The organism is Spirillospora sp. NPDC048819 (assembly GCF_040650055.1).
Classification (GTDB): domain Bacteria; phylum Actinomycetota; class Actinomycetes; order Streptosporangiales; family Streptosporangiaceae; genus Spirillospora.
The window spans coordinates 121,274-178,944 of sequence record NZ_JBEZGN010000005.1 but is presented as its reverse complement, the minus strand read 5'-3'; the positions used below and the strand labels follow the sequence as shown (position 1 = coordinate 178,944).

The following is a 57,671-nucleotide window of genomic DNA, read 5'->3' as shown; positions in this document are numbered from 1 at the left end:
GGCGTTCGCCGACTCCGAGCGGCGCATCCGCACCGCCCACCCGAAGATCTGGGGAACCCGGCCGGTGCCGCCGCCCGCCGGGCTGCCGCGGCTGCTCGACGCGCTCGCCGCGGCGGCCGAGGCGGGCGACGCGGCGCAGGTGCGGCTGCTGCTGCGCCGCCTGCTGCCGGAGTACCGCCCGGCCCGGCGTCCCCACCCGGCCTGTGGGGTGACCCGTGATCAGAGGTGAGCCGTGAGTACAGCCAGGAAACTGCGCGTCGCGCAGGTGATCACCCGCTTCAACGGAGGCGGCGGCCGAGTGGCGCTGAACGGGGCCCTGGCGCTGCCGGACGGCACCTACGAGCGGGCGATCGTCACCGGCGGCGTCGGCATGGACAGCGAGCCCCTCTCCGGTAGCGGCACGACCGGCCGCAGCACCGTGCTCCACGGCGAAGAGGCCGTCGCCAACGCCGCCGCCGGGGACCTCACCCCCGCGGCGTACCGCGCCGGGATGGAGATCGTCCAGGTGGGGCCGCTGGTGCCGCAGATCTCCCCGCGCGACGACTTCGCCGCGCTGTCCACCCTCACCCGGGTGCTGGCGGAAGGCCGGTACGACGTCGTCCACACCCACTCGTCCAAGGCCGGCGTCATCGGGCGGCTGGCGGCGGCGCGCGCAGGCGTGCCCCGCATCGTGCACACCTGGCACGGGTTCCCGTTCAACGAGTTCCAGTCGTGGGCGCGGCGCACCGCCTACATCCGCCTCGAACGCATCGCCGCGAAGCACACCGACGCGTTCCTCGGGGTCGGTACGGACACGGTGACGACCGCGCTGCGGCTGGGCCTCACGACTCCGGAGCGGGTGCGGCTGTCGTGGCCGGCCGTGGACGTCGACGCGTACGCGACCGTCCCCGGGGCCAGGGCGCAGGCGCGCCGCCGCCTCGACCTGCCCCTCGGCGTGAAGGTCGTCGGGTCGATCGGCCGGCTCACCTTCCAGAAGGGCCCGGAGATCTTCGCGAAGGCCATCGCCCTGTTGCCGGACGACGTGTTCGGGCTGTGGGTCGGCGGCGGCCCCATGGCGGACCGGCTGGCGAAGCTCACCGCGAAGCTCGGCGTCGAGGACCGGATGCGCTGGCTCGGGCACAGCGACGACGTCGCCGCCGTCCTGCCCGCGTTCGACCTGATGGCGATGGCGAGCCGCTGGGAGGGCCTGCCCTGCGTGCTGGTCGAGGCGATCAGCGCCGGGATCCCGCTCGTCGCGACGGCCGTCCCGTCCAACCAGGACCTCGTCCTCGCCGGCGAGACCGGCCTGCTCGTCCCGCCGGAGAACCCGGAGCGGCTCGCCGGCGCCATCGCGGCGATGCTGGACGACCCGGCCGCCGCCGACCGGATGGCCGAGCGCGCCCGCGGCCGGATCGGCGACTGGTTCACCCCCGCACACCTCGGCACGGTGCTGGACGAGACGTACCGGGGCACCTCCAGGCGGCCCTACCTGCGGTCATGACGACGACCACGACCGAGGCCACGGGACGGCGAGCGACCGGCCCCGCCGGGGCGCCGGCGGGAGCGCCGGCGCCGCAGGACCCGCAGCCGGAGCCGCCGGGGGCCCGGCGGCGGTGGCGGCCGGAGGCCGTCGCCCTCGTCGCCGGCATCGCGTCGCTGCCGATGCTGATGCCCGCCGGGCTCGCGCCCGGGCCCGGCAACACGGCGCTGCCCGACGTCGTGCTGGTCGTGTTCGCCATCACGACGTTCCTGTGGGCGGGGACGCGGAAGCTGCCCGTCCGCTGGCCGTACCTGCTGCCCACCCTGCTCACGGTCCTCGCGGGCGGCATCGCGGCGCTCGCCAACGACGACGTCGGGGCGCTCACGCTCGTCAAGGACGTGTTCGTGCTGCTGTGGGCGGTCTGCGTCGCCAACCTCGGCCGCGACCCGTCCCTGCTCCGCGTCGCGCTGCGCGCCTTCGTCTGGATCGGCACGATCTACGCGCTCGTCATGATGGCCGGCTTCGCGATCGGGAACGACGCGATCTCCGGCAAGCAGGTCGACGGCGAGCGCCTGATGTTCACCTTCGGCGACGCCAACTACGCGGCGAACTGGTTCATCTGCGTCTTCTTCATCGCGCGCGCCACCCGCTTCCCGGAGGGGAGATGGCGGCGCCGGGCCGTGTGCGGGATCCTCATCGCCGCCGAGCTGCTGACCGGCTCGAACGGCGGCCTGCTCGCGCTCTGCTGCGCGCTGCTGCTCGGCTACCTGTTCCGGCTGCTCCGCGAGGGCAAGGCCCACCACGCCGTCGCGGTCGGCGCCGCCGCCGTGTTCCTCGGCGGCGGCGCGGTCGCCGCGGTCACGCAGATCGACGTCCAGCCGGCCCTGGACCGCGCCAGCGAGATGTCCCCGATCATCCGCGACTCCATCGGCCGGACGACCGGGGAGAGCACCGAGTCGCGCAGCACCGTCTTCTCCACGACCTGGCACATGATCGAGGCCCAGGACCACCCGTGGGGCATCGGCGCCGCGCAGACCGAGACGCAGATGCTCGTCCGGCAGGAGACGTACGTCCGCGAGGCGCACAACGACTACATCGCCTCCGTCCTCGAACGCGGGTTCATCGGCGGGGTCGCGCTGATCCTGATCGTGTCGGTGCTGGTGCTGCGCTCCGTGCGGATCGCGCGGCGGGACGCGCTGAAACCCGAGTACGCACGGCTCGTCCCGCATCCCGAGCTCTTCGGTGCCCTCCTCGCCGTGTTCCTCATCTGCGCCCTGTTCTACGAGGTCCTGCACTACCGGCACGGCTTCGCGTTCTTCGGCCTGATAGCCGCCCTCGACCTCTTCGGCCGCCGCACCCGGGAACCGGTCACCCCCCAGACGCCCGGACCGCACGCGAGCCCCGGTTCCGGCCTGCAAAAACCCACTCCCTTCACCCCCCCGGCGAGCACCCCGCCCGGACGAACGACCACCGCACCTCCCAGAACACTCACCCCGCCCCCCGAAACCACCACCGCACCGCCTGAAACCAGCAACGCGTCTCGCGAACCGGGTGCTGCGCCGCCCGAGGCGAGCACCGGGGTTCGCAAGACGACCGGTGTGCCGGCCGAGTCCAGGGGCGAGGCGATGAAGGCGGTCCGCAACAGGCTCGTGTCGCTGGTGGCCGGGAACATGGCGGCGCGGGTGGGGGCGCTGGCGTCGCTGGGGCTCGCGACGGTCCTCGTCGCTCGGGTCGGCGGGCCGGAGCTGGTCGGCGCGTTCACGCTCGTCCGGATCCTGCCGGGGCTGCTCTGCCACCTGTCGAACGCGGGGCTGCCGGCCGCCGCGCCCTTCTTCCTCGCGCGCGACGACCGCGACCAGAGCCGGGTGCGGCCGACGCTCGCGTGGCTGACGGTGATCGGGGCGTTCCTGGCGTGCATGAGCTGGCTCGCGCTGAGCCCGCTGCTCTTCCTCGTGTTCTTCAAGTCGTTCGGCGTCTGGGTGACGCTCGCCGCGGCCGTCCCGTCGTTCACGCAGGGGTTCGTGTCCGTCGGGAAGGGCCTCCTCCAGGGGACGGACGACCCGAACGGCGCGAGCCTCGCCATCGCCGTCGAGGAGTTCGTGTTCCTGCCGATCTATGTCGCGATCCTGCTGGGCTGGCACGGGCCGGGCGCGCTCGTCGCCGGTCTCGTGCTCGCCGACATCGCCGCCGCGGCGTGGATCGCGCGGCGGCTGAGGCGGCGCGGGTTCTTCCGCGGCTGGGGCCGCCCGGACGCGCGGCTCGGCAGGTCGATCGCCGGATACGGGTTCCGGGGGTACGTCGGCCAGCTCATCGACCTCCTCCAGCTCCGCTTCGACATGGCGCTGCTGGGCGCGCTCGCCGGGCCGAAGGTCCTGGGCGTCTACACGGTCGCGAGCAAGTTCGCGGAACTGGTGCAGCTGCCCGGACTCGCGGTGAACTACGTCCTGTACCCGGACTTCGCGCGGGAGGACAAGAGGAGCGCCGCACGCCGTACCGCGGCCCTCATCCTGCCCGCGCTCGGCATCTCCGTGCTGGCCGCGCTGCCGCTCGCGCTCATCGCCGGGACGGCGCTGCCGTGGGTGTTCGGCGACGTGTTCGAGGACGCGGTCGTGCCCACCTACATCCGTCTCGCCGGCGTCGTCACGTTCGGAGTGACGGGTCTCATCATGGCCTACCTGTACGGGGTCGGGCGGCCGGGCGCCGCGTCCACCGGGCAGGGCATCGGCCTGCTGGTCGTCGTCGTGCTCGGCCTCGTCCTGATCCCGGCGCACGGCGCGGGGGGCGCCGCGGTCGCGACGTCCGTCTCCTTCATCGCCACCACGGCGGCCCTGCTGGCCTGGTTCCAGCACGTGAGGAACAAGGGGTGACCATGTCCGAGGATCTCATCGCCCGTCCCGTCGACCCGTCCGAGGGCATCCCGCCCTCGCGCGGCCGGCGGGCGCTGGACATCGCCGGCGCGCTGGCGGGGCTCTTGCTGTTCTCCGTCCCGCTGGTGCTCATCTACCTGCTGGTGCGGCTGACGAGCCGGGGTCCGGGGATCTTCCGGCAGATCCGGGTCGGGCAGGGCGGGCGGCCGTTCACCATCTACAAGTTCCGGACGATGCGGCAGAACGCCGGCGGCATCAAGGTCACCGCGACCAGCGATCCGCGGGTCACCCGGCTCGGCCGGGTGCTGCGCCGCTGGTATCTGGACGAGCTGCCGCAGCTGGTGAACGTGCTGCGCGGCGACATGACGCTCGTCGGGCCGCGCCCGGAGACCTACGACCTCGCCGTGTACTACGACGCGCGCTGGCGGTGGGTCTTCGATCACCGGCCCGGGATGACGGGCGTGTCGCAGGTCAGGTTCCGGGACACCGACGTGCTCCCGCCCGGCGACGAGGTCGACCTGACCTTCTATGTCGAGCGGCTCGCCCCGGCGCAGGCCGCCGTCGACGCGGTGTTCCTGAGCAACCCATCGATGCGCGCGACGCTGCGGACACTCGCCCAGACCGTCTGGTACGTCATGGGGTTCACCGTCCCGCCGCTGCGGGTAGCGGCGGACGGAACGGTGACGGAGGTGGCGCAGCCGTCCGACGCCGCGCATGCCGCCGAGGAGCCGGGGTCGGCCGCCTAGCGGCGGCGGGAAGGTGCGGCATGCATCCGAGGAGCGTCCGGTTCAGGGTCGCGGCCGTCGCCGCGGCGGTCGTGCTGGTCGCGGCGCTCCTGTTCCACCAGCGTGCGGAGCCGTCCGGTGACGAGCCCTATACGGGGCCGCTCGCCTCGCCCGGCACGCCCGCGACGGAGCCGGGCGGGACGCGCCGCATCGCGCTGAACACCGAGCCGTCCGACTACCCGCGGCTCCGGGCACTGGGCTACAACCTGGTGGACGTCAAGCCCGACGCGTCCCTCGTCGCCGGCGTCCCCCCGGGCATGCAGGCGTTCCTGTGGGTGGGCAACTTCCACTGCGAGGACTTCGAACTCGACTTCGAGTCGTTCAAACGCGCCGTCCACCGGTTCGGACGCGACCCGAGGGTCTACGGCTGGTACCTGTCGGACGAGCCGAACGCCGGTGACTGCCCGGACATCGTCAAGGACATCCGCCTCCGCGCCGAGTACATCCGGCGGCACGCGCCGGGGCAGCTGTCGTTCATCTCGCTCACCGACTTCCCGATGAAGCCCCTCACTCCCGAACGCGTCGGCGTCGACCTGTTCGGCCTCGACCCCTACCCCTGCGAGGGCTCGGCGAAGGCACGCGAACACTGCGACATCGGCGCGATCGACCGGATGGTCCGGATGGCCGACGACGCCGGCATCCCCCGCGCCAGGATCGCCCCCGTCCTGCAGGCGTTCGGGCAGAGCTGCTCCAGCGGCGACAAGCAGTACTGGCTTCCCACGCAGGATCAGTTCCGCAGGATCCTCGCCCGCTGGGACGCCCTGGCACCGCGTCCCCCGCTGGAGATCTCCTACTCGTGGGGCCGCCAGGACGAGTGGGCCTGTCCCACCCTCGCCGACGCCACCGGCGACGGCCACCCCGACCTGCAATCCATGATCAAGGCTCGGAACACCGGGTGACGTCCGCCTCGCGGGCTAGTCCTGTCCCTGCTTGTCCGCGACGGCCGGCTGCTGCTGCGAACCCGACGGGAACGGGACCTCCATGGATCCGAGCTTCAGGGCCAGAACTTCCATAACACCGACGACCAAAACAAACGCGACGGCCATAAGGCCGAGCCTCTTGCGGTCCACCCCGCGCACCCCTTCAACCCCCTGTTAAGCAGGCAAAAAACGTAACACATCGCGATGTGAAACCCCGTATCGGACACGCAACGTGCCCGCATTGTTACCATTCGGCCCGCCATCCCGAGAGCCGCAAACCCATCCTGAACGAGACCGAAAACACACCAACGGCGCCGATCCCAGTGATCAACCCGCCCAGCGGACGAACCCCGCCCGCGCCGCGTTCTCGCGGCACGGGCGGGGCGTTCTGCGGGGGCGCTCCGGGGGGCGTTCCCCGATCAGCACAAGCGGCTTGTCAGGTTGGCGGCCCGGGCGTTGACGCATTCACCGGTCGCCAGGTCGAAGGCGAAATTGTGGGCGAGGCAGTGGATCCGGCCGTCGCGGACGACGGCGCCGACGGAGAGGTCTTCGCCGGCGTGGGGGCAGTAGCGGGGGATGTCGTAGCGGCTCCCGTCGCATTCGACGGTGATGCGCTCGCTTTCGTCGCGTCCGGTCTCATAGTCCTCGACGGCCATCAGGGCGGGCGCGTTGGCGTGCTTGAGGAGGCCGACGAGGTAGTCGTTGTAGACGTCGGGGTCGCGGTAGAGGCTGACGCGGAAGGAGATGAGGAGGTCTTCCCAGGCGAGGCGGCCGGTGAGGATGCCGTCGACCCAGCGGCCCGCGGCGGTGATGCGGTAGTGGGGGCGGACGTCCGGGGAGGCCTTGGACACGGTGACGCCGTCCGCGGAGAAGTCCACATCCCAGACGCCGCCGTTCGGGCCGGTGACCTCGAAGCGGACGATCATGGCGATCTGGCGGAGGAAGTAGTCGCTGAGGCCGCCCAGATACTCGAAGTGGGCGACGAACCGGTCGTAGAGGTCGGGGCCGGGTTCGGGGTGGCCGGCCACCACCTCGGCGATGGCGGGGGCGCGGTCGGCGGCGTAGCGGTCGAGGTATTCGGCGGCGTCGGCGAAGGAGAACCGGGCGGAGACGGGGTCGCGGGTGCATTCGCCGGTGTCGAGGTCGACGACGTCGCCGGGCCTGAAGTAGTCCCAGCGCTGCTGCGGGAGGTGCTCGCGCAGCCAGGCGGTGGAGACGTCCGGGTCGCAGAACGCGCCCTCCCGCTGGTCGAGGACCCAGTTGAGGTGGGCGACCTCCGCGTCCAAAAAGCAGGGCGGGCCGGCGAACGGGACGGCGAGCTCCGGCGCGGTCTGCCGGACGAGGCGCTGCACGGCGCGGAGCTTGGACACCCGCTTGTCCATGGAGATCTTGGCCATCTCGGCGGACGGGTACTCGTAGCAGATCGGGTGCCAGGACGCGCCGGACGTCTGCACGGCCATCAGGTCGAGCCGGCCGCCCGCCAGGTGCTTGGCGCGGCGCGCCTGAGCGGCGGTGAGGCGGGCGTCGTTGCCGTGCAGGATTCCGCGGCCGTCGGCGACGATGAGAAAGGCGGCGTCATGGCACATCGGCGAGAGTTCCGGAATCGCGGTGATCCAGGAGCCCTGATTGTCGAGCGGGAATTTCTCCCACGCCGTCAACTCGATTACCTGGCGGCCGCCCGCCGCGGCGAGCATCCGTTCCCGGAAGGCCGGTCCCGGATAGCGCGGAATGAGGATTCGGGTCCGGGCCGGAAGCCGGTCGATGACCCATGGGTCGAAATGATCTAGATGCTCGTGCGAGACCGCGACCCAGTCGGCGTCCAGCAACGAGGCGACATCGAGGTGATCGTTCCTCGGATACTGGTGCCAGGCTCCGAGAAAGGCCCCCGACGGGGCGAGCCACGGGTCCGCGAGCAGGTGGAACGCGGCAGCGTCCACCGCCACCCCCGCATGTCCGAGAAATGTGACCTTCGGCATGTGGAGACTGTCTCCCGGCGGGCGCGCCGGCACACCCGCAGGAATGCGCAAAGCATCTACGCCGTAGGCATGAAAGAAATGCGGGCGGCAGAAATCGACTATCCACGTTGAGACGCGCTGACAATGGGAAAAGTTTGCGCCACTCAAGTGAATGTCCAGAAGTGGACATGGGCTGGTCTGTTGTGGTCAATTCTCTGGACATCCCCAGGTCGCAGGGGTGACCGTCTAAGGCGGTGCTGGAATAACTGACGGGGGTTCTCATGGACAACGGGCGGTCTCGGTCGTCTCCGGCGGGCGTGGGGACGCTCGCGGAGTCGGGTCCGCGGAGGGACTCCGGCGAGCCGGGCGGGGCGGCCGCCGGCCACGGGGAGGACGTCCTGTGGCGGAGGCGGCTGCGGCACGACATCCGGCACGAGCTCGGCACGATCATCATGCTCGCCTCCGCCGTCGTCGTCGCGGAGGACGTCGGCGACGGCAGCCGGGCCCGAGTCGAGCAGATCCTCGGCGAGACCCGGTGGCTCGACCACCTTCTGCGGCGGCTCGACGAGGACGACGGGCGGGACAAGGACGACTGCCGGCCGCTGCCCGGCCCGGAGCGCATCCGGGTCGACGAGCTCACCGCCGAGGTCGTCACCGGGATGCGTCTCGCCACCCGGCACGAGGTGTGCTTCACCGGCGGTGAGGCCTGGGCGCACATGGATCCGGTCGCGCTGTGGCGCGCGGTCCGCAACGTCCTCGACAACGCGTGCCGCGTCGCGCAGCGGCGGGTGGACGTGCGGGTCGAGACGGACCGGGGCTGGATCGTCATCCAGGTCGACGACGACGGGCCCGGGTTCGGCGCGGTTTGGGAGACGCGTCCGGGCGGGGCGGCGCACGGCCGGCCGCGCGGCGGGCTCGCGTCGCTCGGGCTCGGCATCGTCCACGACCTCATCTCCGGCCACGGCGGCGGCCTGGAGATCCGTACCTGCGAGATGGGCGGCGCGCGGGTGCGGATGCGGCTGCCCGCGGCGCCGCCGCCGGACACGGCGCCGCCCCTGGCCGCGGTCCCCAGTCCGGCCGGCGACCCCGACGCCGACGACTGGCGGCGCCACCCATGAGAATGATCATCTGCGACGACCACGCGGTCTTCGCCGAGTCGCTGTCGCTGGTGCTGGCGGACGCCGGGCACAGCGTCGTCGGGGTGACCTACTCCCCCGCGGACGCGCTGCCCGCGCTGCGGGCCGGGCAGCCCGACATCTGCCTGATCGACCTGCAGTTCCCGTCCGGGACGGCGCTCGACTGGATGCCGAGGCTGCGGGCGGCCTCCCCGCGCACGGACTTCGTCGTCCTCACCGGGTTCCTTGAGCAGCCGGTCCTGGACGCCGGGATCGCGATGGGCGTGCGCGGGTTCGCCCACAAGGGCCAGCAGGCCGGCGACATCCTCACCGTGCTGCGCCGGGTCGCGGACGGCGAGGTCGTCGCCGATCAGGTGACGCGGCGCGGGCCGGCGCGGCCGCGCAACCAGGCGCAGCAGGTCGCGCAGTTCCTGACCCCGCGTGAACGCGAGGTGCTGACCCGCCTGGTGCGCGGCGAGTCGACGCAGGCGCTGGCGAAGGCGATGGGGGTGACGCGCAGCACGGCGCGCAGCCATGTGCAGAGCGTGCTGAGCAAGCTCGGCGTGCACTCACAGCGGGAGGCCGTGATCGAGGCGGCCAGGAACGGCCTGGTCAGCGTGGAAACCGGGGAGTGGCTCGCGGGCTGAGCGCGGTGCGCCGCCGGGCCGCGGTGAGCGGGATCTACGGGGCTCGTCCCGCGGTTTCGCGGGGCGACGGGCCGGGGGACGGCCGAATCCGGACCTTTAGGGTTCGGCCGGGACGCGTTAGCGTCCGCCTGGAAGGAGGTTCCCATGCCTCAACGGCGAGGCGCGACGCCCATCCACGACGCCGGGGCCCTCGACCGCGCGGACACCTATGCCCGCGGGGTCCCGCACGACCGGTTCGAACGGCTCCGGGCGAGAACGCCCGTGGTGTGGCTCGACGGCCGCATGGCCGGACGGCCGGGCGCCTGGGCGGTGCTGCGGTACGCGGACGTCCACCACGCCCTCATGCACCCCGAACTGTTCTCCCCGCAGGGGGACGGCATCCTGCACGGGCCCATGATCGGCGAGATCCCGGACGGTGAGATCCCGGAGGGCGCGATCTCCGACGGCGCGCTCTCTGACGGCGCGCTCTCTGACGGCGGAGGACCGTCCGGGGAGCCCGTGCCCGGCGGCGTGCACGATGCCGCGCTCATCGACATGGATCCCCCGGCCCGGGCGATGATCGCCCGCATCCCCCGCCGGGACTCGGTGGACTTCGTCGGCGAGGTCGCCCGGGAGCTTCCCGAAACGGTGCGGAACACCCTCGCGGGCGGTCTCTACGCGCTGCTCCGCCACCCCGCGCAGTACGCCCTGCTGCGGGAGGAACGGTCCGACGAGAGGCTCGTCGACAGCGCGGTGGAGGAGATGCTGCGCTGGTGGACGCCCGTTCTGCAGGTCTGGCGCACCGTGCGGCGCGGCACCGTCGTCGGCGGCGTGCCGCTGCTCGCCGGTGAGCGCGTCACGCTCTGGCTCGTCTCCGCGAACTACGACGGCGACGTGTTCCCGGAGCCGGAGCAGTTCGTTCCGGAGCGATTCCTCAAGGGCGGCCCGTCCCATCTCTGTTTCGGGTTCGGGTACCGCGCCTGCCTGGGTGCACGGCTGGCCCGCGTGCATCTGCGCGCCCTCCTGGCCGCGCTCCTGGAACGACCGGGAACGCCGCAGCTCGCGGGTGAGCCGGTGACGCTGCGGTCGAGCGCCCGCCACGGCTTCGAGTACCTGCCCGTCCGCTGGACGCCCTGAACCGGCCTTCCTGCTACGTCCCGGGGAGTAGCGGCGCGCACTCCCCACGGCCGACGTGCGTCCGGATCCCGATGACTTAACGTGCAGTCATGAGCAGCGCACACGGCCCGGTCCGGCCGCACTGGCCGCGTCCCGCCCTGTGGCCGGTGTGGGTCGTCCCGGCCCTCCTCGCGGTCTTCCAGATCTTCGGGTCGCTCGGCGCACAGCACGGCGGCGAGCCCGGAGGCGACGCGACCGGAGAACCGTCCGGCCCGCCGTGGGCGGAGGGCGGCGGACCCGACATCGGCCACACCGATCTGGACGCGCTCGGATTCGGTCTCCTCCTGGCCGGCCCGGCGCTGCTCCTGCTGCGCCGCCGGCACCCGGTGTTCACGCTCGGCGCGACCGCGGCGGTGACGGCCCTCTACCTGCTGCGCGCCTACACCTACGGCCCGGTGATGTTCTCCCTCGTCGTCGCGATGCTGGCGGCGATCGTCGCCGGGCACCGGCTGGTCACCTGGGCCGGGACGGGCATCGCCCTCGCCGCCTACCTCGGCCTGACGTCCCTGATCGGCGTCCCGGCGGCCGAACGCGGGTCCGGCGGGGCGTTCCCGGTGGAGGAGCCGACCCTCGTCGGCGCGACGTTCGTCACCGGCTGGGCCCTGGTGGTGCTCGTCACCGCCGAGCTGATCCGGATGCGCGGGCAGCGCGCCGCCGAGACGGCCCGCATCCGCGCCGAGGAGGAACGCCGCCAGGCCAGCGAGGAGCGGCTGCGGATGGCCCGCGAGCTGCACGACGTCCTCGCCCACAACATCTCGATGATCAACGTGCAGGCGGGGGTGGCGCTGCACCTGATGGACGAGAACCCCGAGCAGGCCCGGACGGCGCTCGCCGCCATCAAGGACGCCAGCAAGGACGCGCTGACCGAGATGCGCGGGGTGATCGGCGCGCTGCGGTCGCAGGGCGAGAGCGCGCCCCGGGCTCCCACCGCCGGCCTCGACCGGCTGGAGGACCTGGCGGCCCGCGCCCGCTCCGCCGGCCTGCAGGTCGAGGTGGAGATCACCGGGGACCGCCGTCCGCTGCACGCGGGCACCGACCTCGCCGCGTTCCGCATCGTCCAGGAGTCGCTGACGAACGTGACCCGCCATGCCGGGCCGGGCCCGGTGACGGCGCGGGTCCACATCGCCTACGGTGAACACGAGATCGTGGTGCGGGTCGAGGACGACGGCCAGGGGGTGTCCCTTCTGGACGACCATCCGGCCGGCAGCGGGATCAGGGGCATGCGGGAGCGGGCGGCGGCGCTCGGCGGCGCGTTCGACGCGGGGCCGCGGCCCGGCGGCGGCTTCCGGGTGCACGCGCGCCTGCCCCTGACCGAGGAGCCGGACGGCACGTCCGGCACGCGGGACGCCGCGGAAGGCACGGCGCCCGGAAAGGGTACGCAATGAGCCATTCTCACCCTCGGAAGGGCTGAACATGCGGGTCTCTGGTGGTGCGCCGGATGAGGACGGCTCGATCATCAAGGTCATGCTGGCCGACGACCAGGTGCTGGTCCGGGCCGGATTCCAGGCGCTGCTGAACGCGCAGCCCGACATCGAGGTCGTCGGGGAGGCGAGCGACGGCGAGGAGGCGGTGGCGCAGGCGCGCCGGCTGCGTCCCGACGTCATCCTGATGGACATCCGGATGCCGGGCCTGGACGGCCTGGAGGCCACCCGGCGGATCGCCGCCGACGACCGGCTCGACGGCGTCAAGATCGTGATCCTCACCACGTTCGAGCTGGACGAGTACGTGTTCGAGGCGCTGCGCGGCGGCGCGAGCGGGTTCCTGGTCAAGGACACCGAGCCGGTGGAGCTGATCCACGCGGTGCGGGCCGTCGCGGACGGGGACGCGCTGCTGTCGCCCAGCGTGACGAGGCGCCTGATCGCCGAGTTCGCCGCGCGGGCCAAGGAGCCCGCGCCGTCGCCGCGGCTGAACGCGCTCACCGAGCGGGAGCGGGAGGTCATGGCGCTGGTCGGCGAGGGGCTGTCGAACGAGGAGATCGCGACCCGCCTGGTGGTCAGCCCGGCGACCGCGAAGACCCACGTCAGCCGGACGATGGTGAAGCTCAACGCCCGCGACCGCGCCCAGCTCGTGGTGTTCGCCTACGAGTCCGGGCTGGTCAAACCCGGCTGGCTGCCCTAGAAATTCTTACTCTGGGGCGATTCACTGTTGTCGTCCGCTGGGTCATGGCAGGGTGGACGGCACAGGCCGTCATGGACGCGAAGGAGTCCGGTGCCGAACGACACGAGGATCCTGGCCGTCGACGACCGGCAGGAGAACCTGACCGCCCTCGCGGCCGTCCTCGACGCCCTCCCGGTCGACGTCGTGCCGGTCACCTCCGGTCAGGCGGCGCTCAAGGAGCTGCTGAACGACGACTTCGCGCTGATCCTGCTCGACGTCGTCATGCCGGAGATGGACGGGTTCGAGACCGCGCGGCACATCAAGTCCCGGCCGCGGACCCGCGACATCCCGATCATCTTCCTCACCGCGGGCGGGGCGTCCGGCGAGCAGGCGTTCCAAGGGTACGAGGCCGGCGCGGCGGACTACCTCACCAAACCGTTCGACCCGTGGCTGCTGCGCGCCAAGGTCTCGGTCTTCGTGGACCTGCACCGCCGCAACCTGGAGCTGCAGCGGCAGGCGAAGCTGCTGCGGCAGACCCTCCAGGGCGAGGGCGGCGATGCCCTGACGGGCTGCGACCGGTTCCTGTCCGCCCTGGACGAGCGCCTCCAGCGGGTCGAGGACGCCGCGGCCCGGATACGCTCCGGCGAGCCGGCCGACGACCTCGACGACCACGTCGCCGACCTGCGGCTCGCGCTGGACGCCCTGTCGGCCGGCGGCTGACGGGGTCACCGGGTCTGGACCACCGCTACCTCGGCCCCGCTGTCGGTCCTCAGCTTGCCGCGCAGGATGAACGCGCCCGCGAGCACGGCCGCCACGACGAGGATCACCGCGATCGTGACGACCACGACCGTCTTGCGGCGCTCCACCCGGTCGCCCCTCGGGTCGTGGACGGGCGGCGGCGGGGGCTGCTGCCAGTTCGTGTACTGCTGCGGCTGCTCCCACGGCGGCGGGGTCTGCGCGGGGAGGCCCTGCCGAGACGGCTGCGACCCGGACGGCGGCGGCGCCCACTCGGTCTCCAGGAACGTCCGCGCCCCCGGATCGTGACCGGGAGGCGGCGGGGGCGCGTACGCCGAGCCGCTGTCGTTCAGTCCCCGCCCGGGGCCCCGCCCCTGACCGAGCCCGGGACCGGGACCGGAACCGGGACCGGGACCGCCGAATTGACCGGGGGCGCTGAACTTACCGGGGTCGTCGCGGGTGATCGGTTCCGGCTCGCCCGGGTCTCGGCGGGTGACCGCGTCCAGCTCGTCCGGGTCGAGCACGGTCTCCGACGCGTCGTCGGCCCCGCCGCCCGGCCGGTAGAGACCGGACGGATCGTCCGTCACCGTCTCACCCGCCGACTGCGGGACCTGGCGGAACGAGTGCGGCGGGGGCGGCGGAGGCAGGTTCGCCACCTGGGTGAGCAGCGGATGCGCCTGCGCGGCCGTCATCCGGTTCACCGGCTCCCGCGCCAGCAGCCCGTCCAGCACCCGCGTGAGGGGCCCGGCGTTGCGCGCCGGCGGGACCGGCTCGGTCAGCGCGGCCTGCAGCGACGACATCGCGTCCGACCGCTCGTAGGGTGAGCGGCCCTCCACCGCCGCGTACATGGTCGCGCCCAGCGCCCACAGGTCGGACGCCGGCACCGCGCGCTCACCCTGCGCCCGTTCCGGCGGAATGTAGGCGGGCGAGCCCATGACCAGGCCCGTCTGCGTGAGGGTGGCGTCGCCCTCCACCTGCGCGATGCCGAAGTCGGTGAGCACGACCCGGCCCGCGTCGGTGATCAGAACGTTGCTGGGCTTGACGTCGCGGTGCAGGATCCCCTTCTCGTGGGCGTGCCGGAGCGCGCCGAGCATCTGCAGCCCGATGTCGGCGACCCGGCGGTGCTCCATCGGGCCCCGGTCGAGCAGGTCCTGGAGGGACGGGGCGAGGACCAGCTCCATCACGATCCACGGCCGGTCCGACTCCTCCACCACGTCGTGGACGGTCACCACCCCGGAGTGGTTCAGCCGCGCCGACGCCCGCGCCTCCCGGAACGTCCGCTCGTACAGGACGGCGCGCTCGGAGTCGCTGAGGCCCGGCGGCAGCAGGACCTCCTTGACCGCGACCTCGCGGTCGAGCATCACGTCGAAGGCGCGCCACACGGTTCCCATGCCGCCACGGCCGACCACCGAGTCGAGCCGGTAGCGGTTACCGAGCAGACGTGCCTGTGCCATGGCTAGAGGGTCCCCCTGTCGGTCATCCCACCCCGGAGGGACGGAACGTGTCGAGCACATTCTTCACGAGTGCCTCGTTCTCGTTCCACTGGGACGCGGGAACCGCGACCACCACGGCGTACGGCCTGCCCTGGTAGATCACCCCGCGGTCGCGCGCCCGGGCGGCGCCGTCGCTGCGGGACCAGGTGAACTCGATGTCGGCGGCGGGCACGCCGGCGACGGTCGTGCGGGTGATCGAGACCCGGTTGAAGTCCGCCAGCTTCCCATCGGCGATGGCCTGACGCTCCCAGACCAGCCAGTGCTCGTACGGGTCGCCCGTCCAGGGTGTCCGGTCGACCTGCACGTAGGCGCTGCTCGCGGGGTCGGTCCAGATGGTGCTGTTGCCCCGCACGGTACGTTGCCAGCCGCGCGGGACGCCGATCGTGAAGCCGGGGCCGCCCGCCTTGACCAGGCCGTCCGGGAGAGGCGTCCGGACCGGGCCGCCCGACGAGGCGGAGGACGTGGCCGGCGCGGTGGGCGCGTCCGGCGTGGGCTCCTTCGCGACGGTCGTCGGCCGGCGGGACGCGTCGGGTTCGCCGCCGGACGTGCCGTCCGGCCACAGCAGGAAGCCGGCCGCCGCCAGGATCGCCGTCGCCACGACGACCCCGGCGAGGATCGGCGGCACGACCGACCGTCTCCGCTTCGTTCCGGACGCGGCGGGCGGCACTGGCGGCGCGTACCCGGGCGGGGCGTACCCGGGCGCCGTCCACTGGTCTCCCGAGCCCGGCGGGTACTGCGCGGTCATGTCGGGGACCGGTCCTGGGACGGGCGGCGGCGCGGCGGCTTCCCATGTCGTGGCCGCGGACCTTGCGGCGGCGTCCGCGGCCGGGTCCACCGACGTCGCCTCGCTCGACGCGAGCTGCGCGGCGGCGAGGCCGGCGGCGTGCCCGGACGCGATCGCCTTCAGGGCCTCCTCGGCGCGGTCGCCGCTCAGCCGCCGGACCGGGTCGCGTTCCAGCAGGCCGGTGAGGACGGGGGCGAGCGGGCCCGCGTTCCTCGGCGGCGGGACGTCCTGCGTCATCACCGCGGCGAGGACGGCCATCGCGTCGCTGCGGTGGTGCGGCGCCTTGCCCTCGGTCGCCGCGTAGAGGGTGGCGCCGAGCGCCCACAGGTCGGACGCGGGGATCGCCGGGTCGCCGTTCACCCGCTCCGGCGACATGTACGCGGGCGACCCGATGATCAGGCCGGTGCCGGTGAGCGTCGCGTCCCCCGCCATCTGCGCGATGCCGAAGTCGGTGAGGACCGCCCGGTCGTCGTCCGCGACGAGCACGTTGGCGGGCTTGACGTCCCGGTGCAGGATGCCGATCGCGTGCGCGGCGCGCAGCGCGCCAACGATCTGCCGCCCGATCGTCGCGACGCGGCCGGGCGGCAGCGGCCCGTCCTCGTCCACGATGTCCTGGAGAGAGCGGGCCCGTACCAGCTCCATGACGATCCATGGCCGGTCGTCCTCGTCCACGACGTCGTGTACGGTCACGACGCCCGGATGGTTCAGCCGCGCCGAGGCACGGGCCTCGCGCAGCGTCCGGCGGTGCCGGTTGTCGCGCTCGCCGTCGCTCAGCCCGGCGGGCAGGACGACCTCCTTCACCGCGACGTCCCGGTCGAGGGTCTCGTCGCGGGCGCGCCAGACCGTGCCCATGCCGCCACGTCCGACCACGGACACGAGCCGGTACCGGCCCGCCAGGACACGGCCTTCCATCAGTCTTCCGCGGGTTCGAAGAACCGGTAGACCGGCTGGAGGTCGGAGAACACCTTGTCCCATTCCTTGTCGGGGGCGCGCAGCAGGATGGCGTAGCCGTGCCCGTCCGTCACGAACCCCCGGTTGAGGACGTGCTGCCGGCGGCCGCCGGCGCCGGCGAAGGTGAACTCCCAGTCCGCGGAGTCGTCGCCGTCGCCGGTGTCGGGGACGGGCGGCTCGTCGCCGGTCGGCTCGATCCCGATCAGCTTGTAGCCGGGCCAGCCGGAGCCGCCGCGCTCCTGCCGCCGCCAGTCGTCGATCGCGCTGTCGCCCGGGTCGTCGGTCTGGTCGATCTGGATGTAGACCTTGCGGTCGGGCGAGTAGAAGAAGTCGCCGCCCTTGTCGCGCTCCGGCCCGCTCCAGCCCTCCGGGACGGGCACGGAGTAGCCGCTGCGGTCCTTGTGCATCGTGAAGCCGGCGGGGAGCCCCGCGCTCGGCGTGCCGCTGGGCGACGCGGAGGTCGTGGAGGCGGACGAGGTGCGGCCGGCGGTCACCGGGGTCGTGGCGCCCTCGTTGCGGGCCTTCTTCCCGTCGCCGCCGCCGTTGGCGAGCGCGATGCTCGCGACGACCACGATGACGATCAGCACCACCACGGCGATGATCAGCACGTTCCGGTTGGAGGCCAGGGCCGGGCGCGCGGTCGCGTGCGTCGTCGGCGGGAAGTGCGTCGCGGTCCCGTGACCGGGGCCCCCGTGATCTGGACCGGCATGACCGGACGGCCCGCGCTTCAGGGCGCCGTGGCTCAGCGACCCGTGGGCCGAGGGCACGGCGCCGCCGGTGGGCTCGGTCCGCGGGCCGGAACGCCAGGACGAGACGCGGTCCGGGTCGGGCGCCGTCTCGCCGGGGCCGGCCTTCGCGCCGCCTCCGCCGCCGGTGCCGCCTCCCTCGCCGGGCCCGTCTTTCCTGCCGGACCCGTCCTTCTTGCCGGGCCCGCCTCTCTTGCCGGGCCTGGCGGCCTTGCCGGCCGGGATGTCGAAGCTGGTCAGCTGGTCCGGGCGGGCTTCGGGCGCCTCCGGACCTGCCGCACGGACCGGGTCGACGCTCGTGGCGCCGCCGGGGTCGTCCATCTCTGCGGGGACCGGCTGGTCGGGCGCGTACGTCTCCGGGTAGGGCTCGGCGTACGCCTCCGCGTACGGCTGCGCCCCATACGATCCCGGCCCGCGCGATCCCGGCTCGTTCGCTCCCGGGGGCGGAGCCGCCTGCTGGGCGCCGGGAAGCTCGTCCATGGAGAACTCGACCGCCATGGTGCGCTGCGTGTCGACGGTCTCCTGGCGGACGATCTCGTCCAGCAGGGCACCGGCCTCGATCGCGTCCATCCGCTGGTCGGGGTTCTTGCGCAGCAGCCCGTCGATGACCGGGTTGAGCCGGCCGCCGTTCTGCGGCGGGTCGGGCTCGTCGGAGATCACCGCGACCAGCGCCGCCATCGGCTCGGACCGCTCGAACGGCGACTTGCCGTTCATCATCGCGTAGAGGGTGACGCCGAGCGACCACAGGTCGGAGGCGGGGCCGGCGACCCGGCCGCGGGCGCGTTCGGGCGCGATGTAGGCGGGCGAGCCCATGACCAGCCCGGTCTGGGTGAGGGTGGCGTCGCCGGAGGCGGTCGCGATGCCGAAGTCGGTGAGCACGGCGCGCTCGCCCATCCGGCCGGTGCCCGTGATGAGCACGTTGCTGGGCTTCACGTCGCGGTGCAGGACGCCGGCGTCGTGCGCGGCGTGCAGCGCGGCGAGCATCTGCCGGCCGATCTCGGCGGCGCGGCGGGTCTCCAGCGGCCCGTCCTGCTTGATCACCTGGTCCAGGGAGCGCGCCTTGATGAGCTCCATGATGATCCAGGGCCGGTCGTCCTCCTCGACGACGTCGTAGACGGTGACGACGCCGGGATGGCCGAGCCGCGCCGCGGTGCGGGCCTCACGGAACGTGCGCTTATGGTGGACGGCGCGTTCCTCATCGGTGAGACCATGCGGGAGGATGACCTCCTTCACCGCGACATCACGACCGAGGACCTCATCGTGTGCCTGCCAGACCGTCCCCATTCCGCCCCGGCCGACCTGGGTCACCAGTCGGTAACGGCGGGCGAGCAATCGCTCACCGGTGGGTTCACTTGGCATATCCGCGACCATATCGACTTTTGCTGACAACCTTGGACCGAGCTTGCAAGCCACATCCCCCTACCCGTACGACGTCCGGCGTCACGCCGAGGTTCGCCGCAGGACGCACCCGTACGGACGGAAGCATGGTGGACGTGACATCCGCGACTGATGACCCCGCCACGAACGACAGGACCACACCGCGCGGCGACCGGGGGGCGGCGGCGGCGAAGGACCCGCGAGGCGGGGGCGGCCTGCGGGGCGAATGGGGGCGGCTGATCCAGTCCGCCCCGACGATCTTCTTCTGGTACACCCGTCTCTCCGGGATCCTGTCACTGCTCGCATGGGTCTCCTATGGTCTCATCCTCGAGATAGCCGATATCTGGGCACTGCGCTGGATCGGGTATCTCGGCTGGTTCCCGAGCGTGCCCATCGGCCTCATGTGGATCCTGCTGTCGATGGGCATCCGGCGGCGCAAGAAGGCCGCCTGGCGGATCCTCGTCCTGATCTTCTGCCTGCCGACGGCGCTCGGCGTCACCGCGGTCCTGACGACCGTTCTCAACCCCGACAAGGGCACCCCCGTCGGCCTGATCGTCACCGCCGCCGTCTACCTCGCCGTCCTCGCCCTGCTGATCAGCGCGCGAGGGCAGTTCACCACGCTGCCCGACCGCGCCAACCGCCGGCTCGCCAGCCTCGTCTTCACCAGCCTCCTGGTCGTGACCTGCGGAATCGGCACGTTCCTCGTCACCCTCACCGACCGGGACCACAGCGGCGCCTTCTGGACGCAGCCGCTCTACGCGGTCTCCCAGACCGTCCTCGGGCCGCGCGTGACGGGCAAGCCGATCGACGTCCACGTGCCGTTCTGGGTCGACGCGATCCTGTGGGTCCTCGGGACCGGGCTGCTGATCGCCACGTTCTGGGCGATGTTCCGGCCGGGCCGCCAGGACCCCGTCCTGAGCCCCCAGGAGGAGCTGGCGGCGCGCGCGCTGCTCGCCGAGTACGGCGACCAGGACTCCCTCGGCTACTTCGCGCTGCGCCGCGACAAGGACGTCATGGTCGCACCGAACGGTAAGGCGGCGATCGCCTACCGGGTGGAGGGTTCGGTCTCCCTGGCCAGCGGCGACCCGCTCGGCGACCCCGAATCGTGGGACCAGGCGATCGAGGCGTGGCTGGAGGAGTGCCGCGCCCACGCCTGGATCCCCGGCGCGGTCAGCGTCGGCGAACGCGGCGCGCACATCTACCGCCGGCACGGGTTCGACGCGCTGGAACTCGGCGACGAGGCCGTCGTCGACCTCACCGACTTCAACCTGGACGGACGCGAGATGCGGCAGGTCCGCCAGGCCGTCCGGCGCGTCGAGCGGGCCGGGTACTCGGTGCGGATCCGGCGGCACTCGCAGATCCCCGCCTGGGAGATGGCCAAGCTCATCCGCAGCGCCGACGCGTGGCGCGGCGAGGACACCGAACGCGGCTTCTCCATGGCCCTCGGCCGCCTCGGCGACCCGACCGACGGCCGCTGCGTCATGGTCGAGGCGTTCGACGCCGAGGGCGAGCTGCGCGGGCTGCTCAGCTTCGTCCCCTGGGGGCGTGCCGGGCTGTCGCTGGACCTGATGCGCCGCGACCGGCTCGCCGAGAACGGGCTGAACGAGTACATGGTCGCCAAGCTCGCCGAGAAGGCCGCCGCCGTCGGCGCGCAGCAGCTTTCGCTGAACTTCGCGATGCTGCGCGCCGCGTTCGCGCGCGGCTCCCAGATCGGCGCCGGGCCCGTCTCGCGGCTGTACTACCGGTTCCTGTCGTTCGCGTCGAAGTTCTGGCAGCTCGAATCGCTGTACCTGTCGAACGCCAAGTACCTGCCCCACTGGCGTCCCCGCTACATCTGCTACATGCAGGGCCGTCACCTCGTCCGGCTGGGCCTCGCCTACGCCCGCGCCGAGGGGTTCCTGCCGAACCTGAACCGTCCCAAGCTGGACCGGGCCGCCGCCATGGTCCCTTCCGCCGGCCTCGTCGACGAGATCCAGCGGATCGAGGAGGCCGCCGACGTGGCCCGCGCGCCGCAGCGCCGGCTGTCGGAGCAGGAACGCGTCAGGCACGCCAAGCTCGACCAGATCCGCGCCGCCGGGATGGAGCCCTACGCGCTCGGCTGCGAACGCACCGACTTCGCCGCCGACGTCCGCTCGCGCTTCCCCGGCCTCGCGCCGGACACCCGCACGGACCACCGCGTGGCGATCGCGGGACGCGTCGTCCTCGCCCGCGAACACGGCCGCCTCATCTTCGTCACCCTGCGGGACGAGACCGCCGACCTGCAGGTGATGCTGACCGCCGACGCGCTCGGCGAGGAGTCCCTGCACCAGTGGAAGACGCTGATCGACCTCGGCGACCAGGTCGGCGTGGAGGGCGAGGTCGTCACGTCCCGGCGCGGTGAGCTGTCGGTCCTGGCATCCTCGTGGCGGCTCACCGCCAAGTGCCTGCGGCCGCTGCCGAACAAGCGCTCCGGGCTGTCGGATCCGGAGGCCCGCGTCCGGCAGCGGTACGTCGACTTCATCGTCAACGACGAGGCCCGCCGGATGCTCCGGATGCGCGGCGACGCCGTCGCCGCCGTCCGCGACGGCCTCCGCGAACGCGGCTACCTCGAAGTCGAGACGCCGATGCTGCAGCCCGTCCACGGCGGCGCCACCGCCCGCCCGTTCACCACCCGCATCAACGCCTACAACATGCAGCTCTACCTGCGCATCGCACCCGAGCTCTACCTGAAGCGCCTCCTCGTCGGCGGCGTCGGCCGCGTGTTCGAGCTGAACCGCAACTTCCGCAACGAGGGCGTCTCCCCCAAGCACAACCCCGAGTTCACGATGCTGGAGGCCTACGAACCGTACGGCGACTACGACACGATGGCCGCCCTGACCCGCTCCCTGGTCGTGGACGCCGCCCGCGCCGCCCTCGGCACCACCGTGATCGTCCGCGACGGGGTGGAGTACGACCTCGCCGAACCCTGGCAGGAGATCACCGTCTACGAGTCCGTCTCCAAGGCGCTCGGGGAGGAGGTCACCCCCGACACGCCCCTCTCCGCCGCCCGGTCGTTCGCCGAACGCCACGGCCTGAACTTCGACCCGCAGTGGGGTCAGGGCAAGATCGTCCAGGAGCTGTTCGAGGCGCTGGTCGAAGAGGGCCTGACTGCGCCCACGTTCGTCCGCGACTACCCGGCCGAGACGTCCCCGCTCACCCGCCCGCACCGCGCCGACCCGCGCCTCGCCGAGAAATGGGACCTGATCGTCTTCGGCCTCGAACTCGGCACCGCCTACTCCGAGCTGATCGACCCCATCCTGCAGCGCAAGCGGCTCACCGAGCAGTCGCTCCAGGCCGCCGGCGGCGACCCCGAGGCGATGGAGCTGGACGAGGACTTCCTGCGCGCCCTGGAGTACGCGATGCCCCCGGCGGGCGGCATGGGCATGGGCATCGACCGCCTCATGATCACCCTCACGGGCCGCAGCATCCGCGAGACGATCCCGTTCCCGCTGGTCCGCCCCGGCTCCTAGAGGCGGCGAGGCACGGCGCGGTACCCCTGACCGGCCAGCCATCCGCGTGCCGCGCCCCGCCGGGCGTCCTCCCCCTCGGGCAGGGCGGCCGGCGGGATCGGCAGCCCCTCGACCTCGCCGGCCGGCAGGACGTCGCCGCGCTCCAGGTCGAGAACCTGGAGGCCGTCGTCCATCGCCGCCGCCACGGCGCCCAGGTCGACGGGAAGCGGGGAGAGCTCCGAGCGGCCTTCGATCTCGTCGGCCAGCTCGGCGTCGCCGGGACGCCCACGGCACCGCAGCGCATCGGCGCAGGCCCCCGCGAGCGCATCGGCCCCGGGCAGCCCCCGTGCCGCGACGAGCACGTCGCCCGCGTACTGCAGGACCGGTTCGAGCGGCCGCCCCTCCAGCGCCGCCAGCCCGGCGGCCCCGTCGCCCCGGGCGACGGCCGCCCGCAACCGCGCCAACGCCGCCTCGCCCCAGTCGCTCACGCAGACCTTTGTACAGACATCCTCCGACATGAGCGTGCGGATTCGCCAAGGCCGTTCGTCTTTCGCATGGACGACCGGCCCCACCGGTCGGTGGACGAGCGTCACCACGGCGCCGTGGAGCGCGTCAGGGCTTGAGGGTGGCGCGGACGGTGTGGACGGCGTCGGGGGCGGCGAAGCCGAGGAGGCGGGCGGCCTCGTCTTCGACGGCCTGCTCGTCGGGGAGGGGCGCGAAGAGGTCGATGGTCAGGTCGGCGCGCCCGGCCTTCCTGTCGTGCTTCAGCGTCCAGATGCCGTGGACGCGCCCGTCGATGAGGAGCGTGGGGTTCGTCGTCGCGCCCACGCAGACGGCCTTGCGCTGCTCGTCCGTCATCAGGCGCGTGCGGTCGGCGTAGGCGAGGATCAGGTTGTCGAAGTAGGGGAGGAAGCGGACGGGGGCGGGGGCGCCGGGGTCCGGGAGGGGCGTGTCGGGGAGGTCGAAGAGTTCCACGCCGTTCTCGTCCTTGTAGACCTCCAGGGTCGGGCGGAGTTCCGCGAAGGCGGCGTCCATGCGGCGCAGGCCGGACCACATCTGGAAGTCCTTGACCGACGCGGGCCCGAACGCGGCGAGGTACCGGCGGATCAGGCGGCCGGGGGCGGTGTCGTGGAGGGGCTTGCCGATCCACTCCTCCGCCAGGGCGAACGGGGTGGCGCCGCCGGTGTTCCAGGTGCCGCTGGGCGGCGGGTGGACGATCGGGAGCAGCGCCTGCGCGGACCAGCCGAGGGCCTGCCTGTCGCGGCCGGGCCAGAGTTCGGTGAGGTTCCGGGCCAGCTCGGGGCGGGTGAGGGTCCGGCCGTTCAGGAGCCTGCGGGCTTCGGCGGCCAGCTCGTCGAGGTCCCAGTCCTTGGTCACGCGCCCGAACGCGGCCTGCCGTCCGCGCAGGATGCTGTCGTGCATGAGGGGACGGAGCCACAGGTAGTCCTCGGCGAGCGCCATGTGCTGCGTCCCGCGGAGGATCGACCCTCGCACGACGGATCGGCCGGTCATCAGGTCGGTGAGTTCGCGTTGGCGGAAGCCGGCCAGCCTCGTCCACAGGCCGAAGTAGGGCATGTTGATCTCCTGCGCCTGGATCGCGACGAGCCGTGCGACCGCATCGCGAGCAGGCATGGGGGAGCGTTTCAGGAGGAGCTGCCGTTCCAGGGCCGCACGGTTCAGCGTCCGGCGATCGAGTATCCGCATCACGGTCCCAACGAGAGAACGAACTGTTCCGTTCCAGTGTATCAGAACGGAATGCTCTATTCCCATGCCTCGCTAGGCGTCGCCGGACTGCTCCCGGTACGCCTCCACGGCGTAGCGGAGCCGGGCGCCGACGAGGAGCGCCTCGTCCTCCGGGCAGCCGAGGAGGCGGCTCACCAGCTCGATGATCTGCTCGTCCGAGAGATCCGGCTCGCGCGCGGCGATGCGTCCGACTATCTCCACCAGTTCGGGACGCTTGTAGTTGACGATCGACTGTCCCCGTCTGACCTGCGTGGGCTTGGCCACCGGATCGGCCGGCCGCGGCTCGGGCGGCGCCGGAGGCTCGGGCGGCTTCGGCGGCTCGGGCCGCGCCGGCGGTTCCGTTCCCGGCCGCCCACCCGGCTTACCCCAGAGCGCGGGAATGTTCGAGGGCTGGGCGGGGGACGCGGGAGGCTGCGGTTCGCCTTGGCCGGCGGTGCGGGGTCCGCGGCCCGGAGCGTCCAGCCGCCGTGGCGGTACCCGGGGACCCTGTGCGGGCGGGCCCGGCTCAGGAGGCGCGGCACCCGGACCGGAGTCGTGCTCCGGCCGCCGGGGCGGAACGTCCGCGCCGGGCACGGGGCGGTCCCCACGCCGGGCGGGCGGCTTCTGCTCCGGAGGCGGGCCGCTCGGACCTTGGCCCGGAACTCGTGCGTTCCAGCGCGGGGCGTCCAGCCGGCGCGGCGGCAGGGCGGGGCCGGCCTGAGGCGCGGACGGAGACGGGGACGAAGACGAAGAGGGGGACGAGGACGCCGGCTCCGGTTTCGCGGTGCCGGGATCCTGCTCGGGAGCATGCGGATCGCGGACGTCCGGCCGCTGCGGCGGGACGCCCGAGCCCGCCACGGGTCTGTCGCCGCGGTGCGAGGGCGCGGGGGGTCGGGCCGGATCACCACCGGGAGGCACGCTGGGGGCGCGCTTGGAGGGCCTCGGTGCGGGCGGGGCCGCGGCCGGCTCCGGCGGCGCGGCGGCGGCTCGCGGGTCCCGGGACCGCGCGTCCAGCCGCTGGGGCGGGGCGTTCGAACCGGACGCGGGGATCCCCGGGTCCGGGACGGTGTCGGCGGGACGCGTGGATTCCGCGGCCGTGGGCGGGACCTCCGGCGCCGGGGGTTCCCCGACCGGCGGAGGCTCCGCCGTCAGGGCGGTGAAGAGGGCGGTCGTGGGGGTTATCGCGCCGTGGAGGTGGCGTGGGAGGAGGGTGGACGGGGGCGGGCCCTCCAGGGGCGGCAGGTCCGGGCCGGGCGGGCCGACGAGGATGATCCGGGGGGCGAACCAGAGGAGGAAGAGGGCTTCGGCGCCGGCCTCGTGCTCGCCGTCCACGATGACGACGTCGAAGGAGTCGGGGGCGGGCGGGAGCATCTCGGGGATGCGCCACAGCGGGAGGATCCAGGCGGGGACGACGTCGGACGGGCCGGCGGGCGACGCGGGGACGGCGGCGAGGGCCGCGGCCCAGGCGCGGGCGGCGGTGAGGTCGGCGCGGACGGCCCGGAGGCGTTCCTCGGCCTCGGCCAGGGCGGTGCGGAGGCGTTCTTCGGCCGGGGCGGTCTGCCGGCCCGCGTTGCGGGCCCAGGCCCAGGCCTCGTCCCAGCGCGGGGTGCGGGTGTGCCAGACCTCGTCGCCGTCGGTGGCGATCATGAGGTTGGCGAGGTCGGGGTGGGCGGCGCGGACGCGGGCGAGGAGTTCCTCGCAGCGGATCTGGCGGGACCGCTCGTGCCGGGCCTCGGCGAGGGCGCCGAGGGCGCGGCCGTAGGCGGCGGCGTCGCGGGCGTCGATGGCGGCCAGGGCCGACCGGAGTTCGGCGGGATCGTCGTCGTCGACCGGGCCGATCGAGTCGCGGAGGGCGTCGAGGTCGGCGGCGGCCCGGCTGACGCCGAGGCCCTCCAGGGCGTTGCGGAGGGCGGCGACGTAGCCGTGCCACTGGTGCGGATGGGCGAGCGGGATGGCGAGGCCGGAGCGGTCGAGGAGCTTCCTGGTCTCGTTCACGGCGGCCATGGCGTCGCGGACGCGGGCGAGGCGGGCGTGGGCGCGGACGAAACGGGCGACGCGTTCGGCGGGCGGGAGGTCGGCCGGGAAGGAGATGCCGGCGGCCTCCCACACGTACTGCAGCTCGCGGCAGGTGATCCGCACCATGAGGTCGGTGTGGACGAGGTCGAGCAGCTCCGGTGTGGTGGGCGCGACGCCGTCGACCTTCACGCCGGCGAGGAGCGGTTCGGCCTGGCGCTGCGCGGAGGAGCGCAGCGGGCCGCGTTTGAGGGTGCCGCCGCCGGCGAGGTGGGCGCGCAGGTCGTGGGCGGCGGCGGCGAAGCCGCGCAGGTCCGCGTTGCCGGGGAGTTCGACGCTGTGGCCGCCGATTTCCGCCAGGGCGCCCTCCGCCCACTGGGCCCGGGCGGTCATCTCGGCGACCCGCGACCAGATGAGGGGACGGCGGTCGGCGAGGGCGTCGCCGAACGCCTGGGCGGCGAGGTCGGCGGGGTTCCAGCCGCCCGGGTCGCCGTCCAGGCCGAGGTCGCGGAGCGCGGCGGCGACGACGGAGGCGTTGCCGTCGAGGCGGGCGAGGAAGGTGACGTCGGTGTCGCGCAGGCGGCGGGACAGGTCGGTCTTGGACCGCTCGGCGCGTTCGGCCGCCGCGGTCTCCGCCTCGATCAGCGTGCGGACGTAGGCGGCGCTGGGCAGCGCGCCGGGGTCGACGTCGCGCTGCGCGGTACGGGCCTTGCGTTCGCCGGTCTCCTCCGCGAGGAGGACGACGAGTTCGGCGGCCTCGGACCGGGAGATCGGCGGGCCCGGCGGCATCTCCGGGCGGACCGGCATCCACGCCAGGTCGGGCGCTTCGGCGCGCTGCCGCTCCTGCGGCCCGTCCGGTTCCCGCCCGGCGCCGGCGCGGAGGCGTTCGCCGATCTCGGCGACCCGCGCAGCGGCGGCCTTCTCCTGCTCGGCCAGCGCGTCCACGTCGGGGGCGCCGGTGCGGGCGAGGATCTCGTTCGCCGCGGCGCCCGCGACGGCCGGGTCGGCGACCGTGAGACCGGCGAGGCCGGGCGGGAGCGCGGCGCGGAGCGCACCCGACGCGGTGGCTCCGGACGTGGCGACCAGGACGCGGTGGCCGCGGGTGAGCAGGCCGGCGAGCAGGTCCGGGACGGTCTCCGGCGCACGCTCGGGGACGTGCATGACGTGCGTCTTCCTGGACGGCGACACGAGCCGCGCGAGCCCCTCGGGGACACCGCCGGACAGGAGGCCGAGGAGCCGGGCGTGGTGGTCGGCGACGGCGCGGCGGCCCGGCGGGCGGACGACGAGGGCGGGCGCGAGCCGCAGGCACGGGCCGGGAGGGGCCGTGCCTGCGTCGGGCGCCCAGTCCTCGCGGTAGTCGGCGGGGGCGTTCAGCGCGACCGAGCACCATTCGCGCAGCACGTCGCCGACTGAGGTGTTCAGCCCGAAGCCCCGCCCGGCGCGGACGGCGTCCGACACCCGGTCCGCGGGCCGGTAGCCGGGATGGCCGGACAGCAGTTCCCGGTCGCGCAGGCTCGTGCGCCCGGCGAGGACGACGTCGATGCGGTCGGTGCGCTCGTCCACGACGATGCGCACGGGCGTGTTCAGCAGATGGTCGTGGACGGCCGGGCGCCAGGAGAGCAGGCCGGTCGCGAGCACCACCTCCTGCCCGGCCAGGTCGCGGAGGATCCGGTACCAGTTGCGGAGCGCGAGCCAGCCGTCGAACTCCTCCAGCACGACCGGCGGCGTCAGCGGGATGACGGGGACGCTGAACAGGACGTCGCCGGGCCCCGCGTCGGCCTCCACGTAGACGTCACCGGGCAGTTCGGACAGCCAGTTGACGTGGTCGTGCGCGGACAGGTCGCGGGACGGGCGCCGGCGCGCCCGCGCCAGATCGCGCAGGAAGCGCAGCAGCCGCGCCGCGTACTCGGACTCGCGGGCGGACTCGTCCACGGTCCGGGGCGGTTCCCTTGGGGTGCGGGGCGTCGTCCCCCCAGCCGGGAACCCGCCGGGACCCGGGCCCTCCTCAGCCACCGCGGCTCCTTCCCTTCCCACGGGGGAACGAACCTCTCACATCCTCGGCCGTCCGCACGGGCGGAGCCTGCCGCTCGGCCGGATGAAAAAGTCCGATGGTGGTGCCACGATCTAACACCTATGGGCGGGCCCGGCCAAGCACTATCAATGATCTTGCCTAGCGGGTGCTCGCCATGTAGCGGTCCTCGTTCGGCATCATCACCCACAGGACGAGGTAGACGACGAACTGCGGGCCGGGCAGCAGGCACGACAGCACGAACAGCAGCCGGACGGTCCCGGCCGACATCCCGAACCGCTGCGCGAGCCCGGCGCAGACGCCCGCGATCATCCGGTTGTGGCGCGGACGATAGAGACCCTTCATGAGTTTTCCTCTCCCCGATTCGTCGAGCGGTGAACATGGTCGCGGAAATTCGCGTCCACACCCTCCAAGCTACGAACCGGACAGGAGGCGTCACATCAGCCGCGCGAACTGTTCCCGTCCCCTCCTCCGGGATTAGGGGATGTCCCTTAAGGGCTCGTCACGGCCGGCCGGCGTTGTGGTCGGCGACGAGTTCGGGGAGGGCGGCCAGGTCGTCCAGGACGAACAGGCAGCCGCGCAGGGCCTCGGCGTCCTGCTGGATGTGCCCCCAGGGGCCGCGCCGCAGGAACGCCGCCTGCATCCCGAACGCCAGCGCGGGGCGGACGTCGTTGTCGATGCGGTCCCCCACGTACAGGACGCGGTCGGGCAGCACGTCCGCTATCTGGGCGCAGCGTTCGAAGAACTCCTGCAACGGTTTCTGGACGCCCCACACGTCGGAGATCCCGACCACGTCGGCGTCCAGCCCGAGCGCCGCCATCTGCTCGGCCGCCTCCACCGGCTGGTTGCCCGCGATCCCGACGTAGAGGCCCTGGTCGCGGATGCCGGACAGGCAGGCGCGGGCGTCCGGGTACAGGTCGTCGGGCCCGAACCCGTTCGGGACGCCCGCCTCCAGGCGGCCGCGTTCTTCCTCCTCCAGGTCGAACCCGGGGCGGAAGTACTCGAAGAGATCCATGTGGGTGCCGCCCGTCGCGAGCACCGCGCCCAGCTTGGTGAGGAACGTGTGCCTCGGCACGCCCAGCCAGTCGGCCCAGCGCCCGTAGATCTCCCCCTCATTGATCAGCGTCTCCCCGATGTCGAAGAAGACGGCCTGAACCGCACGGGGGGCCGGGAGGTCGTCGGTCACGGGCGGGCCAGGTCCGCTGAGGCGCCGGGGGCGAGGCGGGTGAACTCCTTGCCGAGTTCCTTCCCGGCGCCGGCGATGACGCGGTTCATGACGTCGAGGCCGATGTCGTTGAGCAGGCCGTCGTGGATGGCGAAGGCGCGTCCCGGGTTGACGGCCCGCGTGTACTCGTACAGGTCGACCGCCTTCATCCAGGGGGCGTTGCCGGGCAGGCACAGCGTCGGGACGGGCTCGGACGGGACGGTCAGCGCGTCGCCCGGGTGGAAGACCTCGCCGTCCAGCATGAACCCGACGTTCGGGATCGGCGGCAGGTCGGGGTGCATGATCTCGTGGTCCTCGCCGTAGACGTGGACGTCGAACCCGGCGACCGTGACGGCGTCGCCGTGGCCGACCTGGTGGACGCGTCCGCCGAGGTCGGCGAGGTTCTCGGCGACGACGCGGGACGTCCACACCTCCAGGGAGGGGCGCTCGGCCATCGCGGCGCGCAGGGCGTCGGCGTCGAAGTGGTCGAAGTGCTCGTGGGTGATCAGGACGGCGTCGGCGGCGGCGAGGGCGCCGGACGCCCCGCTGAACGTGCCGGGGTCGATGACGACGGTCCGGTCGTCCTTGGTGATCTGGACGCAGGCGTGTCCGAGCTTGGTGAGACGCATCAGGCGATTTTCCCACGCCGGTTTCCGGCACCGGATGCCCGGCCCCATTGACCGGCCCCCCGCCCGTTGATAGAACACGTTCTAATTCCGGGCGCGAACCGGTGCAAGGAGGCGGCGCGATGCCCGTTCCCGACCAACGCGACTCCGAGGTCACCCGGCGGAGCCTGACCGACTGGCTCGGCCGGCATCTGCCCGGCGTGCGAATCCCCCACCTGGAGACCCCGCAGACCAGCGGCTTCTCCAACGAGACGCTGATGTTCGACGCCGAATGGACCGGCGGCGACGGCGCACGGCGCCGGGAGCCGTTCGTCGCGCGCGTCGCCCCGGTGAAGTACCAGATCTTCCCCGAGCCGCGGTTCGAGGAGCAGTACCGGCTGATGCGGATCCTGGACGAGCGCACCGGCATCCCGGTGCCGCCGATCCGCTGGTACGAGCCGTCCGAGGACGTGCTGGGCGCCGCGTTCTTCGTGATGGGGCGCATCGACGGCCGCGTCCCGACCGACATGCCGCCGTACCACATGGACGGCTGGGTGACCGAGGCCCCGCAGGCCGAGCGGGCCGCGATGTGGTGGTCCACGCTGGAGATCATCGCGGACCTGCACCGGCTGGACGTCGGCGAACTCGGCCTCGGGTTCCTCGACCAGCCGGCCTGGGGCGCCCCGGGCCTCGACCAGCGGCTCAACTATTACGAGCACTACCTGCACTGGGCCTACAAGGGGCCGCAGGAGACGGCGCTGAAGGCCCTGGCGTGGCTGAAGGCCAACCGGCCCGACGAGCCGGACGCGCCCGTCGCGCTGTGGGGCGACGCGCGCATCGGCAACGTGATCTTCCAGGCGGGGGTGCCGGCGGCCGTCCTCGACTGGGAGACCGCGGCGCTCGGCGCGCCCGAGGAGGACCTCGCCTGGTTCATGTTCCTCGACCGCCACCACTGCGAGGGCGTGGGCGCGGCACGGCTGGACGGCTTCCCCTCCTACGCCGAGACGATCGCCCGCTACGAGGAGCTGCTCGGGCGCCCGATGCGGAACATGGCGTACTACGAGATCCTCTCCGGCTTCAAGTTCTCGGTGATCATGGCCCGGATCGGGCAGGCGATGATCGACTTCGGCTGGATCGACGAGACCGCCGACTTCCCCTACGACAACAACTGCACGCAGCTGCTCGCCCGCATCATGGAAGGGGACCGGTGACGCTCTCGCCGCTCGACGACTACCCGATCCACCAGGCGCCCGAGGTGATGCGGCACGTCACGACGTCCGACCGCAACTTCTACGACCGCTACTACTTCAACGTCCACCCCTGCTCGGACGAGATGATGTTGATCATCGGGATCGGGCAGTACCCGAACCTCGGGGTCATGGACGCGTTCGCGGTCGCGCGGCGCGGGCCGGTGCACAAGGTCGTCCGGGCGTCCCGCGAGCTGGGCGCCGACCGCATGGACACCACGGTCGGCCCGTTCCGCGTGGAAGTGATCGAAGGGCTGAAGCGGCTCAGGGTCGTCCTTGACGAGAGCGGACACGACATCGGCGAACACGGCCTGGCGTTCGATCTCACCTGGGAGGGGACGATCCCCGCAACGCTGGAGCCTCCGCACTACCTGCGCTGGCAGGAAAGGGTCGTGTTCGACTCACGGCGCCTCGCGCAGACCGGCCGCTGGACGGGCACCATCACGATCGACGGCGAGACCATCGAGGTCACTCCCGACCACTGGTGGGGCTCCCGGGACCGCTCCTGGGGCATCCGCCCTGTGGGCGAGCCGGAACCGCCCGGCATCCAGGTCAAGAACGCGGGCACGTTCTACTGGCTGTACACGCCGATGCAGTTCGAGGACCACTCGATCCTCTGCATCGTCCAGGAGGACGAGAAGGGGCGCCGCATCCTGGAAGAGGCCACCCGCGTCTGGCCCGACCGGGAACCCGAGTTCCTCGGCCGCCCCGAGTACCTGCCGGTCTACGCCGAGGGCACCCGCGACGTGGTCAGCGCCACGCTCCGGTTCGCGCCGCCGGGCGGCGAGCCGTTCGAGATCCGCGCCACGCCGATCCTGCCCGTCCACCTGATGGTCGGCACCGGCTACGGGCTGGAGCCCGACTGGAAGCACGGCATGTACCAGGGCCCCGACCTCAAGGTGCAGGGCGTCAGCTACGACACCCGCAAACCCGAGGACGCCGCACGCATGTGGGGCATCGTCGACGCGGTCGGGCGGTACGAGTACGTGAACGGCGCGCAGCCCACCGGAGTCACGACCGGATACGGCCTGTACGAGTACTGGGCGCTCGGCCCCCACCCGTCCTTCCCCGAGTGATCGATCTGCCAGACTGGCGACCGTGACGGACCCGCCTTCGCCCGACCCCCCGAGCGAGGAACGGCCGTCCCGGGAAGAACTGGACCGGCAGGTGCGCGACCGCTACGGAAACTGGCGCGATCAGCCGCGTGGCCTGGCCTGCGCGGTGATCGCCGCCTTCATGGTCCTGACCACCGCGGCGTTCGCGTTCGCGGTGGTGGCCGTCGTCATGGCGATGAGCTGAGGGTCACGGCATATGAGCTGAAGCCGGGGCGCCGACCGGATCGGCGCCCCGGCTTCGCAAGCTCGGCTCGGGGGTCTACGCCTGGGTCCCCTCGGACCCCTCCGCGATGGTGAACGCCACATCGCCCTGCGGGTCGACCTGGGCGTCCAGGGTCTTGTCGTCCAGCATCTCGGCGACGCCGGGCTCCAAGTACACCTTGGCGCCCTCCTCCTCGACGACCTGGTCGCCTGCCTCGGGGGCCGGGGCGACCGAGAGCCGCAGGGCGTCCGAGCCGTCGAGCCCGGACTCGATGCGGATGCCGGTCTCCGGCGGAAGCTCCGGGTTCGCGGTCACGGTACGTATGACCTGGACGGCACCGCTGGTCAGCGTGAGCACGATCAGCTCCTCACGTCTCTATCTTTCTCGGATCGGATCTGCCCCACCCTCCCCGATCCTCACGACGGTAAACATCGAGGCGTGATCGCGCGGTTCCGGCCCGCCACCGCCGCCCTGCCGCCGCCCGGCCCGGCGCCGTCAGCCGGCGGTCGGGGCCAGAGCGCGGACGGCCTCGGCCTGGGAGAGGCCGCCGCCGGGAACGACGGCGAGCACGGGCGTCGTAAGGCCGCTGTCTGCGTACTCGCGGACGCGAGCGCGGCACCGCTCCGGGGACCCGTGCACGATCAGGTCGTCGACGACCTCGTCCGGGATGACCTCCAGGGCCTTCTTCCGGTCGCCGGCCGCCCACGCCTCGTTCATCGGGCGCAGCGCCTCACCGCGTCCGAGCCACTCGTGGAACGCGCGGTAGACGGGGACCGTCATGTACGCGGCGATCATCCAGCGGCCGATCGCGCGTGCCTCCTCGGCGTCGTCGGTCGGGCAGACGAACAGCCGCGCGATCAGTTCGAGGTCGTCGCCGATCTCGCCGCGCACCGTCCGGACGTCCTTGGGGGCGAGCCAGTTGGTGATCGCGCCGTCGGCCTCCCGGGCGGCGAGCCGCAGCATGCCGGGCCGCAGCGCCGCGAGGACGATGGGCGGCGGGGTCGCGGGGGCGTTGTCCAGCTTGAAGCCCTTGACGGCGAAGGTGTCGTACTCCTCCTTCACCTTCTCGCCGGCGAGGGCCGTGCGGAGGAAGCGCAGCGTGTCACGGGTGCGCTTGTAGGGCTCCTCGAACGGGATGCCGTTCCAGCGCTCCACGATGGTGTCGGACGAGGTGCCGATGCCCAGCACGAACCGTCCGGGCGCGAGGCCGGCGAGCGTCGCGGCCTGCTGCGCCAGCAGCGCGGGACCGCGCGTGTAGACCGGCACGATCGCCGGGCCGAGGCGCAGCCCCGGGTCCCACTGCGAGGCGAGCGCCAGCGGGGTGAACGCGTCGGTGCCGTTCGTCTCGGCGGACCAGGCGTCGGTGTACCCGAGCGCGGACAGCCCCTCGACGATCTCGCGGTGCTCGGGCAGGGAGAGCCCGGTCATCGGAATGGTCAGTCCCCAGCGTGACATTCTCGCCTCCTCAGGCGATCGAGGCGCGGATGGTGGCGCCGCCGTCCACGACCATGGTCTGCCCCGTCATCCAGGACGACGCGTCGCCGGCGAGGAACACCGCCGCGTTCGCGATGTCCTCGGGCTCGCCGAGGCGGCCGAGCGGCATGTGCTTGCTGATCTCCGCCTCGTTGGGCTCCCACAGCGCACGGGCGAGGTGCGTCTTGACCAGGCCCGGCGCGATGCAGTTGACGCGGACCTTCGGAGCCAGCTCCATCGCGAACTGCCGGCTGAGGTGGATGACGGCGGCCTTGGTGGCGTTGTAGTACCCGATGCCGTGCTCGGTGATCATCCCGCCGACGGAGGCGATGTTGATGACGGCGCCGCCGCGCTCGGCCAGGGACGCGCGCAGCGCGAGCTGGGTCCACTGGACGATCGCGAACTGGTTGACCTCGACGGTCTTCGCGGCGGCGGCGGGCTCGATGTCGGACATCGGCCCGTAGTAGGGGTTGGTCCCGGCGTTGTTGACGAGGATGTCCAGGCCGCCGAACTCGGCGACGGCGGCGTCCACGCACGCGGCGGCCTCGTCGGCGTGGCCCACGTGCGCGGCCTTGGCGAGGACGCCGGCGTCCGGGTACGCCTTGCCGATCTCCTTGGCGACCTCGTCGAGCGCCTCCTGCTTGCGCGAGGAGAGCACCACGTTGGCCCCCTCGGCGGCGAACGCGGTGGCGATCGCCTTTCCGATTCCCCGGGAAGCCCCGGTGACCAGGGCGGTCTTCCCCTGAAGTCCAGTCCGCATCCGCGCTCTCCCTACGTGTCCGCACCCTGTGGGCAGCTTCGGCAGAATCCGACTCGGTTCACTGTACCGGAAGTGACTGACGAGTCAGTTACCTGGCCCGGCGGTCCCGGACGGGCCGGGTCCGGTCCCGCTCACCGGACACGCCGGGTTCGAGCGATCGCTTGGTTGTTACGCTGCGCCCGGTACCGGATGTGGGCGGTACCGGATGAGGGAGGAGCCGCGTGACCACGACAAAGGAACGTCGTCCGGCGATCGAGGGCTGGTACACCGCCGAAGGCGGCGACGTCCGGCTGCTGGGCACCCGCTGCGCGTCCTGCGGAACGCCGTACTTCCCGCGCAACGAGCTGGCCTGCCGCAACCCCGGCTGCACGGGACCGAAGGACGGCTCCGAGCTGGAGCCCTACGCCCTCTCCGGACGCGGCCGCATCTGGTCCTACGCGGACTCGCGCTACAAGCCGCCGCCGCCCTACGTCTCCCCCGACCCGTTCGTCCCCTACGCCGTCGCCGCCGTCGAACTCGAAGCCGAGCGCATGGTCGTCCTCGGCCAGGTCGCCGCCGGCCACACCGTCGACGACCTCGCCGTCGGCATGGAGGTCGAACTGACCGAAGGCACCCTCTACGAGGACGACGAAGCCGAGTACACCGTCTGGATGTGGAGGCCCGTGCGATGAGCCGCGATATCGCCGTCCTCGGTGCGGGGATGCATCCGTGGGGCAAGTGGGGCCGCAACTTCGTCGAGTACGGGCTGGCGGCGGCGCGGGCCGCGCTGGCCGACGCCGGGCTCACGTGGCCGGACGTCCAGTACGTGGCGGGCGCGGACACCATCCGCAACGGATATCCGGGGTTCATCGCCGGCGCGACGTTCGCGCAGGCGCTCGGCTGGTCGGGCGCGCGGGTGTCCAGCTCGTACGCGGCGTGTGCCTCTGGGGCGCAGGCCATCAACTCGGCGCGCGCGCAGATCCTCGCGGGCCTGTGCGACGTGGCGCTGGTCGTGGGCGCCGACGCCGCGCCGAAGGGGTTCTTCAAGCCCGTCGGCGGTGACCGCCCGGACGACCCCGACTGGCTGCGGTTCCGGCTGCTCGGCGCGACCAACCCGATCTACTTCGCGCTGTACGCCCGCCGCCGCATGGCGATGCACGGCGCGACACTGGACGACTTCGCCGCGGTGAAGGTGAAGAACGCGCGGCACGGGCTCGCCAACCCGAACGCCCGGTACCGCAAGGAGGTGACCTTGGAGGACGTCCGCGAGTCCGCCGTGGTCGCCGACCCGCTGCGGCTCCTGGACATCTGCGCCACCAGCGACGGCGGCGCCGCCCTGGTGCTGACGTCGATGGACTTCGCGCGCCGGCACGGCATCACCAATCCCGTGCGCATCCCCGCGCTGTCCACGGTCACGCCGACGTTCCCCAAGACCGTCCTGGACCTGCCCGACTTCGCGACGGACTCGGCGATGACGGCGGCGGTGCCCGAGCGTCCGTTCCGGTCCGCGATCGCGCACGCCGCCTACGAGGAGGCCGGGATCGGGCCGGGCGACCTGTCGCTCACCGAGGTGTACGACCTGTCCACGGCCCTTGAGCTGGACTGGTACGAGGACATCGGCCTGTGCGAGCCGGGCGGCGCCGAGGAACTGCTCCGGTCCGGCGCCACCGCTCTCGGCGGGCGCATCCCCGTCAACCCGAGCGGCGGGCTCGCGTCCTTCGGCGAGGCGATCCCGGCGCAGGCCATCGCGCAGGTGTGCGAGCTGACCTGGCAGCTGCGCGGGCAGGCCGAGGGCCGCCAGGTCGAGGACGCGCGGGCGGGCATCGCGGTGAACCAGGGCCTCTTCGGCCACGGCTCCGCCACCATCGTCATCCGGTAGCCCGGGGCGGCTGGTGGCTACGCGACGGTGAAGCCGTCGCAGCCGATGTAGTAGGCGTCGCCGTTGGCGTGGGCGTGGAGCCAGACGATCGTCCAAACGCCTTTTTCGAGCCTCGGGTCCGTCCCGGCGCCGGATCCCTCCCACACGAAGTCGTCCGGATAGGTGAGGTCCAGCCCGGCGCTGCCGGCCGGGTACAGATACGGCTTGCTGTTCATCCATCCGGGCCCCGCGCTGCCGTGCGGCCCCGGCGGACGGAGCTGGGCGACCACGTAGTAGCCGGACGGCGGGTCATACTTGAAGACCATGCTGAATCCGACGGTCTCGCCGGTGTGGGGCCGGCGTGGCGCCGAGACCAGCAACCGGTGGGCGAGCACCTCGTCCTCGGGACGGATCGCGGGCAGACAGGTGCCGTCCTTTTCGGAGTACTCCACGATGCGGAAGTCCGCGGTGGGCTGCTTCACCAGGATCTTGTCCGGCGGACGGCCGTCTCCGCGGGGCGTCCGCCCCGCGGGCGGGCTCCCCGTTGCCGTGGGGGTGCCCGTCTCTCCGCTGCTCGTCCCCTGCCCGTTCCGGGCCGCGTTCGCGCCGCTCTGGCCGTCGTCGCCGTTCAGGACGGACCTGGCGACGAAGGCGCCGCCGAGGACGACGGCGACCACCCCGGCGCCCGCCGCGACGACGGCGGCGCGCGACCGCAGCCTCGTTCCTCCCAGCGTGTTCGTCGCGGTGCGGTCGGACGGGGCGAGGCCGTACGCGGCGGCGTCCGCGAGACTGGCGGGCACCGGCCGCGGGTCGCCCACCAGCCGCCGGTAGTCGGGATCGGCGGCGAGGGCGACCGGGGAGGCGGCCATCTCGATCAGCCGCTCCAGCGCGATCCGGGAGCCGGGCTCCTTCTCGGCGCACAGCCGGACGAGGCCGGCGACGCGGGGGTCGGCTCCGTCCAGGTCGATGTCGCCGTCGAGGGTGCGGTGGATGATGGCCTCGATGCGGCCGCCGCCGAACGGCGGGCGGCCCGTGGCGGCGTAGGCGACGGTGCCGGCGAGGGAGAACACGTCCGACGCGGGGACGGGCTCCTGCTCGCGGACGACCTCGGGCGCGACGTAACCGGGGGTGCCGTTCCACGCGCCGGTCTGGGTGATCTGCGTCTGGCCCTCGCCGCGCGCGATGCCGAAGTCGATCAGGCGGGGCCCGTCCGGGGCGAGGATCACGTTGCCGGGCTTGAGGTCGCGGTGCTGGACGCCCTGCCCATGGATCTCCAGCAGCCCCTGGGCCAGGGCGGCCAGCAGCCGCAGGCAGGTGTCGGGCGGCAGCGGCCCGCGCTCGGCGACGGCCTGGCGGAGCGTCGGGCCCGGAACGTACTCGGTCGCCAGCCAGTACGGCGGCGTGTCCAGCCCGGCCCCGACCATCGCGGCGGCGAACCGGCTGCGCACCCGTTCGACCGTGGCGACCTCGCGGCGGAAGCGGGCCAGCGCCTGCGGCCCATCGAAGTCCTCGCGGATCACCTTGAGGGCGATGTGCCGGCCGCCGCCGGTGAGGCCCAGGTACACCTGGCCCATGCCGCCCGCACCGATCCGGGCTATCAGCGGATACCCGCCGATCTCGGCGGGGTCTTCGGGACGCAGTGGCTCCACGTCAGCGGCTCCCGGGTCCTACGCGCATGCCGTCATGATCTCACCGCCGGCGGCCCGGCGGCGGCCGAACGCGGCTCTCAGCGGGCCTTGCGGGCGACGTGGAGGGCCCAGGCGATGAGGGGCGCCTGGAACGGGAGGCGGCCGTAGGCGGCGGCGCGCATCGGCAGCGGCTTGTCACGCCAGTCGCGGGCCATCTTGACGTTGGCGGGGAAGACCGCCGCCATCAGGCCCGCCGTGGCGAGCGCCCCCGCCTTGCGGGTGCGCGGGTAGGCGACGGCGGCGGCGCAGGCCAGTTCGGCGACGCCGCTGAGGTGCGTCCAGGTCCGCGCGCGGCCGGGGAGCCGCTCGGGGACGATCGCGTCGAACGGCCTGGGGACGATCAGGTGCAGGGCGCCCATGCCCGCCATGAGCGTGGCGAGACGGCGGGACGCGTGCGACGAGTCGGTCATGACCGGAGTCTCGCAGATCGGACGACGCGTCCAATAGTGCCGGGGCGAAGAAGGCGGCCGAAATGGCGCGGTGTGACCGAAGTCACCGTCCGAAAGGTGTGTGACCTGCGGCGTAGCGGTCACGTGACAGGTGTCGCACGAACGTTGCCTGGACGTTCCCGACAAGCTCCAGGGACGGTCGCCGCGGCCGGGGGGACCGCCGCGGCCGTTCCTGGACCGGCGCCGGCCGGCTCCGGGACTGGCGGGGGCCGTCCCGGAGCCGGAGGGGTCGCGTCAGAGGGGGTCGGGGAGTTTTCTGACCTCCTCGATGATCTGCGGCATCGCCTCGTTGTTGCGGCGGATCCAGTCCAGCAGGAAGGCGACCTGCTCGTCGGTGTAGCCGTCGAGGCGGTCGCGGAAGAGGCGCCTGATCGGCTCGAAGTACCGGGCGAACTCCGCGACGTTCTCCTCGACGAGCTCGACGATCACGCGCCGGCGGTCGTCGGGGTCGCGGGTGCGGCGGACGTATCCCGCCTTCTCCAGCCGGTCGATCACGGCGGTGATGGCGCCGCCGGTCGTGATGCCCATCAGCTGGGCGAGCCGTCCGGGGGTCTGCGGCCCGTCGAGCGACAGCGCGTTCACGCACTGCGCGTCGGTGACGTTCATTCCCGCCTTGCTCGCGGTGGCATGGTGCAGCAGCACCGTGAACATCGTGCTGCGCTGCATCGCCATCTGCAGTTCGCCCGCCATCCGCTCCCGCTCCGGAGTCGTCACGCCCACCCTCCCACTTTTCTCCCAGACAGAGAGACTCAGTTCAAGAGCGACTCTTTGGAGGAGATTCTAGTGGGTCGGTGCGCGTCCGGGCACGGCGGGTGGCCACCGTGTGTGGCGAAGCCGACATCCTGGATGATCACTGCACCCCGGGGCGACCTCTAAGATGACTTTATTAGGGCCACTAACAGAGGTCCGTCTGTGGCCCCGAATCCCACGAAGGTTCGGGGCCGACCCTTATCCGGGCGCTTGTCCCGGGGCGCTCACCATCCTGCCGGGCGCCGCTACCCTCGGGCTCCCTCCGCCTCCTCGGCGATCTGCTTCGCCCAGCGGTAGTCGGCCTTGCCCGCCGGGGAGCGCTTCATCTCCTCCACGAAGGCGTAGACGCGCGGCACCTTGTAGCCCGACAGCTCCTTGCGGCAGTGCGCGTCCAGGTCCTCGGTCGCGGGCGGCTCGCCACCGCCGGACGGCTGGATCACCGCCGCGACCCGGTTGCCCCAGCGCGCGTCCGGGACGCCCGTCACGACCGCGTCGTACACGGCCGGATGGCCCTTCAGGACGGCCTCGACCTCCTCCGGGAACACCTTCTCGCCGCCGGTGTTGATGGCCTGCGAACCCCGGCCGTACACGGCGATCGCACCGTCCTTCTCCACGGTGGCGATGTCGCCGGTGAGCAGCCAGCGCCGCCCGTCCACCACGGGGAACGTCTTCGCCGTCTTCTCCGGGTCGTTGTAGTAGCCCTGCGCGATGTACCCCGTCCGCGCGACCTGCCCGATGACGCCCGACCCCGGCTCGACCGGCCGGAGGGCGTCGTCCAGGACGGTGACGTCCTCCACGTCCGGCGCGAACCGCAGGCCCTTCTCCGGCGTCGACCCGGCCACCGCCTCGGCCGTCGAGCCCGACTCCGTCGACCCGAACCGGTCCAGCGTCATCGTGTTCGGCAGGAGCTCCTGGATGCGTGCGCGGACGGTCCCGGTGAAGATCGCGCCCGTGGACACGAACGCGAACAGCGACGACGTGTCATAGCCGCCGCGCGCCAGTTCGTCCGCCATCGGGATCGCCATGGCGTCGCCGGTGATCGTCAGCGAGTTGACCTTCTCCCGCTCGATCGTCCGCCACACCTCGGCCGCGTCGAACTTGCGCGTGTACACGAGCGTCGCGCCCATGAACCAGGCGATCCACGTGGCGAGCTGCGCGGCGCCGTGCATCAGCGGCGCGACCGGCATCATCACCAGCGGCCCGCTGTTGCGGGCGTTGCCCACGATGTCCTCGGGCTTCGACGGACGCGGAAGCGACGGGTTCCAGAACGCGTGCAGGATCTGCTCGGTCGACCACATGACGCCCTTCGGCATCCCGGTCGTCCCGCCCGTGTAGATGATGTAGAGGTCGTCGGGGGAACGCGCCGGGAAGCCCCGCGTTCCGTCCGCGTCCCGCACCGCCTCGTCGTAGCCGACCGCACCCGGGATGGACGGCGCGCCGCCCACCGCGATGAGGTGCTTCAGCTCAGGCACCTCCGGGGCCGTCGCGGCGACCCGGTCCTCGAACTCGACGTCGTACAGAAGCGCGACGCTGTCGGAGTCCCGGTACACGTAGAGCAGTTCGCTCTCCACGTACCGGTAGTTGACGTTGATGGGCACGGCCCGGATCTTCAGCGTGGCCAGCAGCGCGGCCGCGTACTCGATGCCGTTGTAGAGCTGGACGGCGACATGCTGGCCGGGCCGGACGCCCGCGTCCGCCAGGTGGTGCGCGAGGCGGTTCGCGTGCTCGTCCATCTCGGCGTAGGTGAGGCGCTGGTCACCGCAGATCAGGGCCACACGGTCCCCGATCGCGTCCGCGACTCCCTCGAACAGATCAGCGTGGTTGTACTCCATCGGACGTCCCTTTCGGGGGTCTGGGGGGCACCCCCCAGAGGATTCGGGGGTCAGGGTTTGTCGCTGCCGACTATCCACATCGCGAAGAACTGGGCGCCGCCTCCGTAGGCGTGGCCCAGCGCGCGCCGCGCGCCGTCCACCTGATGGTCGCCGGCCTGCCCGCGCACCTGCAGCGCCGCCTCGGCGAACCGGATCATCCCGGACGCGCCGATCGGGTTGGACGACAGCACGCCGCCGGACGGGTTCCACGGGATGTCGCCGTCCATCGCCGTCGCCCCGGCCTCGGTGAGCTTCCAGCCCTCGCTCTCACCGCAGAACCCGAGGTTCTCCAGCCACATCGGCTCGTACCAGGAGAACGGGACGTACACCTCGGCGCAGTCCAGCTCGCGGCGCGGATCGCTGATCCCGGCCTGCCGGTACACGTCCGCCGCCGCGTCCTTGCCGCCCTGCGGGCTCACGGAGTCGCGCCCGGCGAACATCATCGGCTCCGACCGCATCGACGTGCCGTGCACCCACGCGGGCGGGTTCGGTGCCTTCTTCGCCGCGTCCTCTGAAGCCAGCACCATCGCGCACGCCCCGTCCGACGACGGGCACGTCTCCAGGTAGCGGATCGGCTCCCACAGCATCGGCGTCGACTCGACCATCTCCCGCGAGATGCCCGGGATCTTCAGGTGTGCGTACTGGTTCCGCAGCGCGTTCTCCCGGTCCTTGACCGCGACCAGCATCCCGATGTGGTCGGGGGCGCCCGCCCGCCGCATGTAGGCGCGGATGTGCGGGGCGAAGTAGCCGCCCGCGCCCACGACCAGCGACGTCGTGAACGGCGAGTTCACGGTCAGCGCCCACGTCGCGTTCGACTCCGACTGCTTCTCCCACGCCACCGTGAGGACGCGCTGGTGCACGCCGCCCTGGATCAGGCCCGCCGCGACGATCGCCGTGGACCCGCCGACCGAGCCGGCCGTGTGCACGCGCATGATCGGCTTGCCCTTGGCGCCCAGCGCCTCCGCCAGGAACGTCTCCGGCATCATGACGCCCTCGAACAGGTCGGGGGCCTTGCCGACGACGACGGCGTCGATGTCCTTCCAGGTCAGGCCGGCGTCGTCGAGCGCCCGCCGGGCCGCCTCACGCAGCAGCCCCGCCATCGACACGTCCAGCCGCTTGGTCCTGTACGCCGTCTGCCCGACGCCGATGACCGCACACGGGTTACTCATTCGCTTCTCCCGACAGCACGCAGACGAGGTTCTGCTGGAGGCAGGGGCCGGACGAGGCGTGGCCGAGGGCCCTGGACGCCGTCCCGTCGTGGATGCGGGCCGCGGCCTCGCCGATCCGGATCAGGCCCGCCGCCATCATGGGGTTGGCCGACAGCGCGCCACCGGACGGGTTGACCGTCACGTCGTCGCCCAGGCCGAGGGCCTCGCGCAGGATGAGCTCCTCATGGCTGAACTGCGCGTGCAGCTCGGCGACCTCGACGCCCGCGGCGCCCGCCTTCTCCCCGGCGATGCGCGTCGCGTCCGAGCGGGTCAGGTCGCGGACGCCGGGAGCGTGCGCCTCGGTCCGGTGGTCGATCCCGGTGATCCACGCGGGCCGCTCGCACAGCTCCCGTGCCTTGTCCCCGGCCGCGAGGACGATCGCCGCCGCGCCGTCGGTGATGGGCGCGACGTCGTACGGGTGCAGCGGAGCCACGTCGTAGCCGCCGTCGTCGCCGTCCCCGGGCTCCGGCAGGTGCAGCGCGAACGGGTTGTCCCGTCCGGACGCCCTCGACCGTGCCGCGACAGCGCGCAGGTCGTCCTCCTTGGCGCCCGACCGCTCCATGTAGGCGCGTGCCTGGAGCGCGGCCAGCGACACCTGGTCGATGCCGAGCGGCGCCAGGTGGTACGGGTCGAGCTGCTGGGTGAGGATCGTGCGCAGTTCCCCCTGCGACGACTTCCCGAACCCGTACACGAGCGCCGTGTCGATCTCGCCGTGCAGCAGCTTCACCCACGCCTCGTACAGCGCCCACGCGGCGTCCATCTCGACGTGGCTCTCGGAGATCGGCGGCCACGCGCCCACCGCGTCCAGCGCCGACACGAACGAGAACGGCGCGCCGGCGAGGTAGTCGCACGACCCGGAGCAGGTGAAGCCGAACTGCTTCAGTCCCGTCTTCTCCTTGATCCCGGTGATGACCGGCGCGAGCATCTCGATCTCCGCCAGCCCCAGGTCTTCGCCGGAGTGATGGCTCTGCGTGAAGGCGACCACCGCGATCTCGCGCATCACATGAAGTCCTTGATCTCTTCGAAGGGGACGTCGGGCTCGTCGATGGGCTCGAACCACTTGATGTTGCCCATCGACCGTTCCCACTCCTCGCGGGGACGCCACGCCGCCTTGACCCGCATGCCCATCCGGACCTGGTCCGCCGGGACGCCGGCGACGAGCGTCAGCATCGTCAGCCCGGCGCCGTCCAGGAGCACGTAGCCCGACACGAACGGCACCTCGGGGGCGCGCGGGTCGGGGATGTTGTTGACGGCGAAGGTGGTGACGGTGCCGGTGTCCGGCAGCTCCACCTCCTCGGTGGTGGGGACGCCGTCGCGCGGGCACAGGCCCTTCATCGGGACGATGACCTGCTCGCACACCGGGCACCGGTGGCCGAGGATCTTGCCCTGCGAGATGCCCTCCAGGAACCGGCCGAGCGCCTGGCCGCCCTTCAGCGAGTACTCCAGCCGCGTCGGCGCGTTGATCAGCGTGACCTCGGGGAGGAAGCACTCGATGTCGCCGATCCCGCCGGTGCGCTCGGCCCGCCACCTGGGGCGGACGCGCATCCCGGTCTTGAGGAACTTCGGCGGGTCCGCGCCCTCCTCGAAGACGCCGAGGTCGAGCGCGTGCAGGAGCGCGGTGTCGGCGCCGTCCGGCCGGATCAGCGCCCACGCGAAGGGGCGGTCGAGCGGATGCTCCTTCGCCGGACGCGGCACCCACGACCATGTCGTGACCGTCCCGACCGGGCCGACCTCGACGAACTCGTCCGTCACGTCCTCGCCGGTGTCGGGGTCGTACTCCGACGGCGGGACGAGCACCCTGCCGTCAGCCGTGCGGACGCCGACGAGCCGGCCGTCGCGCAGGTCGCTGAGGAACCGTCCGATGACGGGGCCCACCGAGCGCGTGTAGCCGCCGGGGAACTCCAGGACGTGGTTCGGCCCAGTGTTAGATGGCCCCGTGTTAGATGGCACTGCCGCGGTCCTTCCAGTACGGGTCCCTGAGCTTGCGCTTGAGGAGCTTGCCGTTCGGTTCGCGCGGCATCGTCTCGATGTAGTCGATGGACTTCGGCCACTTCATCTTGGCGAGCCGGCCCTCCAGCGACGCGAGGATCTCCGCCGTCAGCCCGTCGCCGGGCTCGACGCCCTCGGCGGGCTCCACGACGGCCTTGATCTGCTCGCCCCACTCGTCGTCGGGGATGCCGAACACGGCCACGTCCGCGACCTTCGGGTGCATGGTGATCTCGTTCTCGATCTCGGCCGGGTAGATGTTCGCGCCGCCCGAGATGATCATGTCGGCCTTGCGGTCGGACAGGAACAGGAACCCGTCGTCGGTGAGGTAGCCGATGTCCCCGACGGTGAAGAAGTCCTTGAGGCGGTTCTTCTCCGTCTTCTCCTTGTCGCCCTTGTACTCGAACTCGACGCCGGCCATCTTCATGTAGATCGTGCCGTGCGTCCCGGCCGGAACGGGCTCGCCGTCGTCGTCCACGATGAGGAGCTCGCTGATCGGCCAGGCGTTCCCGACCGTTCCGGGATGGGCGCGCCAGTCGGCGGGGCTCGCGATCGTCCCGCCGCCCTCGGTGGCCGCGTAGTACTCCCAGATGCAGTCGCCCCACCAGTCGAGCATTTGCTGCTTGATCGGCACCGGGCACGGCGCCGCAGCGTGGATCGCCCACTTCATGCTGGACACGTCGTACCGGGACTTGACGTCGTCGGGCAGGCCGAGGAGCCGCTTGAAGTGCGTCGGCACCATGTGGGTGTTGCTCACGCCGTGTTCCTGGATCATTCTCAGGGTGTCCTCGGCGTCCCACCGGTCCGTGTAGACAAGGGTGTGCCCCATGTGCAGGGCCGTGCCGCCGAACTGGGTGACGGCCGTGTGATAGTTCGGCGAGGTGATCAGATGGGCCTGCTGCTCGCCGCCCGCCGGGCGTCCCGGCGTGATGCCGAAGAGGCCCAGCAGGAACGTCATCAGCTCGGCGCTGTCGTCGGGGTCGATGCCCATCAGCGCCCGCTTGACGCCCTTCGGCCGCCCGGTGGTCCCGGACGTGTAGTGCATCGTCGCCCCGTTGCTCCGGTCGTCCGGAAGGGTGTCGGGCTGCCCGTCGACGAGTTCGCCGTACGGGCGGAACCCCTCGACGCTCCCGAACGCGAACCGCCGGTGAGCCTCGATCTCCTCGGCGGCCGCCACGCCTTCGGCGGCGTACCGCTCATGGACGAAGAACGCCTTGGCCTCGGCGTCGGAGACGATGTACGCGATCTCCGGTCCCGCCAGATGCCAGTTGATCGGCGTGTAGTACCACCCGGCCTGCAACGCCGCCAGGTACAGCACCAGCCCGTCGACGCCGTTCGGGACGAGCCCGCAGATACCGTCGCCGTTCTTGAGGCCGAGTGCGCGCAGTCCGTGGACGAGTCTGTTGGAGCGGGCCAGCAGATCGCCCGCGGAGTACTTCGTCCCGTCCGGATCGACGGCCGCGACCCACTCGGGATCGGCCTGCGCCAGCCGCCAAAAGCCCAATGACCCCATCGGATCTCCCTACGTAGCACGATGAGCGCCGTCAGCACGGTGAGCGCCGTCACACGGCGACGCCCCGGCGTCCAAAGTAGATCACGTTCTCGTTTTGCAGATCAACCCCTACCGGTAGGGCGGCTGCTTAACTAGAATCTGTTCTCGTTTGACATCTAAGCTGGAGGAACCATGGCGGAACGGCTGCCGATCAGCACCGAGCACTGCATCGTCGAGCGCGACGGCCACGTCGTCATCGTCACGATGAACCGGCCCGAGGCGCGCAACGCGCTCAGCTCGTCCATGCTGGTGGGCCTCGCGGACGCCTGGGCCTACATGTCCGACACCCCGGAGATCCGCGTCGGCATCCTCACCGGGGCCGAAGGCACATTCTGCGCCGGCGCCGACCTGAAGGCCATGGGGCAGACGCCGTCCGATCCCCGCGTCCAGGAGCGCATGGCCCAGATTCCCGACTTCCACTGGAAGGGCCTGCTGCGCGAAGGCCGGCCCACCAAGCCGCTCATCTGCGCCATCGAGGGCTACGCCGTCGCCGGCGGAACCGAACTCCTGGTCGGCACCGACCTGCGCGTCGTCGCCGAGGGCGCCACCCTCGGCCTGTACGAGGCGAAGCGCGGCCTGTTCCCCATGGGCGGCTCCGCGATCCGGCTCCCCCGCCAGATCGGCTACGCCAACGCGATGGACATCCTGCTCACCGCCCGCTCGGTGACCCCGCAGGAGGCCCTCGGCATGGGCCTGATCAACAAAATCGTCCCGGACGGCACGGCCCTCGCCGCCGCCCGCGAACTGGCCGACCAGATCGCCGAATGCGGCCCGCTCGCCGTCCAGGGCATCCTGCGCACGTACCGCGAGACCGAGCACCTGTCCGAGGAGGACGCCCTCAAGATCTCCGACGAGATCGGCTGGCCCGTCATCGGCTCCGAGGACGCCAAGGAAGGCTCCCTCGCCTTCAAGGAGAAGCGCCCCGCCGCCTACAAGGGCAAATAACGGTCCGTCCGAAACCCCGGCCCGGGTTTCCGGGCCTCTCTCCGTGGCACGGCTGAACGCAACCGAGTCACGGAAGGACTGAGCAGGCCATGGCCTCGCACCTTGGACGCAGGCGGCACGAGACCACGAAGGAGGCACCCCGCCGGCGGCTCTGGCCCGGCAGGACACAGACGCCGCCGGCGGACGACACGGCGAAGACCGTCGTGGTCAAGCGCAAGCCGCGGCGGTGGCTGCGCAGCAGGCAGAACCCGGTCAGTGCGATGATCATGGCGGCCGGCTGGGCGGCCGCCGCGATCCTGGCCCTGGGGATACTGCTCACCTGGGGCAACGCCAACCCGGGGAACGTCCTGGTGGACGCCATCCTCGACGCGGGCCGCTGGCTCGCCACGCCGTTCCACGACGTCTTCACCCGCACCGACCCCGAGCAGCAGCTCTACATCAACTGGGCCCTCGCCGGCGTGGTCTACTACGTCCTCGCCCGAGCCCTGTCCTGGATGACGCGCTTCTGACCGCGGGTCCGACGCTCGCCAGAAGTACCGAGGGGTTGAAGCACGCGCGCCGCCGCGCCCAGGGGGATTGGGCGCGGCGGCGGCGTTCGGGGAAGGTCAGTCTGATTCGGTGATGGTGTTGAGGCGTTCGATGGCCTCGACGTACTCCTCGATCAGGTCGTAGACGACCTGGGCGGCGGGCTTGACCTGGTTCATGGAGCCGACGATCTGGCCGACGGGGAACGTGACCAGCTCGCCGTCGCCGGAGCGGGCGATGCGGGGCAGGGCGTCCGCGATCAGCATGAACTGCATGGGCATCGGGAGGTAGCCGGGGGACTTCTCGCTCTCCCACGCCTCGGTCCACGCGGACTTGAGGAAGCGGGCCGGCTTGCCCGTCCAGGCCCGGGACCGGACGGTGTCCCTGGACGTCGCCTCGAGCAGCTTCGGCAGGGCGCGTTCGGGGGTGTCGGCCTCGTCCACGGTCAGCCAGATCGAGCCGGTCCAGACGCCGTCGGCGCCGAGGGCCATGCCCGCGGCCATCTGCCGGCCCCGCCCGATGCCGCCCGCGGCGAGGACGATCGTCTCGTCGCCGACCGCGTCCACGACCTCGGGGATCAGCACCATCGTGGCGACGTCGCCGGTGTGGCCGCCGGCCTCGGTGCCCTGGGCGACGATGATGTCGACGCCCACGTCGACCTGCTTGCGGGCGTGCCGGGCGTTGGAGGCGAGCCCGGCGACCTTGACGCCGTGCTCGTGCGCCTCCGCCACGATGTCGGCCGGGGGCGGGCCGAGCGCGTTGGCCAGCAGCGCGATCGGGTGGCGGAGCGCCACCTCGACCTGGGGCCGGGCGGTCTGGTCCGTCCAGCCGAGCAGCGCCTTGGTGGCGGTCTCGGTGGACGGTTCGACGCCGTGCTCGGCGAGCAGGTCCTCGAGGAACCTGCGGTTCTCCGCGGGGATCATGCCCTGCAGCTTGCCGAGCAACTCCTCTGCGTCGCCCAGGTCACCGCCCTCGTACTTGGCCGGCATCACCGTATCGACGCCGTAGGGCTTGCCGCCGACGTGCTCGTCGATCCATTTGAGCTCGAGTTCGAGCTCCTCGGGGGAGAAATGGAGGGCGCCGAGGACGCCCATGCCGCCTGCGCGGCTCACCGCGGCGACGACGTCGCGGCAGTGACTGAACGCGAAGATCGGGTACTCGATGCCGAATAGTTCGGTGACTCGTGTCCGCACAACCTCGACCCTAGGCCCGCTCAAGCAAAACTGCAACAGGTTCTAGTTAGGAAGATCGCCGCTGATCCGCCATGGGGCACCACATAGAACACGTATCAGCTGGGATGGCGGGCATGGCGACGGGGCCCGGGGTGACCGGGCGCGTGGGCGGGACGTCAGCGGCGGCGGGCGGGGCCGGAGGCCTTGCGCTGCTGGCGCTGGCTGCCGGGTGCCGGGCGGCGGCCCTCCGGCGGGACGGGACGCGCGGCGGGAGGCGCCGGGGGGTGCGGCGGGCCGGACGGGGACATGTCGCCGAACTTGCCGTCGGAGCGGCGCGGCGCCACCGGCGGCGGCGGGGCCGGGCGGCGGGAGAGGCCCAGGAAGCCGCCGACACCCAGCAGGATCAGGCCGAGGAGGATGGCGGCGCCCGGGATGTAGCTGCGCACCGCGTCGATCTTCAGAGCCGTGGTGTTCGCCACGTCGACCCCGGCCTTCTGGTCCTTCTCGACGGTGATGAGGTCGGCCTGCGCGACGATCATCTTGCCCTTGCCGTCCTTGGTCTGGACGGTGCTGCGGATGTTCTTGCGGTGCTTGACCGGGACTCCGGTGCGCGGATCGACCCAGACGGTGTTGTAGGCCTCGGTGTAGCGGTCCACCTTCTGGGCGCCGGCGTCCTCGGGGAGGCCGAGCATCTTCGCGGGCAGCTTGACGTCCATCGCGGCGGTCTTGGTCAGCGGGATCGTCTGGGTGAAGCGGTAGGTCGTGAGCCCCTGGACGTCCTCGACGGCGTTGAACTCCATCGGCGCCGTCTGCTTGGTCGTCATGTCGTAGAAGGGGTAGTCGCGCTTCTGGACGTTCGCGAGGGGGAACAGCAGCCCGTACCCCGCCATCCGGACGGTGTTGTCGCCGTCGATGTGCGTGCCGCAGCAGTTGGTCAGGACGCTGGTCCTGCGGTCGAAGGCGATCCGGAAGCCCTGGATCTGGACGGGGTTCTCCGGGTTCGCCTCGTCGTAGATGTTGGTCGTGGAGTCCCAGACGGCGATGTCGTCGTCGCCCTCGTTGGCGCGGACGTCGCCGCGGACGGTGTTCTTGGCCAGGAGGGTGACGCCCGTCTTGGTCTTGAGTGCGGCCTGGTCGAAGTAGGTGGAGTTCTTCGATTCCAGGAGCGTCACCTGGTAGCGGTTCAGCGGCGCGACGATGACCTGGTCGGCCACGTAGAAGCGGACCAGGGGCGCGAGTGTGAGGAAGAAAGCGCCCAGGCCGATCAGGGCCAGTCCGACCGGTCGCCGCATGAATACCTCCGGGAAAGCCGTCGTTCTCAGACCAAGGGGGGCGGTGTCCGGGATGCCCGGGTTACCCTACAGGACCCCTGAAACCGCCAGTCCAATACCAGTAAGCACCGACTGCCGCAGGCCGAGGCCGGTATCCCCGTGTCTCACGCCTCAGCCGCGAACGCTCCCGTCCATACCGTACTGGCCGGTAGGCTCCGCTCAGCCCGGCCCCCTGGAACCGGTCCAAGATTCGACAGCGAGGTGGCGATGACCACGGCACCCCCCAGGCAGGACTCGCCGTCGCCCGTGCCTGACGGTGTCCGCCTTGAACACCGTGCCACGCTGGCCCGGTCGGTGCGGCTGCTGAGCGCGTTCCGGCATGAGCGGAGCAAACCGGAGTACTTCTACGACCTGATGGCCCGCGACGCCATCGCGCAACTCGGTTCGTACACCGATCTTGTCGGGGCGACCGTCATCGACGTCGGGACGGGCTCCGGTTTCTTTGCGCGCGCGCTGACGGCCGCCGGTGCACGCTGTACGGGCATCGATCACGACCTTGCCGAATTGACCGCGCACAACGCCGCCGGGCCGAACGCATTCGTCGCCAGCGCGCTCGCTCTGCCATTCCGCACCGGCTCCGCCGATGTGTGCTTTTCGTCGAACGTGCTGGAACACGTCCCCTCTCCGTGGCGGATGGCCGACGAGATGGTCCGCGTGACCCGGCCGGGCGGGACGGTCTTCCTGTCGTTCACCAACTGGCTGTCCCCGTGGGGTGGGCACGAGACCTCGCCATGGCACTACCTCGGCGGCGACCGGGCCGCACGGAGGTACGAGCGCCGGAACGGCCGCCCGCCGAAGAACCTGCACGGACGCAACCTGCACCCGGTGTCGGTGTCGGCGGCCCTGCGATGGGCGCGGGGACGCGACGACGTGAACGTCCTGGACGCCGTGCCCCGCTACCATCCGCGCTGGGCCGGGGGAATCGTCCGGGTCCCGGGGCTGCGCGAGTTCGCCACCTGGAACCTCGTCCTGATCCTCAGGAAGAAGGGGTCGTGAGGTCCGCCTCGCAGGTGGCCAGACCTGCGCCGCCGCCCATCTCCGGGCATCAGGACACGCTCGACGGTATACGCGCGGTGGCGGCCTTGGGCGTCCTCGTCTACCACGTGGCCGCCACGGCGGGTTCCATCACCAACCCGGCCGGTGCGCGGTGGCTGTTCAACGGCGGCCAGGTCGGCGTGCCCATCTTCTTCATCCTGTCGGGTCTGCTGCTCTACCGTCCCTGGACGGCGGCGGTATTGGACGGGCGAGCCGCCCCGCGCGTCGGCGTCTACCTGCGCAAGCGGGTGTTCCGCATCATGCCCGCCTACTGGGCCGTGATCGTCTGCTTCATGCTCACGGCAGGGCGGGACCACATCGGCGACCCCGTCACGTGGGCCTCGCTGCTCACCCTCACGCAGACGTACCTGCCCGACGTGTGGTGGGAGAGCGCCCTGGGGCCCGCGCATCTGGGACAGCTGTGGAGCCTGGTGGTCGAGGTCGCCTGGTACGTCACCCTGCCTTTCACGGCGGCGATCCTCGGCTGGTACGCGCGCCGGAAACGCACCCACGACGTGGGGGTGCGGGCCAAGCGGCTCCTCATCGGCATCGCCGTGTACGGGGCGCTGTCGTTCCCCTTCACGGCCGTGATGTTCTTCCCGGAGCGGCACACGGAGATGGGCCTGTGGCTGCCGCGCTTCTTCGTCTGGTTCGCGATCGGGATGGCCCTCGCCGTGGTGACGGTGTGGGCGCGGCTGGACGAACGCCGTCCCGTGGCGGCGCTGTGCCGGGCCGTCTCGGACTCGTGGGCGGCGTGCTGGGTGGCGGCCGCGATGCTGTACGTGGTGGCGTCCACACCCGCGACCGGGCCACTCAGCCTGCAGGTGCCGGACGAGTTCTGGACGTCCACCCTGCACCTGGTCGTGGACGGGCTGTGCGCGGCGGCGCTGATCGCCCCGGTGGCGCTGGCGCCGGCCGGGCATCCGGCGCTCGGCGCGGTGCTCGCCAACCCGGTGATGAGGTTCCTCGGCCGGATCTCCTACGGCCTGTTCCTGTGGCAGCTGATGATCATCGTCGGCTGGTACGAGGCGGTGGACCGGGTGTTCCGGGGGGACGTGGCGACGGACCTCCCGCTGATGGCGGCGGCGTCCATCGCAGCGGGGACCCTGAGCTACTACCTGGTGGAACGTCCGGTTCAGCGGCTGACCCGCCGGGATCGCCGCCGCCGGGCCCCTGCCCCGGCGCCGTCCAGCTGAGCGCGATCCGGCCGCCGGACCCGCCGCCGGCCGGCCGGGGCCGCCACAGTTCCGCCGCGACGCGGCCGACGATCACGAGCCCGAGCAGCTGGGGTGCGATGTCGCCGAGCCCGCCGGACGGGGAGGCGTAGTTGTCGATCATCTTGAGCCAGGCGCCGGCGGCGAGGCATCCCGTCCCGGCGAGCATGACGATCGCGATCGTCCACGGTGACGCGACGGCGCGCAGGACGGCGGAGCGGCGGGTGCGCGCCCAGCCGCAGCCGGCCGCGACCAGGACGGTGACGGCGAGCCCGGGCGCCCCGGCGATCCAGCCGCCGAGCGCGGCGGCGAGCCCGACGGCCGCCCACGCGGGCCAGCCCGTCCCGGCCACCAGCGCGCGGCGCGGCCGCTGCCGGGGATCGCGCCGGTTCCCGGAGCCGCGGGGCCAGACCGCGATGATCAGCAGGACGAGGAGCAGGTTGAGGCCGGCCACGACCGCGATCCGCTGCGCCCGGTCGGGGCCGTAGGTGAGTTCGACGACGCCGCCGGTGCCCGCGGGGACGAGCCAGCCCTGCTTCCACCCGTCCAGCCGGACGGCCCGCAGCTCGGTGCCGCCGACGGTGGCCCTCCATCCGTCGTTGAAGTTCTCGTTGACGGTGAGGAACGAGGACGTCGGGGCGTCCACCTTGAGCTTGCGAGAGCTCGACCCCCAGCTGATGATCTCGACCTGCCGCGGCGGCCGCGCCGTGGTGGTCCGCCGCGGCTTGGCGCCGACCGTCACGGTGTCGATGCGGAAGGAGTCGAGGGGCGCGGTGGTCAGCCGGTTCGGGCCGGCCGTCAGCGTCGCCTGCTCGCAGGCGCTGAACCGCAGGGGCCGGCCGGCGAGCAGGTCGCCGAGCGTGCCGGTGGCCTTCGTGCGGATGACGGCGCCCGGGCTGCCGGTGGTCGGGGAGCCGGTGGTCTGGGAGCCGGTGGTCTGGGTGCCGGTGGTCTGGGTGCCCGGTGTGCCGGTCCGCAGCTTCGGCCCGTACCCGCAGGGCAGTTGCAGCGGGTAGGCGCGCACGTCCGGGAACGGGTCCACGCCGGGGACGACGAGGTCGGTCAGCTGAACCGGCTGGACCTGGGTTTCCCTGAAGAAGGTGATCGTCAGGCGGTCGGTGGTCATCGGGGCGAACGACAGCTTGCCCTGGGCGTCCGACAGCCCCTCGCGGACGTCGCCGTTGCCGCCCTCGATCCGCACGCGGATGGGGCCCGACACGGCGGGTGGACGCTCCAAAGTGATCGTGGACACGCGTTCGCGGCCGTTCCACCGGACGCTGTAGGTGGGCGCGTCCTCCTTGTCCGACGCGATCCAGGTCGTCGCCGGGTCGCCGTCGAACCCGGACCTCGGCTGGGCGGCGGGATGGTCGGACAGCGTCGAACTCGCCGTGACGGCCGGCTGGCCCTTGGCGGCCGTGTACCGGTCGATCAGCCGCTGGTCGGTGAGGACGGCCGTCCCCGTGACGGGGGCCCTGCCGGCCACCGCGGACGTGAACGTGCGGTCGAAGCCGGCGCCTTCCTCGTCCTCCGACCCCAGGGACGGCGAGCACACCCAGCGCAGGCTGCCCTTCATGCATTCGGCCGTCGCGCCGGGCCGCCGGCTCATCACGTAGGTGGCGGGGCCGTCGACCGCCTTCGGCGCCGGAAGCGTGTACGTGCGGGTCGGTTTCACGCCGCCGATCGACACCTCCGACACCGCGGCCCGCGTCAAGGCGGGGATGAGGGGTTCCGAGGCGAGTTCGGTGATGCGCAGCCGCAGCCATCGGGTCGGGCCGTCCGGCGCGCGGAGCGGCTGCGGTGTGACCGCCGCCCGGACGTCCTGCTCCAGCGTCCCGTTCTCGGTCTCGACCGCGACCCGTGAGACCGGCGGCCCGAGGGAGGCGGTGTTCTGGACGAACGCGGCCGTCAGGCTCGTCACGTCCCGCGGCTTGTCGAAGTCGACGCGCAGCCACTGCCCGGACGGGCCCTCCCATCCGCCCGTCTCCCACGCGGTGAACCGGTCGCCGTCGAACGCGGCGTACGGGGTCGCGCCGAGCTTGCGGGTCTGCGGGATCGCGTCGTCGCCGGCCGCCGAACTGGAGGCCGTGACGTCGCGGACACCGCCGCCGTAGGTCACGTGGGTGGCGTACTGCTTCCAGCCCGTGTCCAGGACGTCGGTGGCCTCGCGGCGATGCTCCGCGGACAGCGTCGGGGTCGTCTGGTGCAGTTCGCCGAAGTTGCGGCGGACCAGCCGGGGCGAGTCGGTCACCACCGGGGTGCCCTCGAGGTCGGGGGCGTCGTCGTCCAGCAGGACGGGCCCCTCGGGCAGCGCGCCGTCGTCCGCCATGGCCAGCAGCGACTCCGGTCCCCCGTACACGCGGACGGGGTCGGCCGCGTCGGCGATGTTCGCGACGGCCGCGGCTCCCTCGACCTCGTAGACCTCCAGCGCGGGGTACTTCTGGTCCACGGCCGAGATCGCGTCCTGTACGTCCCCGCCCAAGGGGCCGCCGAACGAGGCGACCTTGCGCAGTCCGGGCGAGCCGTCCAGGGCCTGGTGGACGCGGGCGGGCCAGGCGCCGCGCAGCGTCTCGCGGCGAAGGTCGTTGCGGACCAGCACGTAGCGGATGCCCATCCGGCCGAGAAACTCGCTCAGCCCCGGCGACCCCCGCCCCGACCGGACCTGCAGGTCGATCGCGTCCAGCGCGCGTGTGTAGCCGGGCGACCCGGCCGGGACGAGCTGCCGGACGCCCCACCGCGCCGTCAGCAGCGGCTGGACGATGTCGTCCATCGGGCGGCCCCACAGGTACTCGCCGAACGGCGCCCCGGGGACGGCCAGCACGCCCTGCTGCCCGGCCCGCGCGTTGATCCACGACGCCGCGTCCCGCCAGTACTGGGGGACCTGCCTGAAGTCGCCCGGCCCGCTCAGCCCGTTCGTGACCGCCGTGACGCCGATGCCGCCGAGCGCGACGGCGGCGGCGACGGGCAGGCTGACCAGGGCCTTCAGCGTCCCGCCGAACGCCGGCCCGCCGCCGAGGCTGCGGACCCGGCCGTCGCCGGCCTTCCCGGCCGTCCCGCTCTTCCAGGCCGCCCCGGCTTTGCCGGTCGCGACGACCAGCAGGTGGGCCAGGCCCAGCGCGAGCGGCAGCCGGACGGCCGCGTCGAACTTGTGCAGGTTGCGGAGCGGCGCGAGCGGCCCGTCCAGCAGCTCGCGCATCTGGCCGGCGAACGGGCCCGGGATGCCGCTGATGTGGCCGATGGACAGGATGGCCACCCCGGTCAGCAGCGCGACCAGCAGGAACGTCCGCTCCGGCAGCAGCCGGCCGAGCAGCCCGGCGAGCCCGAGCGCCGCGACCGCGCCGGTGCAGATGACCGGCACCGGGTCGACTGCGAGCGCGTGCCCGACCGGCCACCACACCTGGCCGTCCACGAGCAGGTAGCTGACCCAGCGTTCCGCGCCGCGCAGCACGTTGATCAGGCCGGTGGGGCCGGTCGTCGTCTCCGCCTTCTCGGTGTAGGTCAGCCACGAGAACCCGTACGTCCCGGTCAGCAGCAGCGGGACCAGCCACCACGCCATCGCGGCGGCCGCGGCCGCCGACCACCACGCGAGCAGCCGCGGCCGGAACGACCCGCGCGGCCGCGTCAGGATGTACAGGAACGGGACGACCAGGACGGCGACGGTCGCGGTCGCGTTGATGCCGCCGCAGCAGGCGATCGCCAGCCCCGACGCGGCGGCGGCCCGCAGCCGCCCGCCCTCGCCGGACGCCGCGGCGACCAGCGGCAGGACGATCCACGGCAGCATCGCGACCGGCATGTACTCCGAGGAGAGCTGCCCGAGCGTGGACAGCGCGTTCGGTGCGAGCGCGTACGCCATCGCGGCGAACAGCCGCGAGCCGGGGCCGCCGATCCCGAGCCGCCTCGCCAGCTTCCACATTCCGACGAACGCCAGGCACAGCAGCAGGGACGTCCAGAGCCGCTGGGTGATCCACGCGGGCATCCCGATCACGTCGCCGAGGGCGAAGAACGGGCCCATCGGGAACAGGTAGCCGACGGCCTGGTTCTGGAGCTGGCCGAACTGCTCGGGATCCCACAGGTGCAGCGCCCGGCCGAGGAACCCGAGCGGGTTCACCGCCATGTCGATCTTCGTGTCGGCGAGGATCGCGCCGGGACGGGTGCTGAAGGCCAGTGCGGTGAGCGTCAGGCAGCACGCGAGGACGCGCAGCCGTTCCCGCAGCCGCTCACCGGCGTCCATGCCGTCCGGCGGTCCCCCGCCCGGGACGGGCTGGCGGGGCACGCCGGCGCGGGGCGGATTCGCCTCTCCCACGGCCATGCTCGCGCTCTGCCCCTTTCTGCCCGCCCCGGTGTTTCAGCCCGGGTGCCCGTCACGGTACCTCTGGACGGCGTGTGGACGGTCGTCCAGTGGTACGGGAGGAATCACCGGTACGGACGGCGGCGAGAAGGAGGTCGCGCATCCGCTCGGCGGTCCGCGTCCAGTCGAACTCCCCGCCCCACGCCCGGCAGGAGCCGGCGATCTCCTCGCGGCGCGCGGGGTCGTCCAGTTCCTTGAGGGCGCGTTCGACGACATCGGCCTGGTCGTCGCCGTCGCGGACGAGCCATCCGGTGATTCCGTCGCGGACGGCGTCGCGGAGGCCCTCCACGTCGTGGGCGACGGTCGGGACGCCCAGCGCGGCGGCCTCGATCACGCTGAGGCCCCAGCCCTCGCCCTGGGATGTGCTGAGATGCAGGTCGGCGCGGGCGACCAGGGCCGCCTTGGCGTCCTCCGCCAGATACCCGTGCGCGATGACGACGCCGTCCAGGCCCCGCTCGGCGATGCCGGCGGCCAGCGCGGGCGCTTCCGGCCCGTCCCCGACGATGTGCAGCCGCAGCCCGGGACGGTTCTCCGCGAGCCTCTGCGCGAGATCGAGGAGCAGGCCGAGGCGTTTGTGCGGGACGAGACGGGTCACGCAGACCAGGTCCGGGTCCCCGGCGGGCTCCGAGGCGCCGCCGCCGGGGTCGGCGACCGACGTTCCGTTGGGGATGACGTGGGCGGGCCCCGTCCAGCCCAGCCGTTCCCTTACAGCGCGCAGGGTGGACGGCGAGACGACCACGAAAGCGTGCCGCCGATACGTCCAGCGGCTCACCGGGCCCTCCAGCATCTGCCCGAGCCAGGCCAGCCACCGTGGGAAGTACAGGTCGAACTGGGCGTCGT

The 57,671-nt window shown here is 72.3% G+C and carries 45 protein-coding genes and 1 pseudogene (2 of these 46 running past the window's edge); 21 read left to right on the top strand and 25 right to left on the bottom strand.

The genetic code is table 11. The features are described 5' to 3' along the window. The 5 genes in view from AB0C35_RS10170 to AB0C35_RS10150 are tightly spaced (at most 20 nt apart) and all read left to right on the top strand, a layout consistent with a single transcriptional unit that may run on beyond the window. Positions 1 to 229, top strand: partial view of a polysaccharide biosynthesis protein gene (locus tag AB0C35_RS10170; RefSeq protein WP_358452708.1) — the 3' portion only. The gene continues 974 nt to the left of window position 1, outside the view; only the last 229 of its 1,203 coding nucleotides appear in the window; its start codon lies beyond the left edge, outside the window; it ends in the stop codon at positions 227 to 229. Between the two features lie 3 nt (positions 230 to 232). Then, the gene (locus AB0C35_RS10165; protein WP_358452706.1) at positions 233 to 1,480 is read left to right on the top strand and encodes a glycosyltransferase; all 1,248 of its coding nucleotides are present in this window, start codon (positions 233 to 235) and stop codon (positions 1,478 to 1,480) included. Next, positions 1,477 to 4,326, top strand: coding sequence for an O-antigen ligase family protein (locus AB0C35_RS10160; RefSeq protein WP_358452704.1), 2,850 nt, complete (start codon positions 1,477 to 1,479; stop codon positions 4,324 to 4,326). The genes AB0C35_RS10165 and AB0C35_RS10160 overlap by 4 nt, the downstream gene beginning before the upstream one ends. A 2-nt stretch (positions 4,327 to 4,328) precedes the next feature. After that, positions 4,329 to 5,072, top strand: a complete 744-nt coding sequence (locus AB0C35_RS10155) for a sugar transferase (protein WP_358452703.1) — start codon at positions 4,329 to 4,331, stop codon at positions 5,070 to 5,072. Positions 5,073 to 5,092: 20 nt separating this feature from the next. After that, positions 5,093 to 6,010: a hypothetical protein gene (locus AB0C35_RS10150; protein ID WP_358452701.1), complete on the top strand. Its 918-nt coding sequence runs from the start codon at positions 5,093 to 5,095 to the stop codon at positions 6,008 to 6,010. Between the two features lie 440 nt (positions 6,011 to 6,450). Here the strand turns inward: AB0C35_RS10150 and AB0C35_RS10145 are convergent, their stop codons facing one another. After that, positions 6,451 to 8,007, bottom strand: a complete 1,557-nt coding sequence (locus AB0C35_RS10145) for a Rieske 2Fe-2S domain-containing protein (RefSeq protein WP_358452699.1) — start codon at positions 8,005 to 8,007, stop codon at positions 6,451 to 6,453. 260 nt (positions 8,008 to 8,267) lie between these two features. On the opposite strand from AB0C35_RS10145, the gene AB0C35_RS10140 reads away from it, so the two are divergent. From AB0C35_RS10140 to AB0C35_RS10115, 6 genes are all read left to right on the top strand, one after another. Beyond that, positions 8,268 to 9,104, top strand: coding sequence for a HAMP domain-containing sensor histidine kinase (locus AB0C35_RS10140; RefSeq protein WP_358452697.1), 837 nt, complete (start codon positions 8,268 to 8,270; stop codon positions 9,102 to 9,104). Beyond that, entirely contained in the window at positions 9,101 to 9,748 is a 648-nt protein-coding gene (locus AB0C35_RS10135) for a response regulator transcription factor (protein WP_358452695.1), read from the top strand. Before AB0C35_RS10140 ends, AB0C35_RS10135 begins: the two co-directional genes overlap by 4 nt. Before the next feature lie 144 nt (positions 9,749 to 9,892). Further along, positions 9,893 to 10,864 (top strand): cytochrome P450, encoded by a 972-nt coding sequence (locus AB0C35_RS10130; RefSeq protein ID WP_358452693.1) that lies wholly within the window; start codon positions 9,893 to 9,895, stop codon positions 10,862 to 10,864. 89 nt (positions 10,865 to 10,953) lie between these two features. Beyond that, positions 10,954 to 12,288 (top strand): sensor histidine kinase, encoded by a 1,335-nt coding sequence (locus AB0C35_RS10125; protein WP_358452691.1) that lies wholly within the window; start codon positions 10,954 to 10,956, stop codon positions 12,286 to 12,288. Positions 12,289 to 12,355: 67 nt separating this feature from the next. Further along, the gene (locus AB0C35_RS10120) at positions 12,356 to 13,021 is read left to right on the top strand and encodes a response regulator transcription factor (RefSeq protein WP_358452907.1); all 666 of its coding nucleotides are present in this window, start codon (positions 12,356 to 12,358) and stop codon (positions 13,019 to 13,021) included. Between the two features lie 90 nt (positions 13,022 to 13,111). Next, positions 13,112 to 13,720: a response regulator gene (locus AB0C35_RS10115; protein WP_358452689.1), complete on the top strand. Its 609-nt coding sequence runs from the start codon at positions 13,112 to 13,114 to the stop codon at positions 13,718 to 13,720. 5 nt (positions 13,721 to 13,725) lie between these two features. Here AB0C35_RS10115 and AB0C35_RS10110 read toward each other — a convergent pair whose 3' ends face one another. Genes AB0C35_RS10110 through AB0C35_RS10100 form a run of 3 tightly spaced genes read right to left on the bottom strand, consistent with a single transcriptional unit; the run spans position 13,726 to position 19,068 of the window. Beyond that, the gene (locus tag AB0C35_RS10110; protein WP_358452687.1) at positions 13,726 to 15,189 is read right to left on the bottom strand and encodes a serine/threonine-protein kinase; all 1,464 of its coding nucleotides are present in this window, start codon (positions 15,187 to 15,189) and stop codon (positions 13,726 to 13,728) included. Positions 15,190 to 15,211: 22 nt separating this feature from the next. Continuing rightward, entirely contained in the window at positions 15,212 to 16,924 is a 1,713-nt protein-coding gene (locus tag AB0C35_RS10105; RefSeq protein WP_358452685.1) for a serine/threonine-protein kinase, read from the bottom strand. Beyond that, positions 16,924 to 19,068, bottom strand: a complete 2,145-nt coding sequence (locus AB0C35_RS10100; RefSeq protein WP_358452683.1) for a protein kinase — start codon at positions 19,066 to 19,068, stop codon at positions 16,924 to 16,926. The genes AB0C35_RS10105 and AB0C35_RS10100 overlap by 1 nt, the downstream gene beginning before the upstream one ends. A 254-nt stretch (positions 19,069 to 19,322) precedes the next feature. Between AB0C35_RS10100 and lysX the strand changes: the two genes are divergently transcribed. Then, positions 19,323 to 22,574 (top strand): bifunctional lysylphosphatidylglycerol synthetase/lysine--tRNA ligase LysX, encoded by a 3,252-nt coding sequence (gene lysX, locus AB0C35_RS10095; protein ID WP_358452906.1) that lies wholly within the window; start codon positions 19,323 to 19,325, stop codon positions 22,572 to 22,574. On the opposite strand, the gene AB0C35_RS10090 is transcribed toward lysX, so the two are convergent. The 6 genes from AB0C35_RS10090 to AB0C35_RS10065 form a co-directional block, all read right to left on the bottom strand. Beyond that, entirely contained in the window at positions 22,571 to 23,041 is a 471-nt protein-coding gene (locus tag AB0C35_RS10090) for a hypothetical protein (RefSeq protein WP_358452681.1), read from the bottom strand. The two genes, lysX and AB0C35_RS10090, sit on opposite strands and share 4 nt — an antisense overlap. Before the next feature lie 124 nt (positions 23,042 to 23,165). Then, complete coding sequence (locus AB0C35_RS10085; RefSeq protein ID WP_358452679.1) at positions 23,166 to 24,257, bottom strand: winged helix DNA-binding domain-containing protein; 1,092 nt, start codon at positions 24,255 to 24,257, stop codon at positions 23,166 to 23,168. 72 nt (positions 24,258 to 24,329) lie between these two features. After that, on the bottom strand, positions 24,330 to 28,301 hold the full coding sequence (locus tag AB0C35_RS10080) for a hypothetical protein (protein ID WP_358452677.1): 3,972 nt from the start codon (positions 28,299 to 28,301) through the stop codon (positions 24,330 to 24,332). 157 nt (positions 28,302 to 28,458) lie between these two features. Further along, positions 28,459 to 28,662, bottom strand: a complete 204-nt coding sequence (locus AB0C35_RS10075; protein WP_358452675.1) for a PspC domain-containing protein — start codon at positions 28,660 to 28,662, stop codon at positions 28,459 to 28,461. A 157-nt stretch (positions 28,663 to 28,819) separates the two neighbouring features. Beyond that, entirely contained in the window at positions 28,820 to 29,503 is a 684-nt protein-coding gene (locus AB0C35_RS10070; RefSeq protein WP_358452673.1) for an HAD family hydrolase, read from the bottom strand. Continuing rightward, positions 29,500 to 30,150 carry an MBL fold metallo-hydrolase gene (locus tag AB0C35_RS10065; RefSeq protein WP_358452671.1) on the bottom strand — a complete coding sequence of 217 codons (651 nt, stop codon included), beginning with the start codon at positions 30,148 to 30,150 and terminating at the stop codon, positions 29,500 to 29,502. Before AB0C35_RS10065 ends, AB0C35_RS10070 begins: the two co-directional genes overlap by 4 nt. A 119-nt stretch (positions 30,151 to 30,269) precedes the next feature. On the opposite strand from AB0C35_RS10065, the gene AB0C35_RS10060 reads away from it, so the two are divergent. The 3 genes from AB0C35_RS10060 to AB0C35_RS10050 are packed head-to-tail and all read left to right on the top strand — an operon-like array spanning position 30,270 to position 32,672. Further along, the gene (locus AB0C35_RS10060) at positions 30,270 to 31,337 is read left to right on the top strand and encodes a phosphotransferase family protein (protein ID WP_358452669.1); all 1,068 of its coding nucleotides are present in this window, start codon (positions 30,270 to 30,272) and stop codon (positions 31,335 to 31,337) included. Then, positions 31,334 to 32,449 (top strand): hypothetical protein, encoded by a 1,116-nt coding sequence (locus tag AB0C35_RS10055; protein ID WP_358452667.1) that lies wholly within the window; start codon positions 31,334 to 31,336, stop codon positions 32,447 to 32,449. The genes AB0C35_RS10060 and AB0C35_RS10055 overlap by 4 nt, the downstream gene beginning before the upstream one ends. Positions 32,450 to 32,471: 22 nt before the next feature. Continuing rightward, complete coding sequence (locus tag AB0C35_RS10050) at positions 32,472 to 32,672, top strand: hypothetical protein (RefSeq protein ID WP_358452665.1); 201 nt, start codon at positions 32,472 to 32,474, stop codon at positions 32,670 to 32,672. Positions 32,673 to 32,747: 75 nt separating this feature from the next. On the opposite strand, the gene AB0C35_RS10045 is transcribed toward AB0C35_RS10050, so the two are convergent. From AB0C35_RS10045 to AB0C35_RS10035, 3 genes are all read right to left on the bottom strand, one after another. Next, the gene (locus AB0C35_RS10045; protein WP_358452663.1) at positions 32,748 to 33,047 is read right to left on the bottom strand and encodes a Fe-S cluster assembly protein HesB; all 300 of its coding nucleotides are present in this window, start codon (positions 33,045 to 33,047) and stop codon (positions 32,748 to 32,750) included. A 138-nt stretch (positions 33,048 to 33,185) separates the two neighbouring features. Continuing rightward, on the bottom strand, positions 33,186 to 34,145 hold the full coding sequence (locus tag AB0C35_RS10040; RefSeq protein WP_358452661.1) for an LLM class F420-dependent oxidoreductase: 960 nt from the start codon (positions 34,143 to 34,145) through the stop codon (positions 33,186 to 33,188). Positions 34,146 to 34,155: 10 nt separating this feature from the next. Beyond that, positions 34,156 to 34,923: an SDR family oxidoreductase gene (locus tag AB0C35_RS10035; RefSeq protein ID WP_358452659.1), complete on the bottom strand. Its 768-nt coding sequence runs from the start codon at positions 34,921 to 34,923 to the stop codon at positions 34,156 to 34,158. Between the two features lie 221 nt (positions 34,924 to 35,144). On the opposite strand from AB0C35_RS10035, the gene AB0C35_RS10030 reads away from it, so the two are divergent. Further along, positions 35,145 to 35,594, top strand: a complete 450-nt coding sequence (locus AB0C35_RS10030) for an OB-fold domain-containing protein (RefSeq protein ID WP_358452657.1) — start codon at positions 35,145 to 35,147, stop codon at positions 35,592 to 35,594. Further along, the gene (locus tag AB0C35_RS10025) at positions 35,591 to 36,781 is read left to right on the top strand and encodes a lipid-transfer protein (protein ID WP_358452655.1); all 1,191 of its coding nucleotides are present in this window, start codon (positions 35,591 to 35,593) and stop codon (positions 36,779 to 36,781) included. The genes AB0C35_RS10030 and AB0C35_RS10025 overlap by 4 nt, the downstream gene beginning before the upstream one ends. Before the next feature lie 17 nt (positions 36,782 to 36,798). Here AB0C35_RS10025 and AB0C35_RS10020 read toward each other — a convergent pair whose 3' ends face one another. The 8 genes from AB0C35_RS10020 to AB0C35_RS09985 all read right to left on the bottom strand — a co-directional run bounded on the left by AB0C35_RS10020 (position 36,799) and on the right by AB0C35_RS09985 (position 46,225). Next, the gene (locus tag AB0C35_RS10020) at positions 36,799 to 38,409 is read right to left on the bottom strand and encodes a serine/threonine-protein kinase (RefSeq protein WP_358452653.1); all 1,611 of its coding nucleotides are present in this window, start codon (positions 38,407 to 38,409) and stop codon (positions 36,799 to 36,801) included. 77 nt (positions 38,410 to 38,486) lie between these two features. Continuing rightward, the gene (locus AB0C35_RS10015; RefSeq protein WP_358452651.1) at positions 38,487 to 38,858 is read right to left on the bottom strand and encodes a hypothetical protein; all 372 of its coding nucleotides are present in this window, start codon (positions 38,856 to 38,858) and stop codon (positions 38,487 to 38,489) included. Between the two features lie 273 nt (positions 38,859 to 39,131). Then, entirely contained in the window at positions 39,132 to 39,611 is a 480-nt protein-coding gene (locus AB0C35_RS10010) for a MarR family transcriptional regulator (protein WP_358452649.1), read from the bottom strand. A 281-nt stretch (positions 39,612 to 39,892) separates the two neighbouring features. Continuing rightward, positions 39,893 to 41,479, bottom strand: coding sequence for an acyl-CoA synthetase (locus AB0C35_RS10005; protein WP_358452647.1), 1,587 nt, complete (start codon positions 41,477 to 41,479; stop codon positions 39,893 to 39,895). A gap of 50 nt (positions 41,480 to 41,529) precedes the next feature. Next, the gene (locus AB0C35_RS10000; RefSeq protein ID WP_358452645.1) at positions 41,530 to 42,687 is read right to left on the bottom strand and encodes a thiolase domain-containing protein; all 1,158 of its coding nucleotides are present in this window, start codon (positions 42,685 to 42,687) and stop codon (positions 41,530 to 41,532) included. After that, on the bottom strand, positions 42,680 to 43,726 hold the full coding sequence (locus tag AB0C35_RS09995; RefSeq protein ID WP_358452643.1) for a thiolase domain-containing protein: 1,047 nt from the start codon (positions 43,724 to 43,726) through the stop codon (positions 42,680 to 42,682). Before AB0C35_RS09995 ends, AB0C35_RS10000 begins: the two co-directional genes overlap by 8 nt. After that, positions 43,726 to 44,676 carry an OB-fold domain-containing protein gene (locus tag AB0C35_RS09990; protein ID WP_358452641.1) on the bottom strand — a complete coding sequence of 317 codons (951 nt, stop codon included), beginning with the start codon at positions 44,674 to 44,676 and terminating at the stop codon, positions 43,726 to 43,728. Before AB0C35_RS09990 ends, AB0C35_RS09995 begins: the two co-directional genes overlap by 1 nt. Then, positions 44,666 to 46,225: an acyl-CoA synthetase gene (locus AB0C35_RS09985; RefSeq protein WP_358452639.1), complete on the bottom strand. Its 1,560-nt coding sequence runs from the start codon at positions 46,223 to 46,225 to the stop codon at positions 44,666 to 44,668. Before AB0C35_RS09985 ends, AB0C35_RS09990 begins: the two co-directional genes overlap by 11 nt. A gap of 171 nt (positions 46,226 to 46,396) precedes the next feature. Between AB0C35_RS09985 and AB0C35_RS09980 the strand changes: the two genes are divergently transcribed. Both AB0C35_RS09980 and AB0C35_RS09975 read left to right on the top strand, forming a co-directional pair. Then, complete coding sequence (locus tag AB0C35_RS09980) at positions 46,397 to 47,209, top strand: crotonase/enoyl-CoA hydratase family protein (RefSeq protein ID WP_358452637.1); 813 nt, start codon at positions 46,397 to 46,399, stop codon at positions 47,207 to 47,209. Positions 47,210 to 47,298: 89 nt separating this feature from the next. Continuing rightward, the gene (locus AB0C35_RS09975; RefSeq protein ID WP_358452635.1) at positions 47,299 to 47,718 is read left to right on the top strand and encodes a hypothetical protein; all 420 of its coding nucleotides are present in this window, start codon (positions 47,299 to 47,301) and stop codon (positions 47,716 to 47,718) included. 96 nt (positions 47,719 to 47,814) lie between these two features. Here AB0C35_RS09975 and AB0C35_RS09970 read toward each other — a convergent pair whose 3' ends face one another. After that, the gene (locus tag AB0C35_RS09970; RefSeq protein WP_358452633.1) at positions 47,815 to 48,927 is read right to left on the bottom strand and encodes a nitronate monooxygenase family protein; all 1,113 of its coding nucleotides are present in this window, start codon (positions 48,925 to 48,927) and stop codon (positions 47,815 to 47,817) included. A 155-nt stretch (positions 48,928 to 49,082) separates the two neighbouring features. Further along, on the bottom strand, positions 49,083 to 50,198 hold the full coding sequence (locus AB0C35_RS09965) for a DUF3068 domain-containing protein (RefSeq protein WP_358452631.1): 1,116 nt from the start codon (positions 50,196 to 50,198) through the stop codon (positions 49,083 to 49,085). 246 nt (positions 50,199 to 50,444) lie between these two features. On the opposite strand from AB0C35_RS09965, the gene AB0C35_RS09960 reads away from it, so the two are divergent. After that, positions 50,445 to 51,233, top strand: coding sequence for a class I SAM-dependent methyltransferase (locus AB0C35_RS09960; RefSeq protein ID WP_358452629.1), 789 nt, complete (start codon positions 50,445 to 50,447; stop codon positions 51,231 to 51,233). Next, on the top strand, positions 51,230 to 52,468 hold the full coding sequence (locus tag AB0C35_RS09955; protein ID WP_358452627.1) for an acyltransferase: 1,239 nt from the start codon (positions 51,230 to 51,232) through the stop codon (positions 52,466 to 52,468). Before AB0C35_RS09960 ends, AB0C35_RS09955 begins: the two co-directional genes overlap by 4 nt. 2,194 nt (positions 52,469 to 54,662) lie before the next feature. Here the strand turns inward: AB0C35_RS09955 and AB0C35_RS09950 are convergent. Together AB0C35_RS09950 and AB0C35_RS09945 are read right to left on the bottom strand one after the other, a co-directional pair. Beyond that, a pseudogene (locus AB0C35_RS09950) lies at positions 54,663 to 56,714 on the bottom strand (alpha-(1->3)-arabinofuranosyltransferase family protein); the annotation flags it as partial. Between the two features lie 130 nt (positions 56,715 to 56,844). Further along, positions 56,845 to 57,671, bottom strand: partial view of a glycosyltransferase family 4 protein gene (locus AB0C35_RS09945; protein ID WP_358452625.1) — the 3' portion only. Its footprint extends 409 nt past the window's final position; only the last 827 of its 1,236 coding nucleotides appear in the window; the start codon falls outside the window, past its right edge; it ends in the stop codon at positions 56,845 to 56,847.

Excerpts from the sequence above, each read along its gene's own strand:
- AB0C35_RS10160 (WP_358452704.1), top strand. The coding sequence starts at position 1,477 with ATGACGACGACCACGACCGAGGCCACGGGACGGCGAGCGACCGGCCCC.
- AB0C35_RS10155 (WP_358452703.1), top strand. The coding sequence starts at position 4,329 with ATGTCCGAGGATCTCATCGCCCGTCCCGTCGACCCGTCCGAGGGCATC.
- AB0C35_RS10150 (WP_358452701.1), top strand. The coding sequence starts at position 5,093 with ATGCATCCGAGGAGCGTCCGGTTCAGGGTCGCGGCCGTCGCCGCGGCG.
- AB0C35_RS10145 (WP_358452699.1), bottom strand. The coding sequence starts at position 8,007 with ATGCCGAAGGTCACATTTCTCGGACATGCGGGGGTGGCGGTGGACGCT.
- AB0C35_RS10140 (WP_358452697.1), top strand. The coding sequence starts at position 8,268 with ATGGACAACGGGCGGTCTCGGTCGTCTCCGGCGGGCGTGGGGACGCTC.
- AB0C35_RS10135 (WP_358452695.1), top strand. The coding sequence starts at position 9,101 with ATGAGAATGATCATCTGCGACGACCACGCGGTCTTCGCCGAGTCGCTG.
- AB0C35_RS10130 (WP_358452693.1), top strand. The coding sequence starts at position 9,893 with ATGCCTCAACGGCGAGGCGCGACGCCCATCCACGACGCCGGGGCCCTC.
- AB0C35_RS10125 (WP_358452691.1), top strand. The coding sequence starts at position 10,954 with ATGAGCAGCGCACACGGCCCGGTCCGGCCGCACTGGCCGCGTCCCGCC.
- AB0C35_RS10110 (WP_358452687.1), bottom strand. The coding sequence starts at position 15,189 with ATGGCACAGGCACGTCTGCTCGGTAACCGCTACCGGCTCGACTCGGTG.
- AB0C35_RS10105 (WP_358452685.1), bottom strand. The coding sequence starts at position 16,924 with ATGGAAGGCCGTGTCCTGGCGGGCCGGTACCGGCTCGTGTCCGTGGTC.
- AB0C35_RS10100 (WP_358452683.1), bottom strand. The coding sequence starts at position 19,068 with ATGCCAAGTGAACCCACCGGTGAGCGATTGCTCGCCCGCCGTTACCGA.
- AB0C35_RS10085 (WP_358452679.1), bottom strand. The coding sequence starts at position 24,257 with ATGCGGATACTCGATCGCCGGACGCTGAACCGTGCGGCCCTGGAACGG.
- AB0C35_RS10075 (WP_358452675.1), bottom strand. The coding sequence starts at position 28,662 with ATGAAGGGTCTCTATCGTCCGCGCCACAACCGGATGATCGCGGGCGTC.
- AB0C35_RS10065 (WP_358452671.1), bottom strand. The coding sequence starts at position 30,150 with ATGCGTCTCACCAAGCTCGGACACGCCTGCGTCCAGATCACCAAGGAC.
- AB0C35_RS10060 (WP_358452669.1), top strand. The coding sequence starts at position 30,270 with ATGCCCGTTCCCGACCAACGCGACTCCGAGGTCACCCGGCGGAGCCTG.
- AB0C35_RS10040 (WP_358452661.1), bottom strand. The coding sequence starts at position 34,145 with ATGTCACGCTGGGGACTGACCATTCCGATGACCGGGCTCTCCCTGCCC.
- AB0C35_RS10035 (WP_358452659.1), bottom strand. The coding sequence starts at position 34,923 with ATGCGGACTGGACTTCAGGGGAAGACCGCCCTGGTCACCGGGGCTTCC.
- AB0C35_RS10025 (WP_358452655.1), top strand. The coding sequence starts at position 35,591 with ATGAGCCGCGATATCGCCGTCCTCGGTGCGGGGATGCATCCGTGGGGC.
- AB0C35_RS10015 (WP_358452651.1), bottom strand. The coding sequence starts at position 38,858 with ATGACCGACTCGTCGCACGCGTCCCGCCGTCTCGCCACGCTCATGGCG.
- AB0C35_RS10005 (WP_358452647.1), bottom strand. The coding sequence starts at position 41,479 with ATGGAGTACAACCACGCTGATCTGTTCGAGGGAGTCGCGGACGCGATC.
- AB0C35_RS10000 (WP_358452645.1), bottom strand. The coding sequence starts at position 42,687 with ATGAGTAACCCGTGTGCGGTCATCGGCGTCGGGCAGACGGCGTACAGG.
- AB0C35_RS09995 (WP_358452643.1), bottom strand. The coding sequence starts at position 43,726 with ATGCGCGAGATCGCGGTGGTCGCCTTCACGCAGAGCCATCACTCCGGC.
- AB0C35_RS09985 (WP_358452639.1), bottom strand. The coding sequence starts at position 46,225 with ATGGGGTCATTGGGCTTTTGGCGGCTGGCGCAGGCCGATCCCGAGTGG.
- AB0C35_RS09980 (WP_358452637.1), top strand. The coding sequence starts at position 46,397 with ATGGCGGAACGGCTGCCGATCAGCACCGAGCACTGCATCGTCGAGCGC.
- AB0C35_RS09975 (WP_358452635.1), top strand. The coding sequence starts at position 47,299 with ATGGCCTCGCACCTTGGACGCAGGCGGCACGAGACCACGAAGGAGGCA.
- AB0C35_RS09965 (WP_358452631.1), bottom strand. The coding sequence starts at position 50,198 with ATGCGGCGACCGGTCGGACTGGCCCTGATCGGCCTGGGCGCTTTCTTC.
- AB0C35_RS09960 (WP_358452629.1), top strand. The coding sequence starts at position 50,445 with ATGACCACGGCACCCCCCAGGCAGGACTCGCCGTCGCCCGTGCCTGAC.